Below are 56437 nucleotides of genomic sequence, written 5' to 3'. Positions count from 1 at the left end.
GTGGGCTTCTGGGGCTATCAGGCGGCCTATCTGATCGATGTGCTGGCCTTCACGGCCTCGCTGTACGCGATGTGGCGGCTGCCCGCGATGCTGCCGGAGAGCAAGCTCGCCGCGGCCGGCAAGGGGGCGGCCGCGGTCGAGGCGGCCCGGCGCCGGCCCTCGGTGATGGAGGGCCTGCGCTATCTCGGCGCGCGCCCCAATCTGCGCACCACCTTCGTCTCCGACCTGGCCGCGATGGTGCTGGCCCAGCCCCGGGTGCTCTTCCCGGCGGTGGCGGGCCTGTGGTTCGGCGGCGACACCCGGACCGTCGGCCTGCTGGCCGCCGCGCCCGCGGTCGGCGCGCTGCTCGGCAGCGTCTTCTCGGGCTGGCTCGGCCGGGTCAACCGCCAGGGGCTGGCGGTGCTCATCGCCATCGCCTCGTGGGGCGGGGCCGTCGCGGTCTTCGGCCTCACCCGGGATCTCTGGCTCGGCCTGCTCTTCCTGGGCGTCGCGGGCTGCGCCGACACCGTCTCGATGGTGTTCCGCAACACCATGCTCCAGTCGGCGGCGCCGGACGACATGCGCGGGCGGCTGCAAGGCGTCTTCCTGGTCGTGGTGGTCGGCGGCCCCCGCCTCGGCGACTTCCTGGCCGGTTCGGCGGCCGACATCTTCACCCCCACCGCCGCCCTGGTCGGCGGCGGCCTGGCCTGCATCCTGGCGATCACCCTGATCGGCACCTTCCAGCGCGGCTTCGCGCGGTACGACGCGCGCGACCCGGTGGCGTGAGTCCCGCCTGACCATGGCGCCCGGCAGCCCGCTCAGCCGGCCTCGCCGACGTAGACCCACGCGCCGTCCTCGCGGCTGAAGGCGCTGTTCTCCCGCTGCTCACCGGTCCCGGGGCCCAGCCGGTAGTGCGCCCGGAACTCCACCGTGCCCTCGGAGTGGAAGGCGGTGCCGCCGGTGGCGCCGATCACGTCGAGGCCGGTCCAGCGCACCTCGGGATCGAGGCTCAGCGAGGGCGGCCGGGTGCCGGCCGACCAGGTCCGCAGCAGATACCCGGCGTCCCCGACCGCGAACGCGCTGTAGCGCGACCTCATCAGCCGCTCCGCGGTCGGCGCCGCCGCGCGCCCGGCGTGGAAGGCGCCGCAGCACTCGCCGTAGGACGCGGGGAGACCGCAGGGGCAGGAGGCGGTGGGGGAGTACGCCGCCGGACCGGGGGTACGTGATCGCTTGCGGGACATCCCCCGATTCTGCCGTACCCGCTTCGGCCGACCGCCGCCGACCGGCCATGGAGCGGACCGCCCGCAGGCTCCGCGGCTCGGGCCGCTCCCCTGTTCACACCCCCCATTCGCAGCAGCGCCGGGTTTTGCCCGGCCCGAACCGGAAAAGCGCACACCATGGTGCAAATCGGGTACACGATGCTGACCGAGCATTCCGGCCCCCGCGATCTGGTCGATCACGTGGTCGCCGCGGAGGACGCGGGTTTCGACTTCTCCGTGACCTCGGACCACTACTTCCCCTGGCTCGCCTCCCAGGGCCATGCCCCCTACGCCTGGACCGTGCTGGGCGCCGCCGCCCAGGCCACCCGCCGCATCCCGCTGATGACCTATGTGACCTGCCCGACGACCCGCTACCACCCGGCCGTCGTCGCGCAGAAGGCCGCCACGATGCAGCTGCTGTCGCAGGGCCGCTTCCGGCTCGGCCTGGGGTCGGGGGAGAACCTCAACGAGCACGTCGTCGGTGGCGGCTGGCCGGCGGCCTCGGTCCGGCTGGAGAAGCTGGAGGAGGCCGTCGTCATCATCCGCGCCCTGTTCGCCGGCGAGGAGCTGACCCATCAGGGGCGGCACTTCGAGGTCCGCGACGCCCGGCTGTGGGACCTGCCGGACACCCCGCCGCCGATCGGCGTCGCCGTCTCCGGCGACCGCTCCTGCCGGCTGGCCGGCCGGCTCGCCGACCTGGTCATCGCCACGCAGCCGAGGGCCGAGCTGATCGACGCCTTCGACCGCTACGGCGGCGCGGGCAAGCCCCGGGTCGGCCAGATCCCGGTCAGCTACGGGACCGACCGCGCGGCGGCCGTGGCCCGCGCGCACGACCAGTTCCGCTGGTTCGGCTTCGGCTGGAAGGTCAACTCCGAGATCCCGGGGCCGGCCGGCTTCGAGGGCGCCAGCCAGTTCGTCAGGCCCGAGACCGTCGCCGAGTCGATCCCCTGCGGCGACGACGTGGACGCCTTCGTCGAGGCCGTGCTGCCGTACGCCGACGCCGGGTTCGACGAGATCGCCTTCGTCCAGGTCGGCGGCGACCAGCAGCTGCCGTTCATCCGCTGGGCCGAGCAGACCCTGCTGCCCGCGCTGCGCGCCGCCCTGCGGCCGTAACCGCTCCCCGAGCCCTTTCCCCGACCTTTCTTCTGTCCCCTCGTGCCGTCCCCGGAAGGAACCATCGTGACCACCGCGCAAGAGCAGACCGCAGACCCCTCCGCCCAGGTCGCCGTCACCCTCGACGGCTGCGCCAAGGAGGACGCCCGTACCGTGCTCACCGCTCTGAACACCAGCTTCTCCTCCGACCGGCCCTCCGACGACGAGCCCGCCGACGACAAGGCCGGCCGGCCCACCGTATGGACCGCGACCTACGACGTCTCCCGGACCCTCGCGCTGCCCGGCCCGGCCCGGCTGTCCGAACCGGTCACCATGACCGCCCAGGGCGGTTACCGCGCCGTGGACCGGCTGCGGGAGAGCCTCGCCGAGGCCTTCGCCGTCCGGGTGGTCGGCACCGCGGCCGGCGACCAGGAGCAGGAGGCCCAGCTCCGGCTGGACAACCAGTGAGGAACCCCTGACGGGCCGACGGCCCGTCAGCGATTCGCCGCATCGCGTTTCACCGTCCCGGACGGGGACATACGCCGCCCGTGGCATCGGAGTGGCCCGGCCTGGCGTGTCCCCGCCGGGACGCGGGCACGGCGCCGACCGCCCGGTATACCGGGCGCAGGCCTGTGGGTGGTGTGAGCGAGGAGGCGACCGGGGATGATGCGTGGAGCGCTGGCGGCCTCGGTCAATGTGCTGGTCTGGTGGGGCCTGCTCTATCTGCTCTATCTGATCCTCATCTCCACCGGCCCACCGCTCGAACAGATGGTGGGCGCGGGATTCGCACTGCTCGGCGCGATCGCCGCCGAGGCGATGCGCCGCGCCGAGCACCCCGCACTCCGCGGCAGCCGCCGGATCGGGGCGGCTGCCGCGGGCTTTCCCCTCACCCTGCTGGCGGAGACCGGGCAGTTGGCCGCCGCCGTCGCCCGGGCGCTGGGCGGCGGCGGCACGCCCGGCGCCGTCGTCACCATCCGCCTGACCCCCCAGACGGACGCCGCGCTGGCCGCGGTGCTGCTCTCCGCCTCCCCGGGCGCCTGCGTCATCGACATCGCCGAGCAGACCGTCGACAAGGCCGCCGAAACCCCCGCCACCGGATACGACCTGACGGCCCATGTGCTGGGCCGCTCGGTCTCCCGGGTGGAACGGGCGCTGGGCGGAAGGCGGTTGGAGTGAAAGCGGTGGGTGACGCCGCCGGCACGGCGCCGGCGGGCCGGCCGCGCGGCGGGAGGGCGGCCGGATGAACGCCTGGATCGTGGTCGCCTGTGTGCTGCTGCCCGCCGGGGTGGGGCCCTGCCTGCTGCGGGCCACCCGGGGGGAGCCCGCCCAGCGGCTCGCCGGGATGTCGCTGGCCGGGGTGATGGCGGTCGCCGTCTTTCTGCTGGCCGCGCGCGGGCTGCACCGCGTCTCGTACATCGATGTGGCGCTGGTGCTCGCGGTGCTGGCGCCGGCCGGGACCCTGGTCTTCGCCCGCTGCCTGGCCGGCGGCACCGGTCTGTCGCCCCGGGACTGGCGGCGGACCGCCGAGCGGGGGCGGGACTGAGATGGACGTCCGGCACGGATTCGCGCTCGCGCTGCTGTTCTGCGGCGCCGCCGCCCTGCTGCTGTCCGCGCTGGCGCTGCTCGCGCTGCCGACGCCGTACGCCCGGCTGCACGCGCTCGCGCCGGCCACCACGATCGGGGTCCCGCTGCTCACCCTGGCGCTGGCGCTCGACGCGGGCGCCGGGCGCGAGGCGGCCAAGCTGCTGTTCATCGGGGCGTTGACGGCCGTGTCCGGCCCGGTGATCTCGATCGTCATCGGCCGCACCATGGCCCGCGAGGGCGAACTGCCGGACGACGAGCCGCAGGGGCCGCCGGCATGAACACCACTCCCGGCGCCGTCGACTTCCTGGTGGCCACCGCCCTGGTGCTGGTGACCATCGCCGCGACCTGCGCGGCCCTGACCCGTGACCCGTCCCGGCAGGCCGTGGTGCTGGCCGTGCTCGGGGTCTGCCTGGCGCTGCTGTTCCTGGTCATGCAGGCGCCCGACGTGGCGCTGTCCCAGCTCGCGGTCGGCACCGCCGTCACCCCGCTGCTGATCCTGCTGACGGTCCGCAAGATCCGCCGCGGGCCGGTCGACCGCGGGGCGGGCCGAGGAGGAGCCGGGGACGGGGAGGACGAGTGACCCGCCGGGTGCGCACCATCGTCTTCCTGCTGGCCGCGGCCGCCTTCGCGGTGGTCTTCGCCATCGCCTGCACCGACCTGCCCCGCTTCGGCACCCACCACCACCCGTACGGCGACCGGGCGGTCGCCGCCTCGCTCCAGCACCGCACCGCCAATGTGATCTCCGCGATCAACTTCGACCAGCGCGCGCTCGACACTCTCGGCGAGGAGTCGATCCTGTTCGGCGCGGTGCTCGGCGGCGTCTCCCTGCTGCGCCGGATGCGCGCCGAGAACCGCGGCACACCGGAGCCGAGCCGGGTCCTGCCGTCCACCCTGCTGCTGGGCGCGGGACTGCTCCCGGTGACGGTGCTGGTCGGCGCGTACATCGTCGCCCACGGCCAACTCAGCCCCGGCGGCGGCTTCCAGGGCGGCGTGGTGCTGGCCACCGGACTGCATCTGGCGTATGTGGCCGCCGACTACCGGGTGCTGCGCCGGCTGCGGCCGCTGGCCGTCTTCGCCGCCCTCGACGCGGTCGGGGCCGGCGCGTTCGGCGCCCTGGGCCTGGCCGGGCTGGTGGCGGGCGCCGCCTACTTGCAGAACGTCCTCCCGCTCGGCACCTTCAACACGCTGTCCTCGGCCGGCCTGGTGCCGCTGGTGAACGCCGCCGTCGGGCTGGAAGTGGCCTCCGGCGTGATCGTGCTGATCGCCCAGTTCCTCGACCAGGCGGTGGAGATCGCGTCCCCCGACGACGACGGCTCCGCCGCGGACCAGGAGTCCGGAGCATGACGGTGCTGCCTTTCCTCGCGGCCGGCTGGATCTTCCTGGCCGGCGTCTACGGCATGGTGACCAGCCGCAATCTCGTGCACGCCGTCGGGTGTCTCGCGGTCGCCCAGTCGTCCACCTACGTCCTGCTGCTCGGCATCGGCTACCGGCGCGGCGGCACCGCGCCGGTCTTCTCCGACATCCCGGTCAATACCCCGGTGGTGGACCCGGTGGTGCAGGCGCTGGTCCTCACCGACATCGTGGTGGGCGCCACCGTCACCGCGCTGCTGCTCAGCCTGGTGATCCAGATCCGCAAGCGCAGCGGGACCGTCAACCCGGAACGCCTCACCGAGCTGAAGGGCTGAGGGCCGCCCGTGCCGTCGACCGACGATCTGCTCCCGCTGGCGGTCGCGGCGCCGCTGATCGGCGCGGCGCTGCTGGTGCTGGCGGGCAGGCTGCTGTCCCGCACCGCCGCCGATGTGCTGGCCGCCGCGTTCGCCGTATTCACCGCCGGGGACCTGTCCCTGCTGTGGGTACGGGCCGGCGAGACGGGCGACCAGCGGGTGGTCTCCTGGGCCGGCGGCTGGACCCTGCACCACGGGCAGGGCGTCGGCATCGCGCTGGTCGGCGACCGGCTCGGCATCGGGCTCGCCCTGCTGGTCGCGGCGCTGATGCTGGCCGTGCTCGCCTACTCCTGGAAGTACTTCGACGAGCAGCCCGGCAACCACGGCGGCACCTTCCCCGCGCTGCTGCTGCTCTTCGAGGCCGGTATGTGCGGATTCGCCCTCACCGGGGACCTGTTCAACGCCTTCGTGTTCTTCGAGCTGATGGGTGTGGTGGCCTACGCGCTGACCGGCCATCACGTCGAGGACCCCCGTTCGCTGCACGGCGCGCTGAGCTTCGGTGTGGTCAACTCGCTGGCCGCCTATGCCTCGCTGCTCGGCATCGGCCTGCTCTACGCGCGCACCGGCGAGCTGGGCATGGCCCAGACCGGCGCCGCGCTCGCCGGCCACCCGGCCGACCTGCTCACCGTGACCGCGTTCGTCCTCGTCATCGCCGGCATGCTGGTCAAGTCCGCCACCGTGCCCTTCCACTTCTGGCTGCCCGACGCGCACGCGGTGGCACCCAGCCCGGTGAGCATGCTGATGTCCGGGGTGATGGTGGAGCTGGGCGTGTACGGCGTCGCCCGCGTCTACCGCGTCGTCTTCGGCGGCCCCGGCGGGGTGCCGGCCGCCGCCTTCACCCACACGATGGCCGCCTTCGGTGTGCTGACCGCGCTCACCGGGGCGGTGATGTGCTGGCAGCAGCGGCACCTGAAGCGGCTGCTGGCCTTCTCCACCATCTCCCACACCGGGCTGTGGCTGCTGGGCCTCAGCCTGCTCAGCCCGGCCGCCACCGCCGGGACCGCGCTCTACGTCGCCGGGCACGCCGGGGTGAAGGCGGCGCTGTTCGCGCTCACCGGTGTGCTGCTCGACCGGAACGGCTCGGTGGACGAGTACGGGCTGCACGGGCGCGGCCGCCCGTATCCGTACACCGGCGCGCTGTTCCTGCTCGGCGGGCTGGCGCTGGCCGGGCTGCCGCCCTTCGGCACCACCCTCGGCAAGGCGGTCGCCGAACACGCCGCCGAGGACCACGCGGGATGGCTGCCCGCCGTCTACATCGTGGTCTCCGCGCTGACCGGCGCCGCGGTGCTGCGGGCGGCGCTGCGGATCTTCTGGGGCGCCGGTCCCGAACCCGCGCTCAGCTGCTCGGACATCGAGACCAGCGGCGACGGCGAGGACCCGGAGGTCCGCGACCCCCTGCGGGCGGTGCCGAAGACGATGACCGCCGTGCCCGGGGTGCTGCTCGCCGCCGGTCTGCTGGTCGGGGTGGTGCCGGGCGTCGGCCGGGCGATGGCCGCCGCGGCCCGCACCTTCGAGGACCGGACCGGCTATGTCGACGACGTCCAGGGGCTGCCGGTGCCCGCGCCGCGCCACCCGGTCCCCGAGGCCGCCTGGACCACCTCGGGCGTGCTGTTCGGCCTGCTGTCCGTCGGGCTCGCCTTCGGCCTGGCGGCCGTCGCCGTCTGGCGGCCCGACCTGCGCTGGCCGGCGGCCCGGGTGCTGCGCGACCTGTCCGCCGACGGCGACCGCCGGCTGATCACACCGCTGCGCCGCCTGCACTCCGGTGTGCTCGGCGACTACGTCACCTGGCTCACTGTGGGGCTGGCGGTGCTGGTGGTGACGGTGGGCGCGCAGCTGTGACGGTGTCCGGGACTCGCTCGCGGAACTCTCAGGCTGCCGCGTCCGCCATGATCCGGCCGGTCGCGTCCTTGTCGAGCGCCACCCTGACCAGCGCGGCGGCCAGCACCGCGGGCTCCGTGCCGCCGGCCAGCCGCGTCAGGGGAGCGGCGGTGGCGGGCAGGCCGAGGCGGCGGGCGCCGTCCAGTGCCTTGCCGTCCAGGCAGGGGGCGATCTCCGGCCAGACGGCCTGGGCCTCGCGCAGGAAGATGTCCGCGCCCGCCGGACCGATGCCGGGGAACTCCTGGAGCTCGCGGCGCAGCTCCGTCATGTCCCCGTCGGCCTTGTTGCGCAGCCGCCGCAGGTCGCCGCCGTAGCGCTCGGCGGTGAGCTTCGCGCCTTCGCCGAGCTGGGTGGCGGTCCGCTCGTCGTAGCGCCGGTAGCCGCCGCGGCCGAGCGCGTCGACCCGCTGCTGCCAGCTGGCGTCCGCCATCCGCTTCGGATCGCGCATGCCCGCCTTGGTGAGCTCCTTGGCCGCCGCCATCGCGACGCTCGCCCTGATCCGGGTGCTCAGCAGGCTGGACAGCACCAGCAGCTGGTAGAGCGGCTGCGGGGCGTTCTTCAGCGCGATGCCCGCCTCGTCGGCGTAGGTGCGTCCGTAGTCGTCCAGCAGTGCGCCCATGACGTCCCGCTGTGTCGTCGTGGCCATTCCGCTTCGCCTCCTGTCGGCTGCTGTCACATGGTCGCGGTCCTTCGGGTACCCGAACCGGCGGCCCGCAACCGGCCCCCGGAGCCACCGCCCCGGCGCCCGGTCCACCGGCCTCAGCCCCCGGAGTGCACCGCGCGGACCATCGCCACCGTGTCCGCGTCCGCCGCCGTCTTGTCCTCCCGGTAGCGGATCACCCGGGCGAAGCGCAGCGCCAGGCCGGCCGGGTAGCGCGGCGAGGTCTGCACGCCGTCGTAGGCGATCTCCACCACGAGTTCGGGCCGCACCGTCACCGTGTGGCCGTCGTCGCTGACCGCCAGCGCGCCCAGCCGCTCGGTCTGCCACTCCAGCAGCGCGTCGGTCAGGCCCTTGAACGTCTTGCCGAGCATGACGAAGGATCCGTCCTCGTCGCGCGCGCCCAGATGCAGATTGGACAGCGTCCCGGTCCGGCGGCCGTGCCCCCGCTCCACCGCCAGCACCACCAGGTCCAGGGTGTGCACCGGCTTGACCTTGATCCAGGAGGCGCCGCGCCGCCCGGCCGCGTAGGCGCCCGCGGCGGACTTGACGACGACGCCCTCGTGGCCGCGGTCCAGCGTGGCGGAGAAGAAGGCCGCCGCCCCGGCGAGCTGGGCCGGGTCCGCCGGGTCGGCCACCACAGCCCTGCGCACCCGCAGCTCCGGCGGGACCAGCGCCTCCAGCGCGATGTGCCGCTCGGCGTAGGGCAGGTCCAGCAGGTCCCGGCCGTCGACGGAGAGCACGTCGAAGAAGACCGCGTGCACCGGCATCGAACGGGCGGCCGCCGCCACGTCCACCCGGGAGCCGACCCGGCCGGCCGTCTGCTGGAACGGCCGGGGGCGGCCGGCGCCGTCGAAGGCCAGCACCTCGCCGTCGAGGATGAAGCGCTCGGCGGGCAGCGCGGCCGCGGTCGCCACGATCTCCGGCAGCCGCCCGGTCACGTCGTCCAGGGTCCGGGTGAAGACGCGTACGCCGCCGGCGTCGCGGTGGATCTGCACCCGGATGCCGTCGAGCTTCTCCTCCACCGCGCACGGGCCCGCCTTGGCCAGCGCCTCCTCGACGTTCTTGGCGCTGCCGGCCAGCATCGGCAGCAGCGGTGTGCCCACGGTCAGCGCGAAGTCGGCCAGCGCCTCGGGGCCGCGGGCCAGCAGCGCCATCGCCACCGGTTCCAGCGCGCCGGCCAGCATCACCGCACGGCGTACCCCGGCCGGCGGGGCGTGCGTCGCGGCGGCCAGGCCCTCGGCGGCCGCCGCGTCCAGCGCGCCCTGCCGCACCTCGCCGGTGAGCAGGCCCAGCAGATACTCCTGCTCCGGCGCGGTGGCCGCGCCGAACAGCTCCTGGAGCAGCGCCCGGCGGCCGGCCTGCGCGCCGGGCCCGGACACCTCGCCCACCCGGGTCAGCGCCGCGTCCACCGCCGCCACGGTCAGGCTCGCCCCGGTGGCCGGTTCGGCCCGGTCGCGCAGCGCCGCCCAGCCGACGCCGAGCCGGCCCTGCGGCAGCCGGCCGGCCAGATAGGCGATGGCCACCGGGACGTCGGCCGGCTCGGCCTCCCCGAAGAACTCGGCGAGCAGCGCGGTCTTGCGCGACCGCGCCGAGGTGGTGGCGATCTCCCGGGACACCCGGGCGACTTCGGCGAAGAGCATGCGTCCATCCTGCGTCGCCCGGCCGGAAGGCGCCCCTGCCGGGTCCAGAGAATCGAATGTACGTACGAGAGCATGTGTAGAGTGGCAACCATGCACCACCAGCAAGTGTCCCTCTTCGGCGGCGGCGACCCCGGGATCGGCGACCTGGCTCCGGCGCGCCGCACCCAGCTGGGCCGGGGCGCCTGGATCGACACCCTGCCCGGCTGGCTGAGCGGCGCGGACGACCTCTTCGAGCGGCTGGCCGCCGGGGTCCCGTGGCGGGCCGAGGAGCGCCGGATGTACGACAACGTGGTCGCCGTACCGCGCCTGCTCGCCCACTACGGCCCGGGCGCGCCGCTTCCCGACCCCGTACTCGACGAGGCCCGCGACCGGCTCAGCGCCCATTACGCGGCCGAACTCGGCGAACCCTTCGTCTCGGCCGGCCTGTGCTTCTACCGCGACGGCCGGGACAGCGTCGCCTGGCACGGCGACCGGATCGGCCGCGGCGACTCCCAGGACACGATGGTCGCCATCGTGTCCCTCGGTGAGCCCCGCCCGCTGCTGCTCCGCCCCCGGGGCGGCGGCGGCACCACGATCCGGCAGCCGCTCGGGCACGGCGACCTGATCGTCATGGGCGGCTCCTGCCAGCGCACCTGGGATCACGCGATCCCCAAGACCAGGGCCGATGTCGGCGGCCGGATCAGCGTGCAGTTCCGGCCGCGCGGCGTGGCGTGAACCGCGGGTCGCGTCCGGCGGACCGTTGAGGCGCGGCCGTCAGCCGTGATCGGCGCCGGCCGGGTCCGGCTCGTGCTCGCCCCGGGGTGATCCGGCGCCCCGCCCGGCGCCGTTCGGGCGGTTCGGCGGGCCGGTGATGATGTCCACCAGGGCCACCACCAGCGCCAGCGCGGCCAGGCCGGTCGCCGCCAGCAGGCCGAGCTGGAAGCCGCCGGACCAGTCGGCGCGTTCGCCGCCCACCTTGTTGAAGAAGATCGAGCCGACCGCGGCGATCCCCGCCGCCGAACCGATCCGCTGCGCGGTCTGGAGCACCCCGCCCGCGCTGCCCGCCCGGGCCACCGGCACCTCGCTCAGCGTCAGCGTCTGGTTCGGCGAGATGACCAGACCGCTGCCGAGCCCGGCCAGCAGCAGCGGCGCCGCCGTCACGAAGCCCACCGCCCGGCCGGACTCCAGGTGCACCGCCAAGGCGGTGCCCAGCAGCCCGACCACCACCGTCACCAGCCCGGCCGCCACCAGCGGCCGCCCGATCCTGGTCACCACCCGGCCGCCCACCGCCGCCGCGCCGCCCGAGCCCAGCGCGAACGGCATGATCGACAGGCCGGCCTCCAGCGCGCTGTACCCCCTGCCGTTCTGCAGGAAGAGCGTCAGGATGAAGAAGATCGAGGTGAAACCGGCGAAGTACAGCAGCGACAGCAGCACGCCGAGTCCGTACGACCGGTGCCGGAAGAGCTTCATGTCCACCAGCGGCGCGTGCCGCACCGCGTGCCGCCGCTCCCACAGCACGAAGCCCGCCAGGATCAGCAGCGCCAGCGGGACCAGCAGCCACTTCAGTGAACCCGACCACTGCCGCTCCTGGATGAAGGGCAGCAGCAGCACACCGGTGCCCAGGCCCAGCAGCAGCACGCCCAGCGGGTCCAGATCCGTGCTTCGCTGCGGCTTGCCGGGTTCGGGCTCCGGCGGGCCCGGCAGCAGCCGGTAGGCCAGCGGCAGCGCGACCAGGCCGATCGGCAGATTCACGTAGAACACCGCGCGCCAGCCCTCATGGGCGCCGAACCCTTGGATCAGCACGCCGCCGAGCAGCGGGCCCACCGCCGTGGACACCCCGATGGTCGCGCCCAGCAGGCCGAAGGCCCGGCCGCGCTCGGCGCCCCGGAACATCTGCTGGATGAAGCCCGACACCTGCGGGACCAGGACACCGCCCGCGGCCCCTTGCAGCAGCCGGGCGGCGATCAGCCAGGTCTCGCTCTGCGCCGCGCCCGCCAGCGCGCTGGTCGCGGTGAAGGCGATCAGGCCGGCCAGGAAGACCTTGCGCCGCCCGTGCACGTCGCCCACCCGCCCGGCCGACACCAGCACCAGGCCGAAGGCGAGCGAGTACCCCGACAGCACCCACTGCAGCCCGCTCTGGGACGCGCCGATGCCGGTACGGATCGACGGGAGCGCGACATTGACGATGCTGACGTCGAGCAGCGTCATGAAGCTCGCGGTCAGACACACCGCCAGGGCCGGCCAGCGCCGGTCGTGGCCACCGCGCGACCGTTCCCCGGCGTCACCCGACCCGTCCCAGGCGCCGCGGGACGGTTCCTGCGGCTGCGACGGTGAGGCGTGCGCTGTGCCCACGGTGCGGGTCCTTCCCTCGGGCGACGGCGGATGTACGGAAAACGGGTGCCCCGTACACGCTCCGCCCATGCGTACGAGCCGCCCGGGGCCACCGGTCGGCGCACCCCCGTGCGCCCGGGCCGGCGGCCGATGACGCCCCCGATCCGGGGTAGACCTCCCCCATGACGACCCCGAACGCCACCCTTGGCGTCGAAGAGGAGTACTTGCTGCTCGACCGGGAGACCGGGCTGCCCGCACCCCGGGCCGGGCGGGTGCAGGCGGCCGCCGACCTGGAACCGGTGCTCGGCCGCGACGAAGTCGACACCGAACTGCTCCAGGCGCAGGTCGAGGTCGCCACCCCGGTGTGCGGCGACCTGGACGACGTGACCGCCCACCTGGCCCGTTTCCGGCAGGCCGTCGGCGCGGCCGCCGACCGGGCCGACTGCCGGCTCGCCGCGACCGGCGGCGCCCCGATGAGCTCCGGGCGGGCTGTGCCCGTCACGCAGAACCAGCGCTATATGCGGATGCGGGTGGACGCCGGGCGGCTGGTGGACGAGCAGCTCATCTGCGGAATGCATATCCATGTGGCGGTACCGGACCGCTCGGCGGGGGCCGCCGCGCTCGGGCGGATACGGCCCTGGCTGCCGGTCCTGGTCGCGCTGGGCGCCAACTCCCCCTTCTGGGACGGCCGCGACACCGGTTTCGCCAGCTGGCGCACGGTGGTGTTCGGCCGCTGGCCGGTCAGCGGTTCGCCGCCGTTCTTCGCCGACGGCGTCGAGTACGAGCGCCGGGTCGAGGCGCTGCTGGCCACCGGGGTGATCCGGGACCGCCACCAGCTGTACTGGCACGCCCGGCTGTCCGAGGAGTACCCGACGCTGGAGATCCGTACCCCGGACGTGCAGGTCGACGTGGACAGCGCGGTCACGCTGGCCGGCATCGCCCGCGCCCTGGTGACCACCGCGCTGCGCGCGGGCCGGCGCGGCGCCCGCCCGCTGGACCCGCCGAGCAGCATCCTCTACGCGGCCGGCTGGCACGCCGCCCGCCACGGCCTCGACGACGACCTGGTCGACCCGCGGCACGGCACCCCCGCGCCCGCCGCCGACGTGGTCGGCGCCCTCCTCGACCACATCGGCCCCGCGCTGGCCGAACTCGGCGACACCGAACGCGTCACCGGCGGCGTCAAGCGCCTCCTCGACCAGGGCACCGGCGCCGCACGCCAGCGCCGCGCCCTCGCCGAGGGCGGCCTCGACGCTCTCCTCGACCTGATCGCCCCGGGCGCGGCGGACCGGGGATGAGGGTTTTGCCGCACGGCGGGTGAGGCTTGCGGTGCGTGGTGGGTGCGGGCCCGTGGTGGCTTGTCGCGCAGTTCCCCGCGCCCCTGGGTGGGGCGTGGCCGGGCCGCAGGGGGATCGGCGCCGGTGGTGGGGTTTGCGCTGGGCGGTGCCCTACAGGGGCGCGGGGAACTGCGCGAACGGCCACGACGGGCCCGAGGGCGGGGAGCCGGCGGGAGTGCCGCGGCGCGGAGCCGCACCCGCGGGCACGGGGGAGCGCTCCCCAGGGGCGCGGGGAACTGCGCGACAAGCCACCACGGGCCTTAGGCCGGGAAACAAGCGGGAGCGCCACCGTGCGGAACCGCACCCGTTTCCCCCCACCCCGCTCGGGTAGGCGTTCGGCCGAAGCAGGGGAGGCCCGGCAGGGCAAGCCCCCGTCGGTCGAGAGACACGCGAGAGGACGTGATCGTCCGTGCGAACCGCATTCCTGGTGGCGCCGGAGGGCGTCGAGCAGATCGAACTCACCTCGCCATGGGACGCGCTGGCCACGACGGGAGAGACCCCGCAGCTGCTGTCCACCGCGCCGGGTTCCGTTCAGGCGTTCAACCATCTGGACAAGGGCGCCACCTTCCCGGTGGACATGACCGTCGACCAGGTCTCGGCGGACGACTTCGACCTGCTGGTGCTGCCCGGCGGCGTCGCCAATCCGGACGCGCTGCGGCTGGACCGCCGGGCGGTCGACCTCGTCCGCGGCTTCTTCGACGCGGGCAAGACCGTGGCCGCCATCTGCCACGCGCCCTGGACCCTGATCGAGGCCGACGTGGTGCGCGGCCGCACCCTGACGTCCTGGCCGAGCCTGCGCACCGACATCGGCAACGCCGGCGGCACCTGGACCGACCAGAAGGTCGTGGTCTGCGACAACGGCCCGAACACCTTGATCACCAGCCGGAAGCCGGCCGACCTGGAGGCCTTCAACGCCAGGATCCTGCGCGAAGTGGGGGCGATGACATGACCGAGCCCGCGGACTTCGGCATGGGAGACGACGTCTACCAGCCGGACGACAGCGAGATCCGGGAGGACACCGGACCGCTGGAGCCCGAGGACACCCTGGTGGACCGTGGCCTCGACGACGTGCTGGACGAGGGCTACTCACCGCCGGAGCGGCCGCGCGCCGCCGAGGACGTCGGCACCACCGCGGACGAGCAGCGCGCCGGTGAGTCCCTCGACGAGCGGCTGCGGCGGGAGGTCCCCGACCAGGGGCCGCCCGACGGCGACGGCCTCGGCGACAGCAGCGACAGCGACGGCGAACTCGTCGACGACGAGGTCGGCGAGCGCCGGTCCGGGCGGCTCGTCGGTCCGGACGAGGGCGCGCACAGCCGGCACGACGGCGTGAGCGGCGAAGACATCGGCATCGACGGCGGCGCGGCGTCCGCCGAGGAGGCCGCCGTCCATGAGGTCGACGACGAGGAGGAGCCGCGCTCGGCGGAAGACATCTGGGACTGACCCGGCGCGGAGTGCCGGTTCGGTACGGCGAGTACGGAACGCGAGTACGGAAGGAGCGGGTGGGATGGCAGCAGCGAACGGATCCAGTGAGCCGGACCCGCGCGGCACGGGCGGTGCGCGGGCCGGCGCCAGGAGCGGCGAGGGCTCGACCGGTCTGGCGTCGAGGAAGGGCGAGCGGGGACGGCACCGCAGGCACGGGCGGTCCTTCCACTGGCCGCACCGGCGCGCCAAGGAGGGCCCCGGCGCCGCCGTCGCCCCCGAGGCGACCTACGGCCGCAACGGGGAGAAGCTGCCCACCGGCCTGGGCGCCAGCCTGATCACCTCCGGCGGCATGCTGCTCGCCATGGTCGAGGACGTACGGATGCGCGGCGTCGTCGAACCCGAGGAGCTGCGCCCGCTGGCCGACACCTTCGCCCGGCACTCGGCCGCGAAGGAGGCCACCGTCCGCAAGGTCCTGACCCGGCGCGGCATCGCCACCACTGTGGTGGAGCGCGACCGGCAGGAGGGCGACCTGATCCAGGGCATCCTCGACAAGGCCCTCACCGGCCGGCACCCGGAGGACACCCGCACCCTGACCATCGACGGCGCTCTCGCCCAGATGTACCAGTACCTCTTCCACGAGCGGCGCGACCTGGAGCCCGCCATCGAGCGCGCCCTGACGCCGGAGGACAGCGAGAGCCTCGCGGCGGCCTTCGAGGCCATCTCCGCCGGATGACCGCGCCGGCGCCGGCGCCGGCGCGACCCCGCGACGACCGCGGGGCCGTGACGCGGCGGCGGCGCCGGGCGGCCATCGGCGCGGCCGGCCGTGTGCCCGGAAGGGAGCCGACGGCATGGTGATCGCGGACCAGCGGTGTACACCGCGTACGACGTGTGCGGCGACGGCGGCCCTCCCGGCCGCGGAGCCGCGGTGAGCGCCTTCAGTCACCGGGCCTTCTTCTACCGCGGTGACAGCGAATACCTGGCGGACGCGACCGCGTTCGTCCGGGCCGGCCTGGCGGCGGGCGAGCCCGTCGCGGCGGCGGTACCGCCGGACCGGCTCGCACTGCTGCGGGCCGCCCTCGGCGAGGACGCGGCCGGTGTGCACTTCACCGACATGGCCATGGTCGGCCGCAACCCCGGCCGGATCATCCCCGGTGTCTTCACGGCCTTCTGCGACGCCCAGCCGCCGGGCCGGGTACGGATCATCGACGAGCCGGTCTGGCCGGGGCGGACCCCGCTGGAGTACCCGGCCTGCGTCCAGCACGAAGCGCTGACCAACGCCGCCTTCCACGGCCGCCCGGTCACCATCCTGTGCCCGTACGACGGGGCCCGGCTGCCCTCGGAGGTGCTCGCCGACGCCCGCGTCACCCACCCGGTGGTGATCGAGCGCGGCCGGGAGCAGGTGAGCGCGCACTACGCGCCGGAGCGGGCGGCGGCCTCGTACAACATCCCGCTGCCCGCGCCCCCGCACGCCGTCAGCCTCGACTTCGACGGTCAAGGACTGCGCGGCGCACGGCAGTTCGCGGTACGGATCGCCGGCGGGTTCGGCGTGGACGAGACCCGCCTCGACGACCTGGCGCTCACCGTCTCCGAACTCACCACCAACAGCGTGCTGCACGGCGGCGGTTACGGCGTGATCCGGCTGTGGGCCGAGAACGGCCAGTTGGCCTGCGAGGTGAAGGACCGCGGCCGGATCAGCGACCCGCTGGCCGGCCGGCTGGAGCCTCCGGTCGGCCGTCCCGGTGGCCGCGGTCTGCTGATGGTCCATCAGCTCGCTGATCTCGTCAGGGACCACACCGGCCCCGAAGGCACCGCGATCCGCTGCTACTTCGCCCTGCTGCCGGAGGGCGGCCAGTACCCGGGCAGCGGCGGGAGTCCTTCCGCGACGGGGGACCCCGAGTAGCCTCCGCCGGTCGTCCTACGGCGGCCCGGGCGCGCTCCCCGGGCGGAAATCCCATGGTCCGCGCACCGGCCGGGCGGCCAGGATGTGGGTATGACGCGCACCTTCGACGAACTGGTGGCCGAGGCGGACTCCGTGTCGGTCGACGGCTGGGACTTCTCCTGGCTGGACGGCCGGGCCACCGAGCAGCGGCCCTCCTGGGGCTATCAGCGGCTGATGGGGGAGCGGCTGGCTCGGGTGGACGCGGCGCTGGACCTCCAGACCGGCGGCGGTGAGGTACTCGCCGGCGTGCCCGTCCTGCCCCCGGTGATGGCCGCCACCGAGTCCTGGCCGCCGAACCTCGCCAGGGCGACCGCGCTGCTGCACCCGCGCGGGGCGGTGGTGGTCGCCGACAGCGACGAGCCGCCGCTGCCGTTCGCCGACGCGGCGTTCGACCTGGTGACCAGCCGCCATCCGGTGACGGTGTGGTGGGACGAGATCGCTCGCGTACTGCGGCCCGGCGGAAGCTACCTCGCGCAACACGTGGGCCCGGCCAGCGCGTTCGAACTGGTCGAGTTCTTCCTCGGCCCGCAGCCGCCGGAGGTGCGCGAGGGCCGTCATCCGGACGGAGCCCGGAAGGCGGCCGGGGCGGCCGGCCTCGACGTGGTCGATCTGCGCCCGGAGACCCTGCGGATGGAGTTCCTCGACATCGGCGCGGTGGTCTACTTCCTTCGCAAGGTGATCTGGATGGTGCCCGGCTTCACGGTCGCGGAGTACCGCGACCGGCTGCGGGACCTGCACCGGATCATCGCGGCGGACGGGCTGTTCGTGACCCATTCGAGGCGGTATCTCATCGAGGCGCGCAAGCCGGCCTGATCCCGGGGCCGCTGTGACGGCGGCGGTGCCCCGGGGCCCGCCGACGGGGCGGCGGGCGGCCACGGGGCGCGCGGATCAGGCGCCGGAGTCGAAGGTGCCGAAGGCACCGTCGTGGTGGACCAGCGGCGCCGCCGCGGCCGGGCCGCCGGCCGCGAGGATTCTGCCGACCACCAGGAAGTGGTCCCCTATGTCGTGGACTTGGACGGTCCGCGCGGTCAGCCACGCGTCCACCCCGGCGAGCAGGGGCACACCGCTGTCACCCGGTGCCCACTCCACCCCGGCGAACCGGTCCACCCCGCTGCGGGCGAATCCCCTGGCCAGCTCGGTCTGTTGGGCGGCCAGCAGATGGACGGCGAAGACGTCCGCGGCGCGTACGGCCGGGGCGGTCGACGCGGTGGACGCCAAGTAGAAGGAGACCAGGGCGGGTTCGAGCGAGGCCGAGGTGAAGGAGGTGGCGGTGAACCCCGCCGGTCCGGGCACGGTCACCACCGCCACGGTGTTCGCCTGCCGTCGCAGGGTCCTGCGCAGCAGGTCCGCGCCGACGCCCCGCGGCGGCAGCCCGGAGTCCGGGGCGGCCCGAAGGGAGGAGTCGGCGGCGGCGTTCGCAGCGAGGGAGCGGGTCACAGTCATGCGAGCGGTTCCTTCCGGGACGGTTCGTGCGGGTGGGGACGGTCGGCATCGGTCGTACCCGACACCGGGCCGCGCCGGGCCCGGCCCGGCCGGCGGGCTGGGCGGGCCGTCCGGGTGGGGGCTGAGCGGGCCACGGCGGTCGGGGCGGTCCGGTGGTCGGCCGGGTTCGGTGGTGCCCGATCTCTTCGGGCGGCGGGAGATGGCGGGTCGGGTCCGGGCCGGCGGGGCTGAGCGGGACATCGCGGTCGGGGTGCGAGGGCGGTCGGGAGGTCGGGGCGGTTCGCGGGCGGTCGGCTTCGGTCGGCGGCGGTCGTGCCCGACGTGCCCGGTGGCGGGACAGGCTGGGCGCCGTCCGGGGTCGGCGCCCGGTACGGCCGCTGCCGACCGCCCGGGCGGGAGTCCGCGCGGTACGGGAGCGGCTCCGTGCCCGCTCCTTCGTCTGTCCGTCGGCGTCGTGGTGACCCGCGGCCGGGGGAGGCGGACCCGGCGGGCCCGCCTCCCCCGGCGCGGTCAGAAGACCGCGCCGCCCTCCACGGCCAGGACGGGACGGCCGGCCGCGCGCAGCCGCTCCAGCCACTGGACGACGAGGGCGGCGACACTGCGGTGCTGGATGTCGTTCAACGTGTCGTGGCGGCCGTCGGCGACCGTGGCCAGGGTCGCGCCGGGGAGCAGCGCGGCCAGGGCCCGGGCCCGTTCGGGAGGCGAGACGGGGTCCGCGGCGCCGTGCAGGAGCAGCGCGGGCACGGCGGGCGGCGCCGCGAGCACCGCTTCGGCGGCGGCCACCAGTTCGGCCGGTGCCGGCGCGGTCAGCGCCCCCGGCGCGAACAGCGGGTCGGCGCCGAGCCGTCCGCGATGCGTCGGGCAGGTCGTCCGCGCGTCCAGTTCGCCGGCCCATTCCTCCTCGGCCCCGGCGGACCAGGCACCTTCGCCCGGCACCCCCGCCAGCAGCAGCGCCCCCGGCGCGGCCGCCGTCCGCACCGACGCGGCCAGCGCGTGCAGCGCCCCGGTGTCGGAGCCGGCCAGCACCAGCGGCGTCGCGGCCCCCGCCGCCACCGCGTCCACCGCGGCCGCGACTCCGGCCGGGTCGGCGCCGGGCGCCACGTCCAGCACGTGCACCACATAGGCGTCTGCGGCCAGCCGCCGCCCGAACCGCTCGTAGACGCCCGGGTGTTCACCGCGCCCGGGCAGCAGCACGATCGTCCCCCGGTGCAGCAGCCCCTGCGCCGGATACCAGTGCGCGGCGCGGTCGGCGGGCGGCGCCGGCACGGTCGGGTGCACCGGATCCCCTGTCGCGGTCGGGGCGGCCGTACCGGGTGCGGCGGTCATCGGGCGGCGCCGACGGGGGCCTCGACCCGGGCCGCGTCACGGCGGGCCACCTCGGCCCGGACCAGCGGGAGCAGATCGCGGCCGTAGGCGATCGCGTCGTCCAGCGGGTCGTAGCCGCGGATCAGCAGCGTGGTCACGCCGATGTCCACGTAGTCGAGCAGGGCCTGCGCGACGGTCTCCGGCGTGCCCACGAGCGCGGTGGAGTTGCCGGCCGCACCGGTCGCCTTCGCCGTCGGGGTCCACAGCGCGCGGTCGTGCAGCTCGCCCTTGGCCGCCGCGGCCAGCAGCCGCTGGGAGCCGGTGTTCTGCGGCTCCGCCCCGGGCCCGACCGGGAGGATACGGCGGCTGCCGACGAACGAGGCCGCCGAACTGCGGGAGTTGATGGTGTCGAGGATGCGGTGCGCCCGCTCCCAGGCCTCGTCCTCGGTCCGGCCGAGGATCGGACGGAAGGAGACGCTGATGCCGGGCGCCTCGGTGCGGCCGGCCGCGGCCGCGGCGGCGCGGACCGACGCGATCTGCTCGGCCGTCTCGGCCAGCGGCTCGCCCCACAGCGCGAAGACGTCCGCCTGCTTGCCGCCGACCCGGTAGGCCGCCTCGGAGGAACCGCCGAAGTAGAGCGGGATGCGCGGCTCGGTGACCGGCTTGACCTCGGCGAGGAAGTCCTGGAGCTGGTAGAAGCGGCCCTCGTGGTCGAAGGGCTCGGCGCTGGTCCAGGCGCGCTTGACGATGTCCAGATACTCGTCGGTGCGGGCGTAGCGGTCGTCCTTGCCGAGGTGGTCGCCGTCCCGGCGCTGCTCCGCGTCGTGGCCGCCGGTGATGATGTGCACGGCGACCCGGCCGCCGGAGAAGCGGTCCAGCGTGGCGAAGGTGCGCGCGGCCAGCGTCGGCGCGACGAAACCGGGCCGGTGCGCCACCAGCAGCCCCAGGCGTTCGGTGTTGGCGGCCACGTACGCGGCGACCTGCGTACCGTCCGGGCTGCTGGAGCCGTAGCCGATCAGGACGCGGTCGAAGCCGGCGTCCTCGTGGGCGCGGGCGAAGCGCAGGGTGTAGTCGGGGTCGACGACGGGCCCGGCCGGCGGGCGGATCTCGGAGACGTCGCGGGTGCCGATCATGCCGATGAACTCGACGGGCATGGCTGGTTGGGCCTTTCGTGAGATGTTCTCGCTGACGGGGCGGATCGGGGCGGGGAGCGGGTCGGGGGTGGCCGGCGGCCGGTGCCGCGTCAGCGGCGGTCGAGGGCGGCGCGGCCCGCGGTCAGCAGGACGGAGTCGTCCTGCGGGGTGTGCACGCGGCCGCACAGCACATCGCGCAAGTGCCGTTGCAGCGGGTTGTCCTGGGTGAGGCCGTTGTTGCCGATGAGTGCGACGGCCTGCTCGACGGAACCGATCGCCGCGCGGATGCCCAGCACCTTGGCGCCGCCGGCCTGCGCCGCCGCGCTCTCGTCCCCGGCGTCCACCGCGCCGGCCAGCGCGCTCACCAGCCCCTCGGCGCCCGTGAGTTGGACCTCGATCTCGCCGACCGCGCTCTGGAAGCGCTGAAGCGAGGCGAGGGGCGCGCCCAGCGCGCTGGGCACCCGCTCGTGCAGGAAGCCGGTCAGCCAGTGCTGCGCGGTGCGTGCCACCCCGAGGTAAAGGGCGGTCAGGCCGAGGGAGTTCCAGGCTCCGCCGATGACGTCCCGGCCCCCGTCGGCCCCGGGTCCGGCCAGCCCGGCCACGTGGTCGGCGGGCACCGGGACCGTGTCGAGGAGCACGTCGTCGCTGCGGCTGGCGCGCAGGCCCAGGTGGTTCCAGGTGGGGCGGATCTCGATGCCGGGCGAGTCGGTGCGCACCAGGAAGGCGCCGACACGTACGGGGTCCTCGTCGGTGCGGGCCCAGACCGCCATCCAGCGCAGCGCGACGGCGCCGGTGGAGAAGATCTTGTGGCCGGTCAGCTCCCAGGGGGCCGTGTCGTCGCCCGCCGGGCGCCGGGCCGTCGTCGCGGGCAGGCCGCCGCGGACCGGGCTGCCCAGGTCGGGCTCCACCCGCAGCGCGTTGACGAGCGCGGGGCGCCGGCCGGACTCGGCGAGCAGCTCGCGGTAGACGGGCTCGGGCCACTGCGGGGTACGGGCCTGCGCGGCGTGTGTGAACAGGGTCATCGCGGTGACCAGCGCGACAGCGGGGTCGCCGCCGCCCAGCGCCCGCAGGATCCGGACGGTGTCGCCCAGGCCGCCGCCGGGGCCGCCGTAGCGGCGGTCGACGGTGGCGGTGAGCAGACCGGCCGCGTGCACGGCGGCCACACCCTCGTGCGGGAAGGTCGCGTCCCGGTCGTGTTCGGCGGCGCGGGCCGCGAGCACGGCGGTGACGTCGGCCAGGGCCTCGTAGTCGGGAGCGGGCAGGCCGCCCGGTACGGTCGCGGGGCCGGCCGGAGTCGCGGGCGCCGCGGTGTTCGCTGTCACGAGGTGGCTTCCCAGTCGTCGGAGGGCGTACGGATCGGGTGGTGGCAGGCCGCGCTCCGCTGCCCGGTATGGGATGAACTCCCGGGCTGCGTACGGCAGTCGGCGTCGGCGAACGGGCAGCGGTGGGCGAACACGCAGGCGCCGGGCGCGACCGCCCAGGCCGGCGGCCCGGCGGCGGCCGGCCGGGTACGCGCGCCGGGGCCGCGGCCGGTCCGGTCGATCCGGGGCGCGGAGGCGGTGAGCAGCGCGGTGTACGGGTGCAGCGGCCGGGTCAGCACCTCGGCGGTGGGGCCCTGTTCGACCAGCCGGCCGCGATACAGCACCGCGATCCGGTCGGCGACCCCGGCCAGCGAGCCGAGGTCGTGCGAGATGACGACGATCGCGACCCCGAGGTCGCGCCGCAACTCGTCCAGCAGCCGCAGCACATGGTTGCGGTTGGAGGCGTCCAGGGCGCTCACCGGCTCGTCGGCGAGCAGCAGCGCGGGCCGGGTGACGATGGCCCGGGCCAGCGAGACCCGCTGCCGCTGCCCGCCCGACAGCTGCGCCGCGATCCGGTCGCCCAGCGCGTCGGCGTCCAGCCCGACCCGGTGCAGGGCCTCGGCGGACCGGGCCCGGCGCTCCCTCTTGTCCACCCCGGCCACCGCCAGCGGCTCGCCGACCAGTTCGGTCACGGTCAGATCCGGGTCGAGCGAGCGCAGCGGGTCCTGGAACATGTACTGGACCCTGCCCGACCTGCGGTGCTCCCGCAGCGCCCGGCCGCGCAGCCCGCTCACCCGCACGCCCTCGACGGTGATCCGCCCGGCGGTGACCGGCGCGGTCCCCACCACGGCGCGGGCCAGGGTCGTCTTGCCGGAGCCGGTCTCACCGATCAGCCCGAGGATCCGGCCGCCTGCCAACTCCAGGTCCGCGCCGGCCAGTACGGGCACCTCGCCGCCCCGGACGCCCCGTCGCGGATAGGACACTCCGAGCCCCTCGACCCGCAGCACGGCGGCGCCGTCGGGGGCGGGCGCGGTGTCCGCCGCGACCGTGGCCGCGACCTCGGCCGGGTCGGCGTGCCCGGGCTGATCGGCGCCCGCGCGCGGCGCGGACGCCGCCGCGGGGGCGGTGCGGTCCGGGGTCCTGGCCCCGGCGGCGGAGACGGTCATGCGGACACCTCCTCGATGGGAGTCGACTCGACGGGTGCCGAGTCGAGGGAAACCGGCCCGGCGGAAGCGGGCCCGACAGCGGCAGGCCGGAAGGGATCGGCGAGGGTCTCGGCGAGTTCGGCCGCGCGCACGCAGCGCACCCGGCGTCCGTCGGCGCCGGTGGCGAGCGGTATCCGGGCCGTACGGCAGCGGTCCTCCGCGAAGGCGCAGCGGTCGGCGAAGCGGCAGCCGGGCGGTTCGGCGCCCGCCTCGGGCGGGCGGCCCGGGATGACGGCCAGCTCCCGGCGGTGCCAGTCACCGGCCGAGGCGACGCTCAGCAGGGCGGCGGTATAGGGGTGGGCCGGGCGGGACACCACCTCGGCGGTCGGGCCGTCCTCGACGATCTCGCCCGCGTAGAAGACCATCACCCGGTCGGTGACCTCGGCCACCACCGCGAGGTCGTGCGTGACCAGCAGCAGCGCGAGTCCGAGGTCGTCGCGCAACCGGGCCAGCAGATCGAGGACTTCGGCCTGTACGACGGTGTCCAGCGCGGTGGTCGCCTCGTCCGCGACGAGCAGCCGCGGCTCGCAGGCGACCGCGACGGCGATCAGGACCCGCTGGAGCATGCCGCCGGACAGCTCGTGCGGATAGCGGTGGTACACCTCGGCGGGCCGGTGCAGACCGACCGAGCCGAAGAGTTCGACCGCCCGCGCGTGCGCCTCGGTGCGGCTCAGCCCGAGCCGCACCCGCAGCGGTTCGGCCAGCTGGCGGCCCACGGTCAGCGACGGGTTGAGATACGACGCCGGGTCCTGGAACACCGCCCCGAGCCGTACCGCGCGCAGCTCCTCCCAGGCCCGGGGGCTCAGCGAGGTCAGCTCGGCGCCGTCGAGCCGGGCGCTGCCCGCGGACACCGCGCAGCCCGGCGGCAGCACCCCCAGCAGCGACCGGCAGGTCAGCGTCTTGCCGCTGCCGGACTCGCCGACCACGCCGACCGCCTCCCCGGCCCGGACGGTGAAGGACACATCGCGTACGGCCTCGGTGCGGCCGCCGGCCACGGTGATGTGCAGGCCCTCGACGGCGAGCACGGGCCGGCCCGGATCGAGGCCGGGCGAGGCCGGTTCAGACGGTGAGCGGCTCATCGGTCCTCCTGTCGGGCGCCGGTGTGTCAAGGACGGCGGCCGTTTCCGGGCCGCCGAAGCGCCCCTTGCCCCGGTTCCGGGCGGGGCCGCGGTCCGCAGCCGAGTCGGCGGCGCCGCTGTCGCGGACCGCGTCCGCCAGCAGGTTCAGCGCGCCGACGGTGATCATGATCAGTACGCCCGGCAGGACCGGCGCCCATGGCTGCTGGGCCAGATAGCCCAGGTCGCTGGCGAGCACCCCGCCCCAGGTGGGGGCCGGCGGCTGTACGCCCACCCCGAGGAAGGTCAGCGAGGTGACGGTGAGCAGCGCGGTGGCCAGGGCGTGCGCGGTGGTGACGGCCACCGTCGGCAGCACCTTGGCCACGATGTGGGTCCGCAGCACCCGGGCCCGCGAGGCGCCCATCAGCTCGGCGGCCTCCACATACTGCGCCTGCTTCAGGCCGAGCGCGGCGGCCCGGGACACCCGGAAGAACAGCGGCGCCAGCAGCACCCCGAGGGCCAGCATCGCCTGGTTGAGGCCGTTGCCGAACACCCCGACGGCCGCGATGGCGAACAGCGTGAAGGGCAGGGTCATCAGCGCGTCCACCGCCCGCAGCGCGGTCCACTCGAAGGCCCGGCCCAGCCAGAGCGACGCCAGCCCGGGCACGACCCCGAGCAGCATGGCGGCGCCGACCGACTCCACCGCGCCCAGCACCGACCGGCCGGTGCCGGCCAGCAGCCGGCTCAGTACGTCGCGGCCGAGGTAGTCGGTGCCCAGCAGATGGGCGCCGCTCGGGCCCTGGAGCACCCGGGTGGTGTCCTGCGCCAGCGGGTCCTGCGGGGCGATCCAGCCGCCCAGGACCGCGAGGACCGCGACGAACAGCAGCGCGCCCAGCGCGACCCGGGCCGCGGGCAGCCGCCAGGTGCGGCGCAGCGTCCTCATGCGGCACCGCCCGCGGCCGGTTCGTCCTGGCCGGCGGAGACCGGACGGCCCCTGCGCGCGGCCGGGTTGAGGGCCGTCAGCGCCGCGTTGATCGCGATGTTGGCGATCAGCACCACCCCGACGGTGACCAGCAACGTGCCCTGGATGACCGGCACATCGTGCTGCTGGGCGGCCTGGAGGGAGAGCTGGGCGATGCCGGGCAGGTTGAAGATCCGCTCGGTGACCACCGCTCCGCCGATCAGCATCGGCACGCTCATCCCGAGCACGGTCAGCGCCGGGCCGGCCGCGTTGCGCAGCACATGCCCGAACAGCACCCGGCGGGCGGACAGTCCGCGCATCGCCGCGCCCGTGACGTAGTTCGCGCGCAACTCACCCACCAGCGAGGCCCGTAGCTGCCGTGCCACGTTCGCCGCCGCGTCCAGGCTCAGCGCGAAGGCGGGCAGGATCGCGAACCGCAGCCATTCCACCGGGCTCTGACCGAAGGCGGTGTAGCCGCCGGACGGCAGCCAGCCGAGCTTCACCGACATCACCGCGATCAGGCCGATGGCCACCACGAAAGCGGGCAGCGTGCCCAGCAGCGAGCAGATCACCGTGATCGCCCGGTCCAGCCGCCCGCCGTTGCTGCGCGCGGCGGCGATCCCGCCGAGCGAACCGAGCAGCACCGCGATCAGCAGCGCCAGACCGGCGATCGACAGATCGACCGGCAGCGCCTGGAAGACGCTGCCGGACACCGGCAGCGAGGTGAACCAGGAGCGGCCGAGATCACCGGTGAAGGCGTGGCCGAGCCAGGTCACGTACTGGACGGGCAGCGGCCGGTCGAGCCCGAAGACGTGGTTCAGCCGGGTGATGTCCGCCGGGGTCGCGGTGTCGCCGAGTACGGCCGCCGCCGGGTTGGCGTCCGACAGCGCGCCCAGCCCGAAGGTCACCAGCGAGGAGAGCAGGAACACCGTGCCGGCCGTCACCAGGGCCCGGCCGAGCGGCTGCGGCGCCCGAGCGGCCCGCGCGAGCAGGGAGGCGCGCCGCCGCTCCGGCAGCGCCGCGGTGAGCGCGCTCATCCGACGGTCACTCCCTCGAACCGCTGCACCACGGTGGTCTGCGGCAGCGCCGACACGTTCTTGGCACGGGCGAGGATGCGCGGCACCGTGTAGAGGAAGACATTGGGCGTGTTGCGGACGGCGAACGCGGTCGCCGCCTGGAGCACCTTGGGGTAGTCGGCGGAGTCCAGCGGCGTGCCGGTCACCTTGTTCAGCGCGGCGGTCAGTTCCGGCGGGGTGCTGCGGCCGGGGTTCATCAGCCCCTGCTCGCCGAAGAGCACCTGGAAGGCCTGCACGGCCGAGTCGCGGCCGGCGAACTGGTCGACCGCCAGCTGCTGATCGTGCTCGATGTAGACGATCTGGGTGAACTGCGTCTGCGGGATGACCTCGATCTTGGCGTTGATCCCCACCTGCTTGAGCTGCGCCTGGATCTGCTCGGGCACGCCCTGGGCGGTGGCGGTGGTCAGCGTGATGTCGAGGCCGCCGGAGTAACCGGCTTGCGCCAGCAGGTCCTTGGCCTTGGCCGGGTTGTACGGGAACAGGTTCGCGCTGCTCGCGTCGTAGCCGGCGTAGCCCTTGGGGAAGGGCTGGTAGGTGGCCTCGCCGTTGCCGAACTCCTGGGTCTTGACCAGTGCTTCACGGTCGATCGCGTACTTGAGCGCCTCGACGACCTCGGGCTTGTCGAACGGCGCCTTGGCGCTGTCGACGTCGAGCGTGGCGACCACCATCGAGGGGATCACCTGCACCTCCAGGCCGGCCGCCTTGGCCGCCTGCACCTGACTGCCGGGGATCTGCGCCACGTTGTACTGCCCGGACTGCAGGGCGGCCACCACCGTGGAGGCGTCCGGCAGCGGATACAGCTCGAAGCCGCCGAGCTTGATCGAACCCGCGTCCCAGTAACCGGGGTTGCGGCGCAGCACCGCCTTGGCGTTCTGCGTGTAGGAGGTCAGCGTGAAGGGTCCGGCGCCGGCCGGCTTGGCGGCGATCCCGGCGGCGTCGGCGGTGAACGCGGCGGGGTTGACGATCATGCCGGTCTTGCCTGCCAGCAGATTGGGGATCTGGTAGTCGGCGTGGGTGAGGTCGATGACGACGGTGGCCGGGTCCGGCGCGGAGACCGCCTTCACCGAGGTGAGCTGGGGCGCCACCAGCGACTTGGGGTCGGAGATGCCGCGCTCCAGGCTCTTCTTGACCGCCGCGGCGTCCAGCGGGGCGCCGTCGGAGAACTTCAGGCCGGGCCGCAGGGTGAAGGTCAGCCGGGTGCCCTGGGTGTCGTACGTCCAGGAGCTGGCCAGCGCCGGGACCGCGGTGCCGTGCGGGTCCAGCTTGGTGAGCCCGGCGTAGACCAGGGACAGCGCGTGCACGTCCCAGCCGGCCGAGGAGAACACCGGGTCCCAGGAAGTCGGCAGCGACCAGCCCCACTTGAGCACGGACGACCCGGCGCCGCCCCCCGAGGCACCGCTGCCGCCGCCGCAGGCGGTCAGGGCGAGTGCGGCGCCGGCGCCGAGACCGATGCCGAGGAAGGAGCGTCTGCCGAGCGAAGAGGGGGAGGAAGCGGACACGGCGGCACGGTTCATGACGATGCGTCACCTTTCGGGGGTATGCCGGGACGGCCCTCGGCGGGCGAGGGCGGCGCGAGACGTCGCACATGCTGCGACCGCGGATGTCGACGGAGGGTGGCGACGGAGGGTGGCGGCGGCCGAGCGGAGTCGGGGAGAAGGCGGCCGGGCACGCCGGAAGGACAGCTGCGACAGCGGAGCTGAGCCGGCGGCGGCCGGTACGACGGAGCTGTGACGGGGAGACGCGCGGGCGGGCCCGCGCCGCGGAGAGAGCCGGCGGTTCAGCGCCGGACGGCGGGCCTTCGGTCAGTGACCGGTCTGGCGCCGCGGGGCCACGAGCGTACGGTCAGCGACAGAGAGCGCTGCTGGTACGCAGAAAGTCCACATAGCGGCACACCACACCGGGGTGCGTCGTAAGCATGTGCCCATCCTGGCCGCAGCGGTGAGCCGCTGTCAATGGACACCAAAAGGTGTCTCATTGACTGGTACGGTCGGCGCCTGTGAATCAGCGCTGGTCAGCATGCTGGACCGGGGCAGCGGCGGCCCATGGCCGGGCGGCGGCCTCCGCCGGGTGGAGCCACAGCGGGCCGTTCCCGGTCTCGATCCGCACCGCCCGCCCGGGTGGCGCGCCGCCGGGCGCCAGCAGCGCCCACTCGGGTCCGCTCAGACTCCGGTGGTACGCCAACAAGGCCTCGGTGTCCGGTCGTTGTACGGCCGGCCGGACTCCCGGGAGGCCGGGCGCGACGGCCTCGATCGCTGCCAGATACGCGTCGAGGGGCCGCCGTCCCGGCACCAGCCGGCGGCCGGCCGGTCCGCTGAACAGCAGCGTCGGCAGGGCGTACCGCAGCCGCCCGTCGGAGGTCTCCTTGGCCGTCCCCGGATGCGGCCCCGGGTCCTCGGCCGTCAGCGCCTCCGGCAGCGGCTCCCGGGTCTCGCGGTGGTCGGCCTCTACTGCCGCCAGCACCTCGGCGGAGCCGGCGTCCGCGGCCAGCCGGACCGCGTCCAGTCCCGGTACGCCCCCGGCGGCGCGCAGCGCCAGCTCCAGGGTGTCGGCCGGCTCACCGGCCACGAACATCGACTCGCGCAGCCGGCGCAGCACCCGGTCGGCCACCTGCCCGCCCTGCGCCCGCGCCGCCACGGCCACCAGCGAGGCGGGCCAGCTCGTCGCCGCCACCCGGCTCAGCCGGACCGCGTGCGGAGCGCCGGTGTGCGCGCCGACCCCGCGCACGAACCCCTCGTACCAGGCGGTCTCCGCGGCCGGATCGGGCGCCGGGTCGTCGTCGGTGTCGAACAGGATGCCGTACACCCGCCGCCACCGCGCCCGCCCGGCCAGCGCGGTGCGCAGCAGGCGGAACTCCGGCTCGGCGCCCCACGCCCACGGGCACAGCGGGTCGGTGTACTCGGTGACGGCCAGCGGCGGCTCCGGCGGCTCGGGTGGACCCGCCGGATCGGCCCGCGCCGGCCCCCGGACCGGCAGCGCCGGACCTTCGTCCGGCGACGGTCCGGTCATGCCGCACCCGCCAGCCGGCCCTCCCCGGCGGCCGCCGCCGCGGCCGGGACAGCCGCGGCCACGACGGGTTCGGCCGCCAGGGTCGCGGCCGGCCGGCCGGCGGCCCGGTCGCCGCCCCTGGCGTCGTCGGCCACCAGCGCGGCGATCGTCACCGCCTCCAGCACCGCCGACGCCGCGGCCTCGATCGACCGCCACACGGTGGGGAGCCCGGCGGCCGGCGCCGGATACGCCAGCTCGGCCAGTGCCTCGCCGCGCAGGGTGAACACCTCGCCGTCGACCGCGCGCACCACGTCGAGCAGGGTGGTCTGCTCGGCCGGGCGGCTCAGCCAGTAGCCGCCCTCGCAGCCGCGCTGGCTGCGCACCAGCCCGGCCCGCCGCAGTTCGCCGACCACGGACTTCAGGAAGCGGAACGGGATCTCCTGCGAGGAGGCGATGGCCTCACAGGTCAGCGGGCGGGCGGAGTCGCGGGCCAGTTCCACCAGGGCCCGAACGGCGTAGTCCGCCTTCGCGGAGATATGCATGCGCACAGTATCGCCCGTCCGGCGGCCCGTTGGGACGGCTTCCGGCCGACCGGACGCCAACGGCCGGTACATCCACGCAGGTGAGCCGCAATGGACACCTCTTGACATCCTTTCGGCGGCCCCTCTAGCGTCCTGGACCATGACCGAGCACCCGACCATCGCCGGTGAGGGCTTCCATCCGCATCTCCCGGCAGGCCAGGACGGCCCGCCCCGCCCGTCGCTCAACCGGCTGCACCACATCCGCGCGGACGGTCTCGACGGCGACACCGCGCAGACCGGCGGGATGCGCCGGTTCGCCGCGATCAGCGGCCGGACCGTCGGCTCCGAACGGCTGTGGATGGGCCAGACGCACGTCGCGCCGGCCACCTCGTCGTCCGACCACCACCACGGGGAGTCGGAGACCGCGATCTATGTGGTCAGCGGCAGGCCCGAGTTCGTCTTCCTGGACGACTCCGGCGAGGGGCCCCGCGAGGTCCGGCTGGTCGCGGGCCCGGGCGACTACATCTTCGTGCCGCCCTATGTGCCGCACCGCGAGGAGAACCCTGACCCGGCCGACGAGGCCGTGGTGGTGATCGCCCGCAGCACCCAGGAGGCCGTCGTGGTCAATCTGCCGGCGCTCTACGCGCTGCCCGCCGGCACCGACTGACCCGCGGACCGGCCCCCGGCACTCCGGGTGCGTCACGTCAACTCCGGTACGCGACCGGGCCGGCGGCCCGGCACCGGGCGGTGGCCCCCGCCCGGGAAGGCAGGGGCCACCGCCGGCGTACGGCAGGTCCGTACTAGTCCTTGATCAGGTCGAACTCCTCCCAGGGACCGATCGCCGCGCGGTTGGCGATCAGCGCGGCGGCCCCGGCGTTCTCCGCCGTCACATACTGATTGTCGGAGTGGGCCCGCAGGCTGACCGCGCCGTCCGCGTCGTGGATCAGGTCGAAGGTCTCGGCCGTCCCGACACTCGTGCTGCTCGCGATCAGCGACCCGGTGCCGTTGCCGGGCGTGGTCACGTACTTGTTGTCGGCGTGCGAGCGCAGTGCCACGGCGCCGCCGCCGAGGTCGATCTCGTCGAAGGTCTCCCACGGGCCGATCGCGGTGCGGTTGGCGATCAGCGCGGCCGCGCCGGCGTTCTCGGCGGTGACGTACTGGCTGTTGGCGTGCGCCCGCAGCGAGATCGCCGTGGTCTGGCCGGGGGGAGTCGTCCCGCCGCCGCTGGCGATGGTGGTCGTGCCGGTGAGGCGGATGTCGCGGGAGGAGGAGCCGACGTAGACGGTGTTGGTGCCGGTGGCGTTGGTCCAGCCGTTGTTCCAGTACTGGAAGCTGCGGGCGTTGAGCGTTACTGATACGTGCTGGGTCTGGCCGGGGTTGAGGCTGACCCGTTGGAAGCCGCGCAGGCTCTTGGGGGGTTCGCCGGTGGTGGCGGGCTGGCCGACGTAGATCTGGGGGACTTCGGCTCCGGCCCGGGTGCCGGTGTTCTGTACGTCGAAGCCGACCGCGACGTTGCCGCTCGCGTCCGGCTGACCCACCGTCAGATTCGCATACCCGAAGGTCGTGTACGACAGGCCGAACCCGAAGGGGAACAGCGGGGTCTTGCTCTGCGAGTCGTACCAGCGGTAGCCGACGTCGATGCCTTCGCTGTACTGGACGGTGTTGTTCTGCCCCGGCCACTGCGCGGTGGTGTGGGCGGGGACGTCGTTCAGGCTCTGCGGGAAGGTGACGGGCAGCTTGCCGGAGAAGTTGACGTCGGCGTAGAGCAGGGCGGCGATGGCGTTGCCGTCCTCCTGGCCGGGATACCAGTTCTCGATGATGCCGCGGACGGCGCCGGCCCACGGCATCGTCACCGCGGAACCGCTGTTGACCACCACGACCGTGTTCGGATTGGCCGCGGCCACATCCGTCACCAGCTGGTTCTGGTCGGCAGACAGGTCGATGTCGCTCAGGTCGGCGCCCTCGCCCTCCGACTTGTTGACGAAGACCACCGCGGTGTCGGCCGCGCGGGCCGCGGTCACGGCCTGGCCGTGCAGGTCCTGGTTGGGCACCTGCCAGCCGAGTTCCAGTTCACTGCCACCGCCGTCGTTGAAGTAGTCGACCTCGATGCTCACCGGCTGGCCGGCGGTCAGGGTGACGGTGCCGGTCTTGGTGGTACGCGGCTGGTCGGCCCAGTTGCCGATCAGCTGCTGGCCGTTGATGAACAGCCGGCTGCCGTCGTCGCTGCTCAGCGCGAAGGTGTAGCTGCCGGTGCTCGGCGGGGTCAGCGTGCCGGTCCATTTCGCGGACCAGCCGTTGGCGGGCACGCCGCTCGCCGGAGAGGCGCCGCCCCACAGGAAGTTGACCGTCGGGTCGACCCGGGAGGTGATCGCGGTGCCGCCCATCGCGGTGCCGTTGTAGAACTGCCCGTACAGTCCGTGCCCGCCGCCCTGGGAAGGCGTCAGATACGGGCTGTCCACGATCTCGCCGCCGGGTGAGGCATAGCCCTGGGAGTACGTGACGGCGGCGCCGGTGCCCGCCCGCGACACCAGCGCGGAGTACGGGGTGACGATCGCGGAGGAGCCGACGTGCGCGCTGCCGCCGCCCGCGGTCAGGGCGTTGGGGCCGGCGTCGTCACCGATCACCGCGATCTTCTTGTTGGCGGTGCCCAGCGGCAGCGCCGAACCCGCGTTCTTCAGCAGCACACTGCCCTCCTCCGCGACCTGCCGGGCGGTGGCCTGGTGGGCGGCGGTGCTGACCGGGGCGGTGATGGAGCCGGTCTGGGTGGTGTCGAACAGGCCGGAGGCGAACATCGAGACCAGGATGCGGCGCACATGGCCGTTCAGGGTGGCGATGGACACCTGGCCGCTGTTGACCGCGTTGGTCAGCGCCGTGCCGTAGAAGTCCTGGCCGTTCATCTCCTGGTCGAGACCGGCGTTGGCCGAGGCGACCGTGGAGTGCGTGCCGCCCCAGTCGGAGGTGACGAAGCCGGTGAAGCCGAGGTCGCCCTCCAGCACCTGCTGGATCAGCTGGGAGTTCTCGCAGGCGTAGGTGCCGGCCACCGAGGAGTAGGAGCACATCACCGAGTAGGCCTGGCCCTGCTTGACCGCGGCCTCGAACGCCGGCAGGTAGATCTCCCGCTGCGTCCGGTCGTTCATGATGACGTTGTCCGCCGCGTTGTTGCGGTTGGTCTCCTGGTTGTAGTCGGCGTAGTGCTTCACCTGGGCCATCGGGCCCTGGCTCTGGATGCCCTGGATGTCGGCCGCGCCCAGCTCACCGGCGAGGTAGGGGTCTTCGCTGAGCGATTCGAAGGCACGGCCCCAGCGGGGGTCGCGCACGATGTTGATGGTCGGGCCGAGGACGATGTTGGCGCCCTTGCCCCAGGCCTCGTTGCCGATCACCTGGCCGTAACTCTTGGCCAGATCACGGTCGAAGGAGGCCGCGGCGGCCACCGGGGCGGGCAGCTGGGTGACCCCGCCGGCGCCGTCGGCGACACCGGCCGGGCCGTCCTGGAGCCGCAGTTGGGGAATGCCCAGGCGGGTGTTGGCGTCCACGCAGGCGCCCCACGCGCACTGCGCACCGCCGTGCATCATGGTGATCTTCTCCGCGGTGGTCATCTGCGCCAGCAGTGCGTCGGCGCGCTGTCCCGGGGTGTCCGCGGCGGCCGTCCACGGTCGTGCGGCGGCCGCGTCGGCGGACTGGGCGGGCAGGGTCCCCGCGGTGAGCGCTGCCAGCGCGGCGACCGCGAAGGCCACCACGCCGGACAGCAGGGGGCGGCGTCGTCTCATTGCCACTCCGTTCGGGATCGGCGGGCGGCGCGAGCCGCCCGAGCCTGGGGGGATGGAGCCCTGGAAGTGCGAGAGATAGGAGGTCTGCTGCAGGTGCGCCCCTGAGAATTGTGCTCGACTTGCACATGGGTCAAGGGATATTGCGGACGCGGGACGTTCTTATTGCGCGAACTCAGCGCTACCCGGGGGTGCGTGGCGGGCGAACGGCGCTGGTTAGGTGCGATCCCGAACACCGGGACACAGCTCGGACCTCTTCGGCCCATGTGCGCGCACACGCGAAGAGGCCGCCGTCCCCCTCGGGACGGCGGCCTCTCTACTGGCTGCCTGCTACCGGTACCGCGTCGCCGTCGTATACGGCCCGCGGATCGCTACCGGGGTTACGGGTACGACGTCACCGTCGACGGCGTCGTTCCGGTCCCCGAGGTGCCGGGACCGATGTTGTTGATGACATGGGCGTATTGGCCCATCCCACCGAGCGACACCACCAACAGGTCGTGGAACTTCACGCCGGGCGTGCTGGGCGCCTCGAACCCGTGGTCCTGGATGATCGTCGGGTCCGTGGTGAAGTTGCAGTAGCTGCCGAGTCCCCAGCCTTCGTGGGTGGTGACGTTGTCGTCCACCTTGTAGGCCGCGAACCCTCTGACACTGCCGTTCTGGACGGCGGCCTGGTTGGGCGCGTCGTAGGCGATCTCGTTCTGGAAGAAGATCGTCTTGCCGTTCTGTCCCGACCACTCCACGTCGTACTTCTTGAAGTGTTCGACGAACAGACCGGTGGCCAGCACGTTGTTGCCGTTCACCCGTAGACCGTAGTCCGCCGGGTTGACCGTCCAGCCGGTCGGTGCCGCGCCGTGGTCGGCCCGCCAGATCCAGGTGTGGTCGATGATCACGTCGTTGCTGTTGATCTCGAACGCGGTCTGCGCCTGGGCGGGGGTGGCACCGCCGACCCGGGCGAAGACGTCCTGGATGGTGGTCGGGTTGCCGGCGTGGCTGGCCGCCGAGCCGGGCGCGCCGACCTGGAGGAGCTGCGCCGAGTTGCCGGTGCCGGCGTCGATCAGGAAGCCGGCCAGCTTGACGCCGTCCACGTCGGCGACCTTGACCGCGTCCACGCCGTTGTCCGGGATGACCGTGGCGTAGCCGAGGCCGAGGACGACGGTGTTGGCGCGGGTCACGTTGATCGGCTGGTCCACGTGGTAGATACCCGGCGTCAGCACCAGGTTGAGCCCCTGCGCCAGCGCCGCGTTGATGGTGGCCGCGGAGTCACCGGGGTGGGCCACGTAGAACTGCGACAGCGGGATCGAGGTGCCCGGCGTGTTCGGCCAGTCGACCCCGACGGCGTTGGTGCGCAGGTTCGGCACGAACACCGCGTAGTTGCCGCTGCTGTCCAGGTACATGTACGGCTTGTCGCGCGACTCCGGAGTGCTGGCCAGCGTCGTGTAGACCGGGTTCGGGAAGCCCTGCGCCGGAGCGCCCTGGACACCCGAGAACACCATGTTCCACACGCCGTTGGTCCAGCCGCCGATCGAGCTGTCGCGGGTGTACCACTGCTGCTGCGAGTACGGGCCGACGGTGCCGTCGATCTTGCTGTCGGCGATGTAGCCGCCACTCGCCCAGCCGTAGCCGTTCGGCGCCAGGTTCAGGCCGCCCTCGACGTGGATCCGGCGGAAGGGGGCCGCCTGCGCGACCGCCCACCGGTCGGTGCCGCTGACCGGCTTGATGGCCAGGTTCTCCACCGAACGCCAGAAGTTCTGGGTGGCGTTGCCGTTGAACCAGCCGGCGTCCACGGTGATGTCACCGTTGATCTGGACGTCGTCGGGGTTCTTGCCCAGACCGGAGACGGAGGTGTAGAAGCCCACCTGGTCGTTCAGGCCGTTGTAGGTGCCCGGCTTGAAGAAGACCTGGTAGCGCGCGTTGCCGAACTGGTTGGACTCCTGCTGGGCGAAGATCGCGTCCAGCTGGCCCTGGATGTTCGGGGTCGACGGGTCGAAGACCTTCACGTTGGGGCCGAGGTCGCCGCCGCCCTGGATGGGGCCGGTGGGCGGCGGGGTTGTGGTGCCTCCGGTGCCGCCGCTGCCGGCGGTGCCGAAGACCTGGAACTCCCACAGCGAGTAGCCGTAGGCGGTGCCGCGGACGGTGCCGTACACCCGGACGTAGCGGCCGGAGCCGGTGACCGCCAGGGTCTGGACGCCGCCGGTGCCGGTGGTGGTGGAGTAGATGTCGGTCCAGGCCGTCCCGTCATTGGACGTCTGGATCTTGAAGGCCTTGCCGTACGCGGCCTCCCAGTTGAGCACCACCTGGCTGATGCTGGCGGTCGCCCCGAGGTCCACCTGGAGCCACTGGGGGTCGGCGGCGGCGCTGGACCAGCGGGTGCCGGTGTTGCCGTCCACGGCCGAGGAGGCCGGGGTGCCGGCGTTCTCGGTGGAGGAGGCGGTGGCCGTCTTGCCCTGCGAGATCAGGGTGCCCGCGGCCGGCGGCGTGGTGGTGGTGCCGCCGGTGGAGCCGAAGACCTGGAACTCCCACAGCGAGTAGCCGTAGCCGGTGGCACGGACCGTGCCGTACAGCCGGACATAACGCCCGGAACCGTTTACGGAAACCGTCTGGTTGCCACCGGCGCCCGTGGTGGTGGAGTAGATGTCCGTCCAGTTCGTGCCGTCCGCGGACGTCTGGATCTTGAAGGACTTGGCGTACGCCGTCTCCCAGTTGAGGGTGACGGAGGTGATGGTGTCGGTCGCCCCGAGGTCCACCTGGAGCCACTGGGGGTCGGCGGCGGCGCTGGACCAGCGGGTGCCGGTGTTGCCGTCCACCGCCGCGGAGGCCGGGGTGCCGGCGTTCTCGGTGGAGGAGGCGGTGGCCGTCTTGCCCTGCGACAGCAGGGTGTCGGCCGCGTGCGCGGAGCGCATCGGCACGAACAGCAGCAGCGAGGCGACGAGCGCCGTGAGGACCGCCGCTACGATATTTCGCCGGCCCGACAGCACCGAGGATCTCAGTGCGGGCGGACCGGTGGGGGGAGCGAGCATGAGCAACTCTCCTGGTTCCACAGGTGGGGGCAGAAGTGGACGACCGCCCCGCCGTCGGACGGCGGAACGGCGAGATGCCGTGATCAGCATGAACTACGGGCGGACGCACTCCGGTTGAGAGTGAGAGCGCTCTCCCGACGCACACCGAGATGTTTCTCCCTGTGTTTCATCCATGTCAAGAGTTGTGCACAAAGCCGGGGCCGGAAAACGAAGAAGCTTCACCAATCCCGGCAAACGGGTCGTGCCGTACGGTCGGCACCGGCCCTGCCTTCAGATGGTGAACGCAAGACGCGGCCCGGCCGGCGGGACCCCCGCGGTCGCCCCGGCGCCCCTGGGGGCAACGCGAAGGGCCGCCCCGGCGATTGCCGGGACGGCCCCTCGGACAGCGGCGTTCAGGCCGTCACAGCGCCTGTCAGGCGGCCGTGCCGGCGCCCCGGCGCTTGCGGGCGTACCACAGCGCGCCGCCACCGACCACCAGCACGCCGGCGGTGATGCCGAGCGGCAGGGCCGGGGACGAGCCACCGGTCTCGGCCAGCACCTCGCCGGTGCTGCCGTCAGGACCCGGCTTGTTGCCGTGGCCACCGGAGGACGAGCCCCCGGAGGACGAGCCGCCGTGACCCGGCTTGCCCGGCTTGCCGGGCTTGCCGGGCTTGCTCGGCGGGGTCTGCGTGCTGATCTGCTTGACCGACTTCACCGAACCGTCGGCGTTCAGCAGCACCTGCTTGTTGTTCGGGTGCCGGAAGTCGAACGCGCCGGTCAGCGAGTTGGCGCGGCTGTCGAAGGACGCGTCGCCGATCCCGCCGGTCTTCCAGTTGTCCTCGATGAACTTGGTGATCGACGCCTGCTCGGTGCGGGTGTGGTCGACCGAGTTCACCTTGCTGTACGGGGAGATCACCAGCAGCGGCTGGCGGGTGCCGGGGCCGCAGCGGTCGGCGTAGCCGCCCGCGGACTTCGGGCCGGCCTGGCAGGCGGGGCTGTCCGTCGTCTTGCCGTTGGAGGCCAGCGTGGTGTCCTTGGAGCCGTTCTGCGGCTTGGCGTAGGCGTGGTCGTACCAGCCGTCGGAGTCGTCGTAGGCGACGACGACCGCGGTGTCCTTCCAGGAGGAGGACGACTGGACCGCGTTGATCTCCTTGACCAGGAAGTTCTGCTCGTCCGTCGGGTCGGAGTAGCCGGCGTGGCCGTCCTGGTACTCCGCGGCCTTCAGGAAGCTGACGGCCGGCAGGTTGCCCGCCTTCAGCGCCGAGTCGAAGTCGGTCAGGTCGTAGTTGTGGTTCGCCTGGCCGTTGTGACCGATCTCGGCGGTGTTCTTGGGCGGCAGGTGGTGCGGGTTGGACGTGGACTTGTAGTACTCGAAGGGCGAGTGGTGCGCGCTGTAGTCGACCGAGGCCGCGCCGCCGATGTTGGTGTGGGTGTTGCCCTGGCAGTTGGCGTAGTCGCCCGACTTGCCGTCCCACGCGGTGGAGGGACGGAAGCCGCCCTGGAACCAGCCCCAGCTGACGTTCTTGGAGTTCAGCAGGTCACCGATGTTCTTGCCCTGCATCACGGCCAGCGCGTTGGCGCTGGTGTGGCTGCTGTCCGCGCAGTCGTCGAAGGCCGGGTCGGGGTCGTTGATGACCGTGCCGACGCCCTTCGCGTTGGGCGAGACCACCGTGTAGGCGTCCGGCGTCGCGGTCTGCTTCGGGTTCTCGGTGCCGGTCTTCGGGTCGACCGAGATCACACCGTGCGTCTGACCGGAGACCAGGTTCAGCGCGCCCGGGGTGGAGGGCCCGTAGGTGCTGCTGTACGAGTTGTCGCCGAGCGAGTAGTGCTGGGCGTAGTTCCACAGACCGGTGACCGTGTTGCCGTCGTAGTAGTCCGTGACCAGACCGGGCTCGCCGAACAGACCGCCGGAGCAGGTGCTGGTCTCGGTGTTCTGGACGTACTGATCGGCCTTGCCGCCGTTGGCCGCGTACTGCTCGGGGCCGTAGGAGTGGTTCTGGTCGCAGGTCACGGCCTTGTCGGGGCCCAGGCGCTTGGGCGCGTACTGGTTCGGGTTCTTCTTCAGCAGGCCCGTGTTGAGGAGGTTGTCCGCCTTCGGGGTCTGGCGGGCCGCGGTGAATTTGGTGCCGTCGGTGTTGGCCGCCACCGGGTAGCTGCCGAAGTAGTGGTCGAACGACACGTTCTCGTCGAAGATGACGACGACGTGCTTGATCGGGGTGGTGGTGTTGGCGTCGCCGCTGTGGTGGTCGGGCGCGGCGGCGTTGGCTGGCGCCGCGCCGCCCAGCAGGACGAGCGCCGCAGCACCTGCGAACGCCCCCCAGCGCGCGGTTCGCATGCGCGCGACCGCCCCTCTTCTCGTGCCCGTACCGCTACTGGTGGTCATATTCGGTCTCAGCCTCCGCTAAGTGGCGCTTTGCTCGTGCCGCAGGTGATTCACGCACGTTGTCGAACGCGATCGTTCTGGCGACTCGCGACATGACAGGGGCACGCTGATGGCGGGCGGGTGAACACCGGGTCAGTAAATCCTGAGGAAATCTTGACTGGGCCTTTACTCTTTTTGCGGTGTGACACCCGATCAGGCCAGCAGACCGCTGCCGAGCCAGTCGGAGCGGTCGCGGACGCCCGGCAGCGCGAAGAAGTAGCCGCCGCCGAAGGGCGAGATGTAATCCACCAGCGGCTCGCCGGCCAGCCTTTTCTGTACGGTGGCGAACTGCCGTTCCAGGTCCTGCTGATAGCAGACGAATATCAGCCCCATGTCGAGGTTGCCATTGCTGTCCATGCCCTGGTCGTAGTTGTAAGCACGGCGCAGCAGACGGGAGTCGTCGGTCGCGGCGGTCCGCGGATTGGCCACCCGGATATGGCTGTCCAGCGGGATGATGTCGCCGGTCGGGTCGAGGGAGAACTTCGGCGTGTCGAACTCGTGCACGCCGTCCAGCGGCGCGCCGGTGTCCCGGTTCCGGCCGAACATGCGCTGCTGCTCGATGATGGACACCCGGTCCCAGAACTCGACCAGCATGCGGATCAGCCGCACCACCTGGTACGAGCCGCCGGTCGTCCAGGCCGGCTCGCCGCCGCCGTTCACCCAGAGCAGCCGGTCGGCGACCGCAGGATCGGCTACGTCCGGATTGGCGGTGCCGTCCTTGAAGCCCAGGTGGTTGCGCGGGGTGCCGCTGGGCCGGGGCGGACTGGTGAAGCCGTCCATCCGCCAGCGCACCTGCATCCCGCCGCGGGTGTTGCGGGTGACGTCGCGCAGCGCGTGCAGCACCGTGTCCGGGTGCGGCGCGCTGAACTGAAGGCTCAGGTCGCCGTGGCACCAGGCGGGTCGCAGATCGTCGTCGGGGAAGGCCGGCATGGTGCCCAGCCGCAGCGGCTTGCGGTCCTTCAGCCCGAACCGGTCGTCGAACAGCGACGCGCCGACACCGGCGGTGACCATCAGCCCGTCGCCGGGCACCCGCGGGCCGAGTGTGCCGCTGTCCGACAGGGAGTCGGTGATGCCCACCGGCGCGGGGGTGCCGCCGGTGGTCAGGAAACGGGCCCGCTCGGTGACGGTGTGCAGCAGTTCGGTGAGTTCCCGCCGGTCGGTGGCGGTGACATCGAAGGAGAGGAAGGCGGTGGACTGGGTGACCGGCTCGGCGACACCGGCCTGGTGCGGCCCGTGGAAGGCGGGCCGGGGGCTCGCCGAGGGGGTCGGGGTGGCGGCGGAGGCGGTGCCCCCGGCCAGTGCGGCGGCGCCTCCGGCGACCGCGCCGACCGCGCCCACACCCAGCGCCGCGCCGCGCAGGAAGCCGCGCCGCCGCAGATCGCCGGCCCCGGTCGGCTCGTGTGTGTCGGTCATACCGTCCTCCGTACTTCGAAGATCGCCGCCACCGGCGAGAGCCGTTCCAGCAGATCGCCGAAGTCGGCGTTGATCCGCTCGCGCTGACTCTGTGTCAGTTTGTCCAGCGGGGTCCAGACCCCGCCGCGGTCCTGCGCGGCCAGATCGCGCTGGGCCCGCTCCAGCGAGGCGTTGAGCTGCGCCAGACCCGGATCGCGGGGCACCAGCAGGGAGTTGAGCTCGTTCAGGATTTCCCGGGTGCCGTCGATATTGGCGCTCGCGGTGGCCAGATTGCTGCCGCTGCCGTAGTCGGTGCGCGCGGTCAGCTCGAACTGCTCGGCGTTCTCGATGATCTCGTGCGCGCGCAGGCCCATCGCGGCCGGGTCCATCCGCTGGCTCGGCCAGGAGGCGCGCAGCGCGTCGACGTCCTGGTCCAGCCGGTCGGCCGGGCCGCGCAGCGACGCGGCCGACTCGCCGTGCCACAGGCCGTACTCGATCCGGTGGAAGCCGGTGAAGCCCGGGTCCTGGGCCGCGCCGGGCGCGAGCGAGGCGGTGCCGTTGATCGCGCCGTCCGCGTCGCCGAAGGTGTCGTACGCGGCGCCCATCCGCTCGTAGACCAGGTGCGCGGTCAGCCAGTCGCGGCGGGCCGCGGCGAGGTCGCCCCGGCCGATGTCGGCCTTCAGCACCGCGGTGCGGGCCGCGAGTTCGGTGATCCGCCGGCCGACCCACTGCTGGTAGTCCAGGGTCGGCGGGATCAGGTCGTGCTGGGTGACCGGAAGGGTCGAGGGACCCTGCGGCAGCCGGCCCGGCACGGTGACAACCGGCCCGGTGACCGCGTCGGTGTCCTCCTGCTCGCACTTGAAGGCGTACGTGCCGCTGCCGAGGTCGACCACCAGCGACTGGCTGGTGCCGGGCCCCAGGCCCTCCACCTCGCCGTAGATCCGGCCGGTCCTGGGGTCGGTCAGATAGACCTCGCTGGCGCTCCCCCCGGAGTTGTGCAGGTCGAAGGCCTGCGTCCCGGTGTGCGGCTCGGCCCAGCCCTGGCCGCAGGTGCTCGGTGAGACGTCCACCGCGGTGTGGCGCAGACCGTCGGCGGCCGGCGCCGACGCGTTCTTGCCGTGCGCGGGCGAGTGGCCGCCGGTGGCCACCACCGTCGCGGTGACGGCGGCGGCGACCACGACCACCGCGACCGCGGACTGGACGATACGGGTGCGGCGCCGCGGGCCCGGGACGGGTATGCCGGGGTGCTCGGCCACGGCTCCGGCCGTGACCGCGGCGCCGGCCGCGGATTCGGTGGCGGGTTCGGCGCCGGCCCGGGCGGGCGAGCCGGCCGCGGCGCCGGTCACCGGCTCGCGGTCGGCCCCGTCGGCGGGCTCGGTTTCGGGCTCGGTGTCGGGTTCGGCGGACACACCGGACCTCCGGATTTCCGTGCGCTGGATCGTGGGTGCCGCTCATGCTAAGCACGGGTCGGCACCCCCACCCACCGGGGCAGCGGCCAGGAAACCACAATTCCCCCGCAGTTCACCCACCCGACACTGTAAGGGTTACCTAACTGACCCTTTCGGCCCTGGTCGGGGACGCCGGGGCTGCCCGGCCCGGTCCGGGAGCGGCCGCCCGCGCCCGCTCCGGGAGGTCAGTCACAGGTCAGCAGCCCCGCGTCCAGCTTCGCGGTGAGCACCCGCCGCACACTGTCGTCCACCGACTCGCGCAGGGTCGTGTCGCTCGACATCCGGCTGAGCACCGCACCGGTCATCGGCACGATGTCGCTCGGCCGGACGGTCAGCACCAGATTGCCGCCGGCCGAGATGAAGTCCAGCGCCCGCTGGGCCGGGGTGTGGTCCAGGACCGCGACGGCCTTGCCCAGGTCGTCGGAGACGATCGCGCCCTGGAAGCCGAGCGAGCCGCGCAGCACACCGCGGATCACGGTGGGGGAGAAGGCGGCCACATGGTCGGGGTCGATCCGGCTGTAGATGGCCGACGAGACCATCACGAACGGCGTCCCGGCCCGCACCGCGCTGCGGAACGGCTGGAGGAACGGGTCGTCGCGGGTGGTCACGCCATCCACCACATGGGCGACGAGGTCGGTGTTGCCGTGCACCCGGCCGAGACCGGGGAAGTGCTTCGCGGTGGTGATCACCCCGGCCTGGAGCATGCCGCCCAGGAAGGCGTCGCTGTGCGAGGACACCGCGGCCGGATTCGTACCGAACTCTCGGTCCAGCTGGCCGATCGGCGCGTTGACGTCCACCAGGTCGGGCGGGACGGTGTCGGCGACCGGCGCGAGGTTCATGTTGACCCCGGCCCCCTTCAGCTGCCGTCCCCAGTCCGCCGCGCTGCTGCGCAGCAGGGAGGTCGACCAGGTGCCCTGTGTCACCGCGCTCGGGATCGCGCTGAAGCCCGGCCCGTTGAGCACCTGGACCTGGCCGCCCTCCTGGTCGGTGGAGACCAGCATCCGCAGCTGGACGCCCTTGACCACCGGGGCCAGCGACTGCACCTTCTGGGTGATCGGCCGGACCGACGCGGCTCCGGCGTCGGTGTGGCCGAACAGGATCACCGACCCCACCCGCCCGCGGGTGATCGCGGTCGCCTGAGCGGTCGTCATGCCGGTGCTGGAGACCGCGGACATGAACAGCTGGCCGACCTGCTGCGCCCGGGACATCGCTTTGACCGCCCGCTCCACGCAACTCGCGGTGTGCGCTGTGCTGGTGGCCGGCGGCGGCACGGAGGGCGTGCCGCTCGCGGTGGTGGAGGGGGAGGCCGAGGACGAGGCGCTGCTGCTCGCGCTCGTCGAGGGCGTCGCGGGCGCGGTGGAGGCGCCCGGCGTCCCGTCGTGCCCGTTGCCGCAGGCGGCGACGGTGGCCAGCAGCCCGAGGGCGACGGCGCGCAGCGCTGGCCGGCGGACGCGGCCGGCGCGCGGCACGGCCACCGATACGGGGGCCGGTGCGGTGGAGACCGTCGGCGCGGTGTCGGCGGGCGTCGGCACCGGGGGGACGTTCGGCTGGCGCACGGCGGAACCTCACACGTCGTAGATCGGGCGGAGCGGTGCGGGCACGAGAGTGATGCCCGTTTCCTCTGTGCCCGTTGTGACTCCTGTCATCTCAAGTGATCACAATAAACCCTCGTCGGAGGGCCGGGATGCGCCCTGACGGCCGAGCCCGGCCGACTCACCCGGTCCATGCCAGGGCGGACCGCCGCTGCGGGAACAGCGCCGCCAGTACCACCGCCAGCGCGGCCGTGGCGATCAGCAGGGACAGGTCCGCGTGCCCGTGGCCCACCAGCGCGGCGCCGGCCAGCGCGCCCGCGAACAGCGCCAGCACCGACAGCAGTCGCCGGCCCGACTTGCTCGTCGCGCCGCCCGCGAGCCGCGAGTCGGACGCGATGCCGACGATGGTCATCGTCAGCACGGTCGTGGTCAGATCGGGCACCGCCAGCCGGCGTACCACCGCGTTCTGCATGCCCATCGCCACGCCGAGCAGCACGATCAGCGCCCACCGGTCACCTCCCCGCGGCGGCAGGTCCACCACTCGGCTCAGCACCCAGGCCGCCAGTACCAGCACCACCTGGACGGTGGCCGACGTCAGCAGCAGCCGGGCCCGGTGCGAGACGACCCGCAGGGCCAGCCGGCCGCCGGCCGCGGCCCCGCAGACGAAGGACAGCAGGGACAGCCCCGCAGCGATCCGTGAGAAGCCGCTCGCCCCGGCCAGCGAGAAGGCCAGGAAGACGACGTTGCCCGTCATGTTCGCAACGAAGACATGACCCAGCACCAGATAGCTGAAGGAGTCCACCAGCCCGCTGACCAGCGTCAGCACCAGCAGCAGCGGCGGCAGCGGCCCCTGCGGGCCGGCGAGGTCGGGGACCAGGGTGCCGCGGGCCTCACGGAACGTGGTCTGAAAGACGGTCCGCACGGCGTCATCCTTCCGGGAGGCGTACCGGCCGCGGTCCGGGACAAAAGTACGGCGCGGGGTACGGCGGGTCGCATCACCATGGTGACCGGTCGTCCCCGGCGGAAGCGGTCGCCGCGCGAGGTCGGGGGCCGAAGTGACACCGACCGGCAAGGAGGTGATCTTCCATGGTCCAGCAATCCGCCCCCGCGTCGGACTCCGTCCCGGCCGGCACCGTCACCACCGACATCCCGGCCCGGCTCGACAGGCTGCCGTGGTCGCGCTGGCACTGGATGATCGTGATCGGACTCGGCACCGTCTGGATCCTGGACGGTCTGGAGGTCACCACGGTCGGCAACATCGCCGGCCGGCTGTCCGAACCCGGCAGCGGACTGGCCGTCACCTCCGCGCAGATCACCGGTATCACCGCCGCGCTCTATGTGGCCGGCGCGTGTCTCGGCGCCCTGTTCTTCGGCCGGCTGACCGACCGCTTCGGCCGCAAGAACCTCTTCATGATCACCCTGGCGGTGTATCTGACCGCCACCGCGATGACCGCGCTGTCCTTCGCGCCGTGGTGGTTCTTCCTGTTCCGCTTCCTGACCGGCTTCGGCATCGGCGGCGAGTACGCGGCCATCAACTCGGCGATCGACGAACTGATCCCGTCGAAGTACCGCGGCCGGGTGGACCTGATCATCAACGGCAGCTACTGGCTCGGCGCGATCGGCGGCTCGCTGCTGTCGATCGTGGCGCTGAACACCGGCATCTTCCCGGAGAACGTCGGCTGGCGGCTCACCTTCGCGCTCGGTGTGCTCCTCGGCCTGGTGATCCTGCTGGTACGGCGGCATGTGCCGGAGAGCCCGCGCTGGCAGATCATGCACGGACACGACGACGAGGCGGACGCCCTGGTCGGCTCGGTGGAGAAGACCATCGAGAAGGAGAAGCAGCGGCGACTGCCGCCCGCCGAGGGCGAGATCACCGTCCACCGGCGCGGGACCGTGGGCTTCCTGGACATCGCCCGCACGGTCTTCCGCACCTACCCCAGGCGCACGGTGCTCGGCCTGGCGCTGTTCGTCGGCCAGGCGTTCCTCTACAACGCGATCACCTTCGGCTTCGGGGCGATCCTGACCACCTTCTTCCATGTGTCCACCGGCGGCACCGGCTACTACTTCGCGGTCATCTCGGCCGGCAACTTCCTCGGCCCGCTGCTGCTCGGCCGGCTCTTCGACACCGTCGGCCGGCGGATCATGATCTCCTCCACCTATCTGCTCTCCGGTGTGCTGCTCTTCGCCACCGCCTGGCTCTTCGACCGCGGCTCACTCGACGCCACCACGCTGACCGCCTGCTGGTGCGTGGTGCTCTTCTTCGCCTCGGCCGGTGCCAGCAGCGCCTACCTCACCGTCTCGGAGATCTTCCCGATGGAGACCCGGGCGATGGCCATCGCCTTCTTCTACGCCATCGGCACCGCCGCCGGCGGCATCAGCGGTCCGCTGGTCTTCGCCGACCTCACCAAGTCCGGCGTGGTCGGCGACACGGTGCTGGCCTTCTGTATCGGCGCGGGCCTGATGTGCGCGGCCGGGCTGGTCGCGGCGGTGCTCGCGGTGAAGGCCGAGGGCCGTTCGCTGGAGGACATCGCCACCCCGCTCTCCTCGGCGCGGCAGCCCGGCTGAGGCTCCGGCGGATCCTTGCGCGATCTCTTGTAGGCGCCCCGGGGCCGTGCTACGTTCACCGCCATTCGAACCCAGTCGAATCAGTTCGACAGTCCTGCCGGGCGGGTTCGGGAGCACGAGGAGAGCAGGCGGATGACGGTGACCATCGCGGACGTGGCGCGGCACGCGGGTGTCTCCCGCAGCACCGTCAGCTACGTGCTCAGCGGCAATCGGACCATCTCGCCGGAGACCATCAAGCGGGTCGAACAGAGCATCGCCGTGCTGGGTTTCCGGCCGCACGCCGGGGCGCGGTCCATCCGCACCCGCCGCACCGGTGTGATCGCCATGGCCCTGCCGATGGTCTACGGCCCGCACAACCAGGTGCAGATGCCGTACGTCTGGGCGGCCCTGACAGCGGCTCAGGAGAGCGGCCTGAAGGTGCTGATGCTCACCGACGACGACGGCGAGGCGGCCATCAGGGACGCCGTCGCCAGCGCCCTGGTCGACGGGGTGATGCTGATGGAGGTGCAGCGGCAGGACCCGCGCATCCCGCTGCTCACCCGGCTGGCCTGCCCCGCGGTGGTGGTCGGCACCCCCGACGACCCGCACGGACTGCCGCGGGTCGACTTCGACTTCGCGCTGGCCGCCCGGGCCTGCGCCGAGCAGCTGCACGAGGCCGGTCACACCGCGGTCGGCTATCTCGGGCAGGCGCCCGAGGCCTTCGGACGGGACGTGGCCTACGCCATCCACGCCCGCGAGACGGTGACCGGCGCGCTGACCGACCGCGGCCAGACCAGCGTCTGGGCGGCCTGCGACGCCGCGCCCGGCGGGGTGGTCCGCGCGCTGGACGACCTGCTGGCCCGGCAGCCGGACCTGACCGCGCTGATCGTCTACAACGAACGGGCGCTGCCCCTGGTGATGGACCGGCTGGCCGGGCTCGGCGCCCGCGTCCCCGACGACATCTCGGTGATCGCCATCTGCCCGGACGACGAGGCCGAGCGGTGCGATCCGCCGCTGACCTCGGTCTCGCTGCCCGCCGAGGAACTGGCGCGGGCGGCCGTACGCAGTCTGGCCCGCCGGATCGAGGGGGAGGAACTGCCGGCCGCCACCCTGCTGGCCCCCACCCTCAAGATCCGCGCGAGCACAGGCCCGCGGCGCGCCACCGCCGGCCGGGCCTGACCCCTCTCCCGGCCCGGCCCCGGCCGGCCCCCTCCCCGGCCGCCGCCACCGGCGGCCGCGCCGGCCGGCGGCCGCACCCCGGGCCATCCACCCCCAGCCATCCGCCCGCCGGTTCCCGGCAGGCACCTCCCGCTGATATTCCGACGTCACTGTCGAATCAATTCGATCATCGCGAAAGGCACGTCATGAGCCGCACGACCTCCCGTGGTCCCCGTACCCCGCACCCGATCACCAGACCCGGTACGGCGGCCGTGCTCGCCGCGGCGGGCGCCCTGCTGCTGGCCGCCTGCGGCACCGGCGGCGGCGGTTCGGGCGGCGGCACCGACAGCCTGACCGAGATGGACTACTACGACGCGGCGCCGCAGAACACCCAGCTGCCCGCGATCCTCGACGAGTGCGGCGGCAAGGTGGGCGTGACGATCAAGCACCAGCAGGTGCCGCGGACCCAGTTCATGCCCAAGCTGCTCCAGCAGGCCTCCGCGCGCTCGCTCCCCGACCTGGCGCTGATCGACAACCCCGACCTCCAGCAGGTCGCCGCCACCGGCGGCCTGGTGTCGCTGTCCGCCGCGGGTCTGACCACGGCCGGCCTCTACCCGTCGATCGTCGCGGCCGGCCAGTACCAGGGCCAGACCTACGGCATAGCCCCCGGTGTCAACGGCCTGGCCCTCTACTACAACAAGGACCTCTTCACGCAGGCGGGACTCCAGCCGCCCAAGACCTGGGACGAGCTGAAGGCCGACGCCAAGAAGCTGACCGCGGGCCCCCGTTACGGCCTGGCGTTCAGCGCGGTCGGCAACGAGGAGGGCACTTTCCAGTTCGAGCCCTTCTTCTGGACGGCCGGCGCCGACCTGAAGCAACTGGACTCCCCGCAGGCCGTACAGGCGCTCACCTTGTGGAAGGACCTGGTGGGTGCCGGCTCCACCTCCAAGTCGGTGGTGACCTGGACCCAGGCCGATGTCAACGACCAGTTCCTGGCGGGCAACGCGGCCATGATGGTGAACGGTCCCTGGCAACTGCCCACGCTGAACGCCGACAAGAAGCTGCACTTCGGCGTGGTGCCCATCCCCGTTCCCGACGCCTCCGCCAAGCCGGTCACCCCGCTCGGCGGCGAGGTGTGGACCATCGGGCACAGCAACTCCGCCCGCGAGGCCAAGGCGGTCGCCGTCGTCAAGTGCCTGCTCGGCCACGACGAGAGCGCCAAGTGGGCCAAGGACGCGGGCTACATCCCCAGCGACCAGCAGGCCGCCGCCCAACTGGCCGGCAGCGACCCGCAGATGGCGGCCTTCGTCCAGGAAGTGGCCACCGCCAAGGCCAGGACCACCGAGCTGGGCACCGCCTACCCCAAGGCCAGCCAGGCGCTCGCCGACGCCATCCAGTCGGTGCTGGCCGGCGGCGGCAGCCCCAAGTCGGCGCTGTCCCAGGCCCAGTCCTCGGCCAAGAACTAGGACGCGCCGATGTCCACCACCACGGCCCGTGCGGCAATGAGGCCGCCCGAGCACACCTCCGCCGGCCGGCCGGCCGCACCACCGCGCGTCTCCGGCCGCCACAAGGCCCGCTGGGCGGCGATCGCCTTCGTGGCGCCCGCCTGGCTGTACGTCGCCGGCTTCTACCTCTACCCGCTGGCCGGCAGCATCCGGATGGGCTTCCAGAACTACACGGTCTCCTCCTTCTACACCGGCGTGGCCCCCTATGTCGGCTGGGACAACTACACCGCGGTCTTCCGCGACAGCCACTTCGGCCGCACGGTACTCAACACCGTGGTTTTCACCGCCGGCTCGCTGGTCTTCCAGTTCGGCATCGGCCTGGCGCTGGCGGTGTTCTTCAACCGCCGCTTCCCGCTGGGCGGTCCGCTGCGCTCGCTGCTGCTCGTGCCGTGGCTGCTGCCGCTGGTCGTGTCCGGCACCGCCTGGCGCTGGATCCTCGACACCGACTCCGGTGTGCTCAACCACGTGCTGGCGCAGCTGCACCTGATCGGCCACCCGGTCCCGTGGCTGGCCAGCACCCACGACTCGCTGATCGCGGTCACCCTGGTCAACATCTGGGTCGGCATCCCGTTCAACATGGTCATCCTCTACGGCGGCCTGCAGAGCATCCCCGGTGAGCTGTACGAGGCCGCCGCGCTGGACGGCGCCGGCGCCTGGCACCGGTTCCGGCACATCACGCTGCCGCTGCTGCGCCCGGTCACCGCGGTGGTGCTCACCCTCGGCCTCATCTACACCGTCAAGGTCTTCGACGTGATCATGATCCTCACCCAGGGCGGTCCGGCCGGCTCCTCGCAGACGCTGACCACCTACGCCTACAACCTGTCCTTCCAGCAGCTGCTGTTCGGCCGGGGCGCCGCGGTGGGCAATCTGCTCATCGTGGTGGCGGTGGTCTTCGCCGCGGTCTATCTGCGCAGCACCCGCGAGCAGCGGCAGGCCGGACGATGAGCGCCGCGACCGGCGGCCGGCCGCACCCGGCGACGCTCGCGGCGGGGCGCGCCCGCAGGGGCCGGGGCGCCGCCAACACCGTCATCGGCGTACTGATCCTGGCGGTGATGCTCTTCCCGCTGTACTGGATGCTCAACGCCTCACTGCTGCCCTCCACCGACCTGGTGAAGAGCTCGCCGACCTGGTTCCCGCTGCACGGCACCTTCCAGGGCTACCGCAACGCGCTGTCCAGCCAGGGCGGCCATCTGCTGGTCAGCCTCGGGGTGTCGGCCGGCACCGTCGTCGTGGTGCTGCTGATCTCCGTCCCGGCGGCGTACGGGCTGGCCCGGCTGCGCGCGCCCGGCGGCCGGCTGCTCACCTTCGCGCTGCTGATCGCCCAGATGATCCCCGGTGTGGTGATGGCCAACTCCTTCTACACCGCGGCCAACAGCCTGCACCTGCTGAACTCGCCGCTGGCGCTGGTGCTGGCCGACTCCACCCTGTGCGTGCCCTTCGCCACGCTGATCCTGCAGACCGCGATGCGCGGTGTGCCCGCCGAGCTGAGCGAAGCCGCCGTGCTGGACGGCGCGGGCCGGATCAGGACCCTGCTGTCGGTGATCCTGCCGGTGACCCGGAACGCGGTGATCACCGCCGGGCTGTTCTCCTTCCTGTTCGCCTGGGCCGACTTCCTGTTCGCGGTCACCCTCACCACGCAGGACGACCGGGCCCCGGTCACCGTCGGCATCTACCGCTTCATCGGCGCGCATCTGAGCGACTGGAACAGCGTGATGGCCACCGGCATCATCGCCTCCCTGCCCGCCGCCGTCCTGCTGGTCGTCGCGCAGCGCTATGTCGCGGCCGGCGTCACCAGCGGCGCCGTCAAGGACTGAGCCCCACCCGCTCGGACCGCCCATCCACCCGACCGAGGAGACCCCTTGCCGTCCGTGTTCACCCGCACCCCGAACCGACTGAGATGGCGCCACGGCCACCATGTGCTGGAGATCGAGCCCTGGGGCCCGGACAGCGTCCGGGTGCGGGCCGGTGTGCACCGCGTCACCGACGGTCTGCCGGGCGCGCTGGAGGCACCGCCGCCGGCCGCGGCCGCCGTCGTCGAAGTCCACGACACACACGCCACCCTCACCAACGGGCTGCTGCGTATCACCGTCGCCGCGGACGACGGCCTGGTCAGCGCGGAGCGCACCGACACCGGCGAGGAACTGCTGCGCGAGGAGCCGCCGCACTTCTGGTGGCCCGGCGCCCGCCACTTCGAGGCGTCCGGCGGCGACACCTACCGCATCGAGCAGCGCTTCGCCGCCTACGACGGCGAGCGGGTGCACGGCCTGGGCCAGCACGGCCACGGCCGCTTCGACCAGAAGGGCACGGTGCAGGAGCTCCAGCAGCGCAACGGCGAGGTCTCCATCCCGTTCGCGGTCTCCAGCCGCGGTTACGGCTTCCTGTGGAACAACCCCGCCGTCGGCCGGGTGGAGTTCGCCGCCAACGGCACCCGCTGGGTCGCCGACCGCGCCCGGCAGCTCGACTACTGGCTGACGGCCGGCCGCACCCCCGCCGAGATCCTGGCGCACTACGCCGACGCCACCGGTCACGCCCCGGCCTTCCCGCGCTGGGCGTCCGGACTGTGGCAGAGCAAGCTGCGCTACCGCGACCAGGCCGAACTCCTCGACGTGGCCCGCGAGTACGTGCGCCGGGGCCTGCCGCTGTCGGTGATCGTGGTGGACTACCTGCACTGGCGCAACCTCGGCGACTGGGACTTCGACCGCCGCCACTGGCCCGACCCGCGCGGGATGGTGGAGGAACTCCGCTCGCTGGGCATCGAACTGGCGGTGTCGGTCTGGCCGTCGGTCAGCCCGCTGTCGGCCGCCTACGCCGAACTGCGCGACGCCGGGCAGCTGGTGGCCACCTACAACGGCGTCACCCAGCACGGCGACTGGCCGGACACCGACGAGGCCCCCGAGGGCATCGGGGTGGCCTTCTACGACGCCACCGACCCCGCCGCCCGCGCGGCACTGTGGGACAGGCTGCAGGAGCACTACTACAAGCTCGGCATCCGCGCCTTCTGGCTGGACGCGTGCGAACCGGAGATGCGCCCAGGCCACCCGCACAACCTCAGCTACGCGGCCGGCCCCGGCTCGGAGGTCGCCAACCTCTATCCGCGCGAGCACGCCCGCGGCGTCCACGAGCACCTCACCGAGCAGGGCGAGACCGAGGTGCTGTCGCTGGTCAGATCGGCCTGGGCCGGCTCCCAGAAGTACGGCGTGGCGCTGTGGTCCGGCGACATCCCCGCCACCTTCGAGGCGCTGGCCGACTCCATCAGGGCCGGGCTCAACGTCGCCATGAGCGGCATCCCCTGGTGGACCACCGACATCGGCGGCTTCCACGGCGGCGACCCGGACGACGAGGACTACCGCGAACTCATGGTCCGCTGGTTCCAGTTCGCGGTCTTCTGCCCGCTGCTGCGGCTGCACGGCCACCGCGAACCGCGGATCTTCCACGGCCCGATCGGGGTCGGCGGCGGCCCCAACGAGATCTGGTCCTACGGCGAGCGCGCCGAGGCGGCCATGACCTCGGGACTGGCCCTGCGCGAACTCCTGCGCCCCTACATCCACCGGCAGCTGGCGGCCGGCCGGGACAGCGGCCTGCCGCTGATCCGCCCGCTGCTGCTGGAGTTCCCCGACGACGCCACCGGCTGGGACATCGACGACCAGTTCCTGTGCGGGCGCGATCTGCTGGTGGCCCCCGTCGTCCGGCCCGGGGCCCGCGAGCGCCGGGTCTATCTGCCGGCCGGCGCCGACTGGACCCTGCACGGCGCCGGCACCGTCCACCGGGGCGGCGGCTGGGTCACCGTCCCCGCCCCGCTGGAGTCCGTCCCCCTCTTCGTACGTGACCAGGCCGATCCCTTCATCTCCGTCAGGGAGGAACGATGAATCCCCTCAACACCCGATGGCGCGCCCGAGCACTGACCGCGGTGGCCGCCGCGGCGACCGCGCTGCTCGCGGCCGCCACCCTCAGCCCGTCACCGGCCGCGGCGGCGGACACCACCGTCACCGTCGACCTCGGCAGCCAGGGCGCCGCGCCCACCGCGGTCGGCTCCGGCTTCCTCTACGGGCTCAGCCAGGACGGCTCGGCGCCCGCCGACAGCCTGCTGCAACCGCTGAAGCCGCAGCTCTTCCGCGGCGGCGGCGCCCGGATCGCCGGCGGCGGCTGGCTGGGCGACGGCTACTCGGCCGGCTCCGGCTACCGGATACGGATCAACTCGGCGCTGTCCCAGGCCCGCCGGGTCACCGGCTCCGCCTACCACGCCACTTACCATCTGCTGGTCTCCGACGTGTGGGGCGCCGACACCACCCAGCCGTCCAACACCGTCTACCCGTGCGACAACGGCGACTGCTCCAACTGGAAGGCGTTCATCGACCAGTTGGTCGGCGATGTCCAGGCGTCCGGGGTGCCGGTCAGCTACGACATCTGGAACGAGCCCGACGGGACCGGCTTCTGGCAGCGGGGCGTCAACAGCGAGCAGTACTACCAGATGTGGGACACCGCGGTCCGCGAGATCCGCCGGCTGGCGCCGTCCGCCCCGATCGTCGGCCCGTCCTACAGCGGCTACAACCACGGCTGGCTGGACGGCTTCCTCGGCCGGACCAAGACCGACAACACGCTGCCGAACGTGGTCAACTGGCACTTCGGCAACGACCCGGCGGCCGACGCGGCGGACGCCCGCGCCCTGCTGTCCGCCCACGGCATCGCCCAACTGCCGCTCACCATCAACGAGTACCTGTTCTCACAGCAGCAGAACTCCGCCTACACCGCGTGGTTCCTCGACCGGCTCTCCGCCTCCGGGGTCAGCGCCGCCGCCCACGCCATCTGGACCGACTGCTGCGGCGCCGGCACCCTCGACTCCCTGCTGGTGGGCGGCCAGCCCACCGGCCAGTGGTACGTCTACCAGGCCTACGCGCAGCTCAGCGGCAAGCTGCTCGGCGGATCGGGCACCAACGGCGGCACCGCGGTCGCCGCCGCCCTCGACAGCGGCGCCCACCAGGTCAAGGCGCTGATCGGCAACAACTCCGGCCAGGGCGGCACCGCCACGGTGAACTTCCAGAACCTGGCCGCGGCCTCCTGGCTGACCGTGAACGGCAAGGTGCACGCCAAGATCCAGCGCATCCCGGACCAGAACCCGCTCAGCGGCGGCCCGGTGACCGTGCTCGACACCGACCTGACCCCGGACAACGGCACCCTGCACGTACCGGTCTCCGTCACCGGCGGCGCCGACGCCTACGCCGTCACCCTCACCCCGGGCAACGGCTCCACCGGACCGGTGAACCAGACGGTGACGGTCGACGGCACCGCCACCAACCCCGCCGACGCGAACCACTTCCAGTACGGCGCCAACTGGGGCGTCACCAACGGCGTGTCCGACATGTACCAGCAGACCGCGAACTGGTCCTACGTCGGCGGCGCCCAGGCGAGCTTCCGCTTCACCGGTACCAAGGTGGTGCTGTACGCGGTGCGCGACGTCGACCAGGGCATCATGACCCTGTCCCTGGACGGCGGGGCCGCGGTGGACGTGGACGACTACGCCTCCGCCCGCAACGCCTCGGGCGCGGTGTGGACCAGCGCGCAGCTCGCGGCCGGCAGCCACACCCTCACCATCACCAACAGCGGGCGCAAGAACGGCGCCAGCAGCGGCAACAACATTGCGATCGACCGCGCGGACGTCACCAGCTCCTGACCCCGGGCGGACGCGCGACGGCCGTGGCCCGGGAAGGGTTCCGGGTCACGGCCGTCACGCTCGATCAGTCGGGTTCGATCAGTCGGTGTCGGTCAGGCCTGGGCGAACAGCCCGGCCCGCAGCTTGTCCAGCGTCCGGCTGAGCAGCCGGGAGACATGCATCTGCGAGTAGCCGAGCTCCTCGCCGATCTGCGCCTGGGTCATCTCCTCGCCGAACCGCATCTGCAGCAGCTTGCGGTCGCGCTCGGGCAGCTGCTCCAGCAGCGGGGCCAGGCTGCCCAGGTCCTCCACCAGCTCCAGCGCGGGATCGCAGGCGCCGAAGGTGTCGGCCAGGGTGCGTCCCTCGCCGTCCGAGCCGCTGTCCGCGTCGCTGTAGGGGGTGTCGAGGGAGCCGGCCGTGTAGCCGTTGGCCGCCACCAGGCCCTCGATGACCTCGTCCTCGGCCAGATCCAGGTGCGCGGCCAGTTCGGCGACCGTCGGGTCCCGGTCCAGCAGCAGCGACAGCTCCTCCTTGGCCTTGCTCAGCTCCACCCGCAGCTCCTGCAAACGCCGCGGGACGTGCACCGCCCACGAGGTGTCGCGGAAGAACCGCTTCATCTCGCCGACGATGTAGGGGATCGCGAAGGTGGTGAACTCCGTCTCACGGGACAGGTCGAAGCGGTCGATCGCCTTGATCAGACCGATCGTCCCGACCTGGACGATCTCCTCGTGATCGGTGGCGGGGCGGTTGCGGTAGCGGCCCGCCGCGAAGTGCACCAGCGCCAGATTCATCTCGATCAGCGTGTTGCGCGCGTAACTGTAGGCGTGGGTTCCCTCCTCCAGCTCCTGGAGACGGTCGAAGAAGAGCCGCGACAGCACCCGGGCGTCCTGCGGCGCCACGCCCGTCGCGTCGTCGATCCAGGGCAGCCCGCCGGTCGCGTCCTGTGACGCCGCCGGCCACCGCTCGCTCGTCGCCGTACCGTCCGTGCCTTCTGACTGCTGAACCATTGCGGTCACGTCATCGCCTCGCACTCATCCGACTGTTCGCCGCCCGCCTGCCCCCGCCGCGGGGACGTATTCCACTTCGGTCCGGATTCAGTCCGGAATTTCTTCGCCGGACCCCTCGGCCGGTCCGGCGCCGAGCCGGCGCGGCAGCCAGTCGAGTTGGCTGGCCTGCTGGAACGGGCCGCCGCCCTCGTGGTTGTTGAAGTCGTGGACGTCGATGCGCTTGTCGTCCCCGGCGTAGGCGTTGTACGCCGCGAACACCGTTGACGGCGGGCAGACATCGTCCTCCAGCGCGGTGGAGAACAGCGCCGGGGCCCGGCCGCGAGCGGCGAAGTGCACCCCGTCGAAGTAGCCGAGCGTAGCGAACACCCGCGCCTTGGCCCGCCGGTGGACGGACAGGTACTGACCCACCTCACGGTACGGCGTGCGGTCGGTCAGCGCGGTGGCCCGCGGGAAATCGCAGAGGAAAGGGACATCCGGCGCGATGGCCAGCAGATCGGGCACCAGTCCGCCGACGGCCAGCGTGATGCCGCCGCCCTGGCTGATCCCGACCGCCGCGGTCCGCGCCGCGTCTGCCAGCGGATGGCTGCGGGCGGCCTCCACCGCGCGCACCGCGTCGGTGAAGACCCGGCGGTAGTAGAAGTCGTGCGGGTCCTCGATGCCGCGGGTGAGGAAGCCCGGGGCGGCCGGCCCGCTGCCGACCGGGTCCGGGGTGTCACCGCTCGACCAGCCGCCGCCCTGCCCCCGGGTGTCCATCACGAAGTACGCGAACCCGGCCGACGCCCAGAGCAGCGGGGTGTGCGGCAGACCGCGCCCGCCGCCGTACCCCACGAACTCGACCACCAGCGGCAGCGGTTCGGCGGTGCCGGCCGGCACCACGAACCAGCCCTTGATCCGGTGGCCGCCGAAGCCGGAGAAGGTGGCGTCGTAGGTCTCCACCGTACGCAGCCCGGTGCGCACCCGCTCGAAGCGCGCGTCCAGGTCGTGGCCGCGGGCCTCGGTCAGGGTGTCCGCCCAGAACCGGTCGAAGTCGGCCGGCTCCACCGAGCTGCTGCGGTAGCTCCTGAGCTGGTCCAGGGGCAGGTCGAACTCGGCCATCGGGGAGTGCCCTCCACGGCTCGGCGGCGGTCGTTGATCACCCCACGGTACGGGGCCCGGGCCGCCGCCGGGAGGGCAGGGGCCGGCCGAGCCGGGCGGCGGCCCCTCCGGAGAGCCGCG

At 73.2% G+C, this 56437-nt stretch carries 49 protein-coding genes (1 of these 49 only partly in view); 25 read left to right on the top strand and 24 right to left on the bottom strand.

Annotated elements, in window-relative coordinates:
* Positions 1 to 765 carry the 3' portion of an MFS transporter gene (locus ACFO3J_RS10595; RefSeq protein ID WP_386428452.1) on the top strand. The gene continues 612 nt to the left of window position 1, outside the view, so 765 of the gene's 1377 nt are visible here — the last part of the coding sequence; its start codon lies off the left edge, out of view; its stop codon occupies positions 763 to 765.
* A 32-nt stretch (positions 766 to 797) separates the two neighbouring features.
* Here ACFO3J_RS10595 and ACFO3J_RS10590 read toward each other — a convergent pair whose 3' ends face one another.
* On the bottom strand, positions 798 to 1220 hold the full coding sequence (locus ACFO3J_RS10590) for a YchJ family protein (protein WP_386428449.1): 423 nt from the start codon (positions 1218 to 1220) through the stop codon (positions 798 to 800).
* A gap of 156 nt (positions 1221 to 1376) precedes the next feature.
* Between ACFO3J_RS10590 and ACFO3J_RS10585 the strand changes: the two genes are divergently transcribed.
* The 9 genes from ACFO3J_RS10585 to ACFO3J_RS10545 all read left to right on the top strand — a co-directional run bounded on the left by ACFO3J_RS10585 (position 1377) and on the right by ACFO3J_RS10545 (position 7477).
* Positions 1377 to 2351: an LLM class F420-dependent oxidoreductase gene (locus tag ACFO3J_RS10585; protein ID WP_386428446.1), complete on the top strand. Its 975-nt coding sequence runs from the start codon at positions 1377 to 1379 to the stop codon at positions 2349 to 2351.
* 66 nt (positions 2352 to 2417) lie between these two features.
* On the top strand, positions 2418 to 2798 hold the full coding sequence (locus ACFO3J_RS10580) for a hypothetical protein (protein ID WP_386428444.1): 381 nt from the start codon (positions 2418 to 2420) through the stop codon (positions 2796 to 2798).
* Between the two features lie 195 nt (positions 2799 to 2993).
* Positions 2994 to 3506 (top strand): hypothetical protein, encoded by a 513-nt coding sequence (locus tag ACFO3J_RS10575; RefSeq protein ID WP_386428442.1) that lies wholly within the window; start codon positions 2994 to 2996, stop codon positions 3504 to 3506.
* A gap of 64 nt (positions 3507 to 3570) precedes the next feature.
* Complete coding sequence (locus tag ACFO3J_RS10570) at positions 3571 to 3873, top strand: monovalent cation/H+ antiporter complex subunit F (protein WP_386428441.1); 303 nt, start codon at positions 3571 to 3573, stop codon at positions 3871 to 3873.
* A 1-nt stretch (position 3874) separates the two neighbouring features.
* Positions 3875 to 4192 (top strand): monovalent cation/H(+) antiporter subunit G, encoded by a 318-nt coding sequence (locus tag ACFO3J_RS10565; protein WP_386428439.1) that lies wholly within the window; start codon positions 3875 to 3877, stop codon positions 4190 to 4192.
* Positions 4189 to 4494: a Na(+)/H(+) antiporter subunit B gene (locus ACFO3J_RS10560; protein WP_386428437.1), complete on the top strand. Its 306-nt coding sequence runs from the start codon at positions 4189 to 4191 to the stop codon at positions 4492 to 4494. Before ACFO3J_RS10565 ends, ACFO3J_RS10560 begins: the two co-directional genes overlap by 4 nt.
* On the top strand, positions 4491 to 5258 hold the full coding sequence (locus ACFO3J_RS10555; protein WP_386428435.1) for an MnhB domain-containing protein: 768 nt from the start codon (positions 4491 to 4493) through the stop codon (positions 5256 to 5258). Before ACFO3J_RS10560 ends, ACFO3J_RS10555 begins: the two co-directional genes overlap by 4 nt.
* Positions 5255 to 5599: a sodium:proton antiporter gene (locus ACFO3J_RS10550; RefSeq protein ID WP_386428434.1), complete on the top strand. Its 345-nt coding sequence runs from the start codon at positions 5255 to 5257 to the stop codon at positions 5597 to 5599. The genes ACFO3J_RS10555 and ACFO3J_RS10550 overlap by 4 nt, the downstream gene beginning before the upstream one ends.
* A gap of 9 nt (positions 5600 to 5608) precedes the next feature.
* On the top strand, positions 5609 to 7477 hold the full coding sequence (locus ACFO3J_RS10545; protein WP_386428431.1) for a complex I subunit 5 family protein: 1869 nt from the start codon (positions 5609 to 5611) through the stop codon (positions 7475 to 7477).
* Between the two features lie 28 nt (positions 7478 to 7505).
* Here the strand turns inward: ACFO3J_RS10545 and ACFO3J_RS10540 are convergent, their stop codons facing one another.
* On the bottom strand, positions 7506 to 8162 hold the full coding sequence (locus tag ACFO3J_RS10540; protein WP_386428429.1) for an endonuclease: 657 nt from the start codon (positions 8160 to 8162) through the stop codon (positions 7506 to 7508).
* Between the two features lie 113 nt (positions 8163 to 8275).
* Positions 8276 to 9817 carry an ATP-dependent DNA ligase gene (locus tag ACFO3J_RS10535; RefSeq protein WP_386428428.1) on the bottom strand — a complete coding sequence of 514 codons (1542 nt, stop codon included), beginning with the start codon at positions 9815 to 9817 and terminating at the stop codon, positions 8276 to 8278.
* A 90-nt stretch (positions 9818 to 9907) separates the two neighbouring features.
* Here ACFO3J_RS10535 and ACFO3J_RS10530 point away from each other — a divergent pair, with 90 nt between their 5' ends.
* The gene (locus tag ACFO3J_RS10530; protein WP_386428426.1) at positions 9908 to 10531 is read left to right on the top strand and encodes an alpha-ketoglutarate-dependent dioxygenase AlkB; all 624 of its coding nucleotides are present in this window, start codon (positions 9908 to 9910) and stop codon (positions 10529 to 10531) included.
* Between the two features lie 39 nt (positions 10532 to 10570).
* Here ACFO3J_RS10530 and ACFO3J_RS10525 read toward each other — a convergent pair whose 3' ends face one another.
* Positions 10571 to 12148 (bottom strand): MFS transporter, encoded by a 1578-nt coding sequence (locus ACFO3J_RS10525; protein ID WP_386428424.1) that lies wholly within the window; start codon positions 12146 to 12148, stop codon positions 10571 to 10573.
* Between the two features lie 161 nt (positions 12149 to 12309).
* Between ACFO3J_RS10525 and ACFO3J_RS10520 the strand changes: the two genes are divergently transcribed.
* The 6 genes from ACFO3J_RS10520 (at position 12310) to ACFO3J_RS10495 (ending at position 17635) form a co-directional block, all read left to right on the top strand.
* On the top strand, positions 12310 to 13422 hold the full coding sequence (locus ACFO3J_RS10520; protein ID WP_386428422.1) for a carboxylate-amine ligase: 1113 nt from the start codon (positions 12310 to 12312) through the stop codon (positions 13420 to 13422).
* A gap of 448 nt (positions 13423 to 13870) precedes the next feature.
* A complete protein-coding gene (locus ACFO3J_RS10515; protein ID WP_386428420.1) occupies positions 13871 to 14410 on the top strand; it encodes a type 1 glutamine amidotransferase domain-containing protein in 540 nt (179 codons plus the stop codon).
* Positions 14407 to 14901, top strand: a complete 495-nt coding sequence (locus ACFO3J_RS10510) for a DUF5709 domain-containing protein (protein WP_386428417.1) — start codon at positions 14407 to 14409, stop codon at positions 14899 to 14901. The genes ACFO3J_RS10515 and ACFO3J_RS10510 overlap by 4 nt, the downstream gene beginning before the upstream one ends.
* A 64-nt stretch (positions 14902 to 14965) precedes the next feature.
* Positions 14966 to 15616 (top strand): hypothetical protein, encoded by a 651-nt coding sequence (locus ACFO3J_RS10505; RefSeq protein ID WP_386428416.1) that lies wholly within the window; start codon positions 14966 to 14968, stop codon positions 15614 to 15616.
* 192 nt (positions 15617 to 15808) lie between these two features.
* Entirely contained in the window at positions 15809 to 16783 is a 975-nt protein-coding gene (locus ACFO3J_RS10500; RefSeq protein WP_386428415.1) for an anti-sigma factor RsbA family regulatory protein, read from the top strand.
* 90 nt (positions 16784 to 16873) lie between these two features.
* Positions 16874 to 17635, top strand: coding sequence for a methyltransferase domain-containing protein (locus ACFO3J_RS10495; RefSeq protein WP_386428412.1), 762 nt, complete (start codon positions 16874 to 16876; stop codon positions 17633 to 17635).
* 75 nt (positions 17636 to 17710) lie between these two features.
* Here the strand turns inward: ACFO3J_RS10495 and ACFO3J_RS10490 are convergent, their stop codons facing one another.
* The 11 genes from ACFO3J_RS10490 to ACFO3J_RS10440 form a co-directional block, all read right to left on the bottom strand.
* Positions 17711 to 18265, bottom strand: a complete 555-nt coding sequence (locus ACFO3J_RS10490) for a flavin reductase family protein (RefSeq protein WP_386428411.1) — start codon at positions 18263 to 18265, stop codon at positions 17711 to 17713.
* A 510-nt stretch (positions 18266 to 18775) separates the two neighbouring features.
* Entirely contained in the window at positions 18776 to 19591 is an 816-nt protein-coding gene (locus ACFO3J_RS10485; RefSeq protein ID WP_386428409.1) for an alpha/beta hydrolase, read from the bottom strand.
* The gene (locus ACFO3J_RS10480; protein ID WP_386428406.1) at positions 19588 to 20724 is read right to left on the bottom strand and encodes an LLM class flavin-dependent oxidoreductase; all 1137 of its coding nucleotides are present in this window, start codon (positions 20722 to 20724) and stop codon (positions 19588 to 19590) included. The genes ACFO3J_RS10485 and ACFO3J_RS10480 overlap by 4 nt, the downstream gene beginning before the upstream one ends.
* An 89-nt stretch (positions 20725 to 20813) precedes the next feature.
* The gene (locus tag ACFO3J_RS10475) at positions 20814 to 22025 is read right to left on the bottom strand and encodes an acyl-CoA dehydrogenase family protein (RefSeq protein ID WP_386428404.1); all 1212 of its coding nucleotides are present in this window, start codon (positions 22023 to 22025) and stop codon (positions 20814 to 20816) included.
* Complete coding sequence (locus tag ACFO3J_RS10470) at positions 22022 to 23170, bottom strand: ABC transporter ATP-binding protein (protein ID WP_386428402.1); 1149 nt, start codon at positions 23168 to 23170, stop codon at positions 22022 to 22024. Before ACFO3J_RS10470 ends, ACFO3J_RS10475 begins: the two co-directional genes overlap by 4 nt.
* Positions 23167 to 24288 carry an ABC transporter ATP-binding protein gene (locus ACFO3J_RS10465; protein ID WP_386428401.1) on the bottom strand — a complete coding sequence of 374 codons (1122 nt, stop codon included), beginning with the start codon at positions 24286 to 24288 and terminating at the stop codon, positions 23167 to 23169. Before ACFO3J_RS10465 ends, ACFO3J_RS10470 begins: the two co-directional genes overlap by 4 nt.
* Positions 24269 to 25207 (bottom strand): ABC transporter permease, encoded by a 939-nt coding sequence (locus ACFO3J_RS10460; RefSeq protein WP_386428400.1) that lies wholly within the window; start codon positions 25205 to 25207, stop codon positions 24269 to 24271. Before ACFO3J_RS10460 ends, ACFO3J_RS10465 begins: the two co-directional genes overlap by 20 nt.
* Positions 25204 to 26262: an ABC transporter permease gene (locus ACFO3J_RS10455; RefSeq protein ID WP_386428397.1), complete on the bottom strand. Its 1059-nt coding sequence runs from the start codon at positions 26260 to 26262 to the stop codon at positions 25204 to 25206. The genes ACFO3J_RS10460 and ACFO3J_RS10455 overlap by 4 nt, the downstream gene beginning before the upstream one ends.
* Positions 26259 to 27815 carry an ABC transporter substrate-binding protein gene (locus tag ACFO3J_RS10450; protein ID WP_386428395.1) on the bottom strand — a complete coding sequence of 519 codons (1557 nt, stop codon included), beginning with the start codon at positions 27813 to 27815 and terminating at the stop codon, positions 26259 to 26261. The genes ACFO3J_RS10455 and ACFO3J_RS10450 overlap by 4 nt, the downstream gene beginning before the upstream one ends.
* A gap of 487 nt (positions 27816 to 28302) precedes the next feature.
* Positions 28303 to 29307 carry a DsbA family oxidoreductase gene (locus ACFO3J_RS10445; protein ID WP_386428393.1) on the bottom strand — a complete coding sequence of 335 codons (1005 nt, stop codon included), beginning with the start codon at positions 29305 to 29307 and terminating at the stop codon, positions 28303 to 28305.
* Positions 29304 to 29828 (bottom strand): RrF2 family transcriptional regulator, encoded by a 525-nt coding sequence (locus tag ACFO3J_RS10440; RefSeq protein ID WP_386428390.1) that lies wholly within the window; start codon positions 29826 to 29828, stop codon positions 29304 to 29306. The genes ACFO3J_RS10445 and ACFO3J_RS10440 overlap by 4 nt, the downstream gene beginning before the upstream one ends.
* A gap of 139 nt (positions 29829 to 29967) precedes the next feature.
* Here ACFO3J_RS10440 and ACFO3J_RS10435 point away from each other — a divergent pair, with 139 nt between their 5' ends.
* Positions 29968 to 30474, top strand: coding sequence for a cupin domain-containing protein (locus ACFO3J_RS10435; RefSeq protein WP_386428387.1), 507 nt, complete (start codon positions 29968 to 29970; stop codon positions 30472 to 30474).
* Positions 30475 to 30607: 133 nt separating this feature from the next.
* On the opposite strand, the gene ACFO3J_RS10430 is transcribed toward ACFO3J_RS10435, so the two are convergent.
* The 7 genes from ACFO3J_RS10430 to ACFO3J_RS10400 all read right to left on the bottom strand — a co-directional run bounded on the left by ACFO3J_RS10430 (position 30608) and on the right by ACFO3J_RS10400 (position 44283).
* Positions 30608 to 33574, bottom strand: a complete 2967-nt coding sequence (locus tag ACFO3J_RS10430) for a glycoside hydrolase family 3 C-terminal domain-containing protein (RefSeq protein ID WP_386428384.1) — start codon at positions 33572 to 33574, stop codon at positions 30608 to 30610.
* A gap of 377 nt (positions 33575 to 33951) precedes the next feature.
* The gene (locus ACFO3J_RS10425; RefSeq protein WP_386428382.1) at positions 33952 to 36588 is read right to left on the bottom strand and encodes a discoidin domain-containing protein; all 2637 of its coding nucleotides are present in this window, start codon (positions 36586 to 36588) and stop codon (positions 33952 to 33954) included.
* A gap of 412 nt (positions 36589 to 37000) precedes the next feature.
* Positions 37001 to 38902 carry an alkaline phosphatase family protein gene (locus ACFO3J_RS10420; RefSeq protein ID WP_386428380.1) on the bottom strand — a complete coding sequence of 634 codons (1902 nt, stop codon included), beginning with the start codon at positions 38900 to 38902 and terminating at the stop codon, positions 37001 to 37003.
* 240 nt (positions 38903 to 39142) lie between these two features.
* Positions 39143 to 40402: an iron uptake transporter deferrochelatase/peroxidase subunit gene (efeB, locus tag ACFO3J_RS10415; protein WP_386428378.1), complete on the bottom strand. Its 1260-nt coding sequence runs from the start codon at positions 40400 to 40402 to the stop codon at positions 39143 to 39145.
* Complete coding sequence (locus tag ACFO3J_RS10410) at positions 40399 to 41790, bottom strand: EfeM/EfeO family lipoprotein (RefSeq protein ID WP_386428377.1); 1392 nt, start codon at positions 41788 to 41790, stop codon at positions 40399 to 40401. Before ACFO3J_RS10410 ends, efeB begins: the two co-directional genes overlap by 4 nt.
* Before the next feature lie 224 nt (positions 41791 to 42014).
* A complete protein-coding gene (locus tag ACFO3J_RS10405) occupies positions 42015 to 43385 on the bottom strand; it encodes a glycoside hydrolase family 3 N-terminal domain-containing protein (RefSeq protein ID WP_386428374.1) in 1371 nt (456 codons plus the stop codon).
* 157 nt (positions 43386 to 43542) lie between these two features.
* The gene (locus ACFO3J_RS10400; RefSeq protein ID WP_386428372.1) at positions 43543 to 44283 is read right to left on the bottom strand and encodes a YoaK family protein; all 741 of its coding nucleotides are present in this window, start codon (positions 44281 to 44283) and stop codon (positions 43543 to 43545) included.
* Between the two features lie 164 nt (positions 44284 to 44447).
* Here ACFO3J_RS10400 and ACFO3J_RS10395 point away from each other — a divergent pair, with 164 nt between their 5' ends.
* The 7 genes from ACFO3J_RS10395 to ACFO3J_RS10365 all read left to right on the top strand — a co-directional run bounded on the left by ACFO3J_RS10395 (position 44448) and on the right by ACFO3J_RS10365 (position 54236).
* Positions 44448 to 45926, top strand: coding sequence for an MFS transporter (locus ACFO3J_RS10395; protein WP_386428370.1), 1479 nt, complete (start codon positions 44448 to 44450; stop codon positions 45924 to 45926).
* A 132-nt stretch (positions 45927 to 46058) separates the two neighbouring features.
* Positions 46059 to 47084, top strand: coding sequence for a LacI family DNA-binding transcriptional regulator (locus ACFO3J_RS10390; protein WP_386428367.1), 1026 nt, complete (start codon positions 46059 to 46061; stop codon positions 47082 to 47084).
* A 185-nt stretch (positions 47085 to 47269) separates the two neighbouring features.
* Positions 47270 to 48529, top strand: coding sequence for a sugar ABC transporter substrate-binding protein (locus tag ACFO3J_RS10385; RefSeq protein WP_386428365.1), 1260 nt, complete (start codon positions 47270 to 47272; stop codon positions 48527 to 48529).
* A 9-nt stretch (positions 48530 to 48538) separates the two neighbouring features.
* Entirely contained in the window at positions 48539 to 49513 is a 975-nt protein-coding gene (locus tag ACFO3J_RS10380; protein ID WP_386428363.1) for a carbohydrate ABC transporter permease, read from the top strand.
* Positions 49510 to 50382 carry a carbohydrate ABC transporter permease gene (locus ACFO3J_RS10375; RefSeq protein WP_386428361.1) on the top strand — a complete coding sequence of 291 codons (873 nt, stop codon included), beginning with the start codon at positions 49510 to 49512 and terminating at the stop codon, positions 50380 to 50382. The genes ACFO3J_RS10380 and ACFO3J_RS10375 overlap by 4 nt, the downstream gene beginning before the upstream one ends.
* Before the next feature lie 45 nt (positions 50383 to 50427).
* Positions 50428 to 52434, top strand: a complete 2007-nt coding sequence (locus ACFO3J_RS10370; RefSeq protein WP_386428359.1) for a glycoside hydrolase family 31 protein — start codon at positions 50428 to 50430, stop codon at positions 52432 to 52434.
* Positions 52431 to 54236 (top strand): beta-xylosidase, encoded by a 1806-nt coding sequence (locus ACFO3J_RS10365; RefSeq protein ID WP_386428356.1) that lies wholly within the window; start codon positions 52431 to 52433, stop codon positions 54234 to 54236. Before ACFO3J_RS10370 ends, ACFO3J_RS10365 begins: the two co-directional genes overlap by 4 nt.
* A gap of 92 nt (positions 54237 to 54328) precedes the next feature.
* On the opposite strand, the gene ACFO3J_RS10360 is transcribed toward ACFO3J_RS10365, so the two are convergent.
* Positions 54329 to 55231: an RNA polymerase sigma factor SigF gene (locus tag ACFO3J_RS10360; RefSeq protein WP_386428354.1), complete on the bottom strand. Its 903-nt coding sequence runs from the start codon at positions 55229 to 55231 to the stop codon at positions 54329 to 54331.
* Between the two features lie 78 nt (positions 55232 to 55309).
* The gene (locus ACFO3J_RS10355; protein ID WP_386428352.1) at positions 55310 to 56317 is read right to left on the bottom strand and encodes an acetylxylan esterase; all 1008 of its coding nucleotides are present in this window, start codon (positions 56315 to 56317) and stop codon (positions 55310 to 55312) included.
* Positions 56318 to 56437 lie beyond the last annotated feature (120 nt).

Source organism: Streptomyces polygonati, assembly GCF_042650325.1.
Taxonomy (GTDB): domain Bacteria; phylum Actinomycetota; class Actinomycetes; order Streptomycetales; family Streptomycetaceae; genus Actinacidiphila; species Actinacidiphila polygonati.
This window is presented reverse-complemented; position numbering and strand designations above follow the sequence as displayed.

Excerpts from the sequence above, each read along its gene's own strand:
- ACFO3J_RS10510 (WP_386428417.1), top strand. The coding sequence starts at position 14,407 with ATGACCGAGCCCGCGGACTTCGGCATGGGAGACGACGTCTACCAGCCG.
- ACFO3J_RS10565 (WP_386428439.1), top strand. The coding sequence starts at position 3,875 with ATGGACGTCCGGCACGGATTCGCGCTCGCGCTGCTGTTCTGCGGCGCC.
- ACFO3J_RS10430 (WP_386428384.1), bottom strand. The coding sequence starts at position 33,574 with ATGAGACGACGCCGCCCCCTGCTGTCCGGCGTGGTGGCCTTCGCGGTC.
- ACFO3J_RS10425 (WP_386428382.1), bottom strand. The coding sequence starts at position 36,588 with ATGCTCGCTCCCCCCACCGGTCCGCCCGCACTGAGATCCTCGGTGCTG.
- ACFO3J_RS10385 (WP_386428365.1), top strand. The coding sequence starts at position 47,270 with ATGAGCCGCACGACCTCCCGTGGTCCCCGTACCCCGCACCCGATCACC.
- ACFO3J_RS10455 (WP_386428397.1), bottom strand. The coding sequence starts at position 26,262 with ATGAGCGCGCTCACCGCGGCGCTGCCGGAGCGGCGGCGCGCCTCCCTG.
- ACFO3J_RS10365 (WP_386428356.1), top strand. The coding sequence starts at position 52,431 with ATGAATCCCCTCAACACCCGATGGCGCGCCCGAGCACTGACCGCGGTG.
- ACFO3J_RS10570 (WP_386428441.1), top strand. The coding sequence starts at position 3,571 with ATGAACGCCTGGATCGTGGTCGCCTGTGTGCTGCTGCCCGCCGGGGTG.
- ACFO3J_RS10480 (WP_386428406.1), bottom strand. The coding sequence starts at position 20,724 with ATGCCCGTCGAGTTCATCGGCATGATCGGCACCCGCGACGTCTCCGAG.
- ACFO3J_RS10590 (WP_386428449.1), bottom strand. The coding sequence starts at position 1,220 with ATGTCCCGCAAGCGATCACGTACCCCCGGTCCGGCGGCGTACTCCCCC.
- ACFO3J_RS10575 (WP_386428442.1), top strand. The coding sequence starts at position 2,994 with ATGATGCGTGGAGCGCTGGCGGCCTCGGTCAATGTGCTGGTCTGGTGG.
- ACFO3J_RS10465 (WP_386428401.1), bottom strand. The coding sequence starts at position 24,288 with ATGAGCCGCTCACCGTCTGAACCGGCCTCGCCCGGCCTCGATCCGGGC.
- ACFO3J_RS10520 (WP_386428422.1), top strand. The coding sequence starts at position 12,310 with ATGACGACCCCGAACGCCACCCTTGGCGTCGAAGAGGAGTACTTGCTG.
- ACFO3J_RS10535 (WP_386428428.1), bottom strand. The coding sequence starts at position 9,817 with ATGCTCTTCGCCGAAGTCGCCCGGGTGTCCCGGGAGATCGCCACCACC.
- ACFO3J_RS10355 (WP_386428352.1), bottom strand. The coding sequence starts at position 56,317 with ATGGCCGAGTTCGACCTGCCCCTGGACCAGCTCAGGAGCTACCGCAGC.
- ACFO3J_RS10395 (WP_386428370.1), top strand. The coding sequence starts at position 44,448 with ATGGTCCAGCAATCCGCCCCCGCGTCGGACTCCGTCCCGGCCGGCACC.
- ACFO3J_RS10530 (WP_386428426.1), top strand. The coding sequence starts at position 9,908 with ATGCACCACCAGCAAGTGTCCCTCTTCGGCGGCGGCGACCCCGGGATC.
- ACFO3J_RS10505 (WP_386428416.1), top strand. The coding sequence starts at position 14,966 with ATGGCAGCAGCGAACGGATCCAGTGAGCCGGACCCGCGCGGCACGGGC.
- ACFO3J_RS10435 (WP_386428387.1), top strand. The coding sequence starts at position 29,968 with ATGACCGAGCACCCGACCATCGCCGGTGAGGGCTTCCATCCGCATCTC.
- ACFO3J_RS10560 (WP_386428437.1), top strand. The coding sequence starts at position 4,189 with ATGAACACCACTCCCGGCGCCGTCGACTTCCTGGTGGCCACCGCCCTG.
- ACFO3J_RS10495 (WP_386428412.1), top strand. The coding sequence starts at position 16,874 with ATGACGCGCACCTTCGACGAACTGGTGGCCGAGGCGGACTCCGTGTCG.
- ACFO3J_RS10440 (WP_386428390.1), bottom strand. The coding sequence starts at position 29,828 with ATGCATATCTCCGCGAAGGCGGACTACGCCGTTCGGGCCCTGGTGGAA.
- ACFO3J_RS10485 (WP_386428409.1), bottom strand. The coding sequence starts at position 19,591 with ATGACCGCCGCACCCGGTACGGCCGCCCCGACCGCGACAGGGGATCCG.
- efeB (WP_386428378.1), bottom strand. The coding sequence starts at position 40,402 with ATGACCGACACACACGAGCCGACCGGGGCCGGCGATCTGCGGCGGCGC.
- ACFO3J_RS10460 (WP_386428400.1), bottom strand. The coding sequence starts at position 25,207 with ATGAGGACGCTGCGCCGCACCTGGCGGCTGCCCGCGGCCCGGGTCGCG.
- ACFO3J_RS10375 (WP_386428361.1), top strand. The coding sequence starts at position 49,510 with ATGAGCGCCGCGACCGGCGGCCGGCCGCACCCGGCGACGCTCGCGGCG.
- ACFO3J_RS10445 (WP_386428393.1), bottom strand. The coding sequence starts at position 29,307 with ATGACCGGACCGTCGCCGGACGAAGGTCCGGCGCTGCCGGTCCGGGGG.
- ACFO3J_RS10420 (WP_386428380.1), bottom strand. The coding sequence starts at position 38,902 with ATGCGAACCGCGCGCTGGGGGGCGTTCGCAGGTGCTGCGGCGCTCGTC.
- ACFO3J_RS10450 (WP_386428395.1), bottom strand. The coding sequence starts at position 27,815 with ATGAACCGTGCCGCCGTGTCCGCTTCCTCCCCCTCTTCGCTCGGCAGA.
- ACFO3J_RS10540 (WP_386428429.1), bottom strand. The coding sequence starts at position 8,162 with ATGGCCACGACGACACAGCGGGACGTCATGGGCGCACTGCTGGACGAC.
- ACFO3J_RS10380 (WP_386428363.1), top strand. The coding sequence starts at position 48,539 with ATGTCCACCACCACGGCCCGTGCGGCAATGAGGCCGCCCGAGCACACC.
- ACFO3J_RS10550 (WP_386428434.1), top strand. The coding sequence starts at position 5,255 with ATGACGGTGCTGCCTTTCCTCGCGGCCGGCTGGATCTTCCTGGCCGGC.
- ACFO3J_RS10390 (WP_386428367.1), top strand. The coding sequence starts at position 46,059 with ATGACGGTGACCATCGCGGACGTGGCGCGGCACGCGGGTGTCTCCCGC.
- ACFO3J_RS10490 (WP_386428411.1), bottom strand. The coding sequence starts at position 18,265 with ATGACTGTGACCCGCTCCCTCGCTGCGAACGCCGCCGCCGACTCCTCC.
- ACFO3J_RS10585 (WP_386428446.1), top strand. The coding sequence starts at position 1,377 with ATGGTGCAAATCGGGTACACGATGCTGACCGAGCATTCCGGCCCCCGC.
- ACFO3J_RS10470 (WP_386428402.1), bottom strand. The coding sequence starts at position 23,170 with ATGACCGTCTCCGCCGCCGGGGCCAGGACCCCGGACCGCACCGCCCCC.